The following is a 57,272-nucleotide window of genomic DNA, read 5'->3' as shown; positions in this document are numbered from 1 at the left end:
CCCGGGCTTATCGAGATGACCCGCGTCAGTCATCCCAATGACATGGAGATTTTTGCACCCCTGGCACAGGTTTATCGCTATCATGATTTTGATGAGGCTCTGTATCTTGCCAATCAAACCCGTTATGGTCTGGCCGCGGGGTTGCTAAGCGATAACGCGACGCATTACCAGCAGTTCTATCACCACGTTCGCGCCGGTTTAATTAACTGGAATAAGCCCACCACCGGGGCAGCCAGCAATCTGCCTTTCGGCGGCATTGGCTTAAGCGGTAATCATCGCCCCAGCGCCTATTTTGCTGCCGATTATTGCAGTTACCCCATTGCCAGCCAGGAGCAGGAGAAGCTGGAGCCGCCAGTGCAATTATTGCCCGGCATTGATTTGTCATTGGGTTATTAAGGAAATCAAAGTGGATGTCTACGAATTAAATCTTGACGGGTTGGTTGGCCCAACTCATCATTACGCAGGGCTTGCTGAGGGCAATATCGCTTCCATGGCTAATGCTCAAACGACGGCCAATCCGCAGGCCGCTGCTCTGCAGGGGTTGGAGAAAATGCGGTTTCTTCATCAGTTAGGGCTCAAACAGGCTCTGTTGCCGCCGCATCAACGACCCAATCTGCATTTATTGCACCAATTGGGTTTTCGGGGTAGCCCCAGTCAGCAAATCAGCAAAGCCTATCAAGAAGCGCCGCAACTGCTAAGCGCCGCCTTCTCAGCATCAGGCATGTGGGCGGCTAATGCCGCGACGGTATCCTCAAGCCTGGACACGCAAGACAATAAAGTTCATTTTACTGCTGCCAATTTAATCAGCAATTTACACCGTCATCAGGAAGCGCCCTTTTCAAGCCTGCTGCTCAAGCGGCTTTTTCATCAGGAGGCGCATTTTACCCATCACCCTCCCTTGCCACCAAGTCTGATTACCGGTGATGAGGGAGCGGCCAACCATAACCGCCTGTGTAAACGGCATAATACATCAGCCATTCACTTATTTGTCTATGGCAAAAAAGCCATGGGAAAACCGTTAAGTGCGCCCACCCATTATCCCGCACGTCAGACGCTTGAAGCCTCTCATGCGATTGCCCGCTCTCATCAACTCGATCCGGCCAAAGTCGTGTACGCTCGTCAAAATCCTGAAGCCATTGATCAGGGGGTTTTTCACAATGATGTCATCAGTGTCGCCAATGAATCGGTCTTTCTTGTGCATGAAGGCGCGTTCGCCGAACAAAGGCAGGTGTATGACGAACTTCGACGCAAGGCGGATTTTGAGATTCAAATTGTCGAACTCAAACACGATGAGGTGACCATTGAAGAAGCCGTGAGTTCCTACCTGTTCAATTCACAACTGCTCACCCTTCCCGACGATACCATGGCCATCGTGGCGCCCAAGGAATGTGAACGCAATGAACGGGTCAGAAAAGCGCTCGAACAACGGGTTAATGATCCCTTAAACCCCATCCATCATCTTCATTTTCTAGATGTGAAACAGAGCATGCGAAATGGCGGCGGACCTGCTTGCCTGCGCTTGCGCGTACCCTTGACAGACAAGGAGTTTGCGGCCATGCATCAGGGGGTTGTTATCACGGAACCGCTTTTAGCGACCCTGAAAAAATGGGTGATTAAGCATTACCGTACCCACCTTCAAACAAGTGATTTGGTGGATCCGCAATTCCTCAATGAATGCTTAACTGCACTGGATGAATTAACTCAGATTTTGCACTTAGGAAGCCTTTATCCCTTTCAATGCGAGTCTTTCCCATCATGATTTGGAAAACGTTTGCCGGCCGTTGCATTTATCAAAGTCAGACCGGCACTCGCGTTTATGAGAACATGATCTTTAGATGGCTGAAATTTGAAAGCAAAGCCATTCAAACCCTGATTAACAAACATTACCCGGCAAGCCCTGCCCTGCATTACATCAAGCCTTTACTGTTCATGGCGAAGCAATTTCCTGATCATTGCTGCCTGATGGGGCTTGGCGGCGCCGGCGCGGCTCACGCCCTGTCCCCTTTTTTAACTTCATCTAAAATCACTGCCGTGGAAATCAGCCAGGAAATCGTGGATGTTGCCTCACGGTTCTTTATGCTTTCAACGATTCCCAACCTCGAAGTCATTCATCAAGATGCGTTTCACTTTATTGAGAACACGCCAAGAACGTTTCGCCACATTATTGTTGACTTATTTAATGCCAGTCATTTTCCACCGCATTGCAACAATGACACCTTTTTTGCCTTATGCAAAAGCCGCTTAAGCAAGGATGGCATCCTCGCGGTCAATTTAGCCAATCGTCAGGAACAACGGCCGATTTTTGAAATGATGCAGCGGCAATTCGGGTACAACATGGTCTCCATACCGGTTGAGGGTTGCGCCAATCTGGTTATTTTAGCCAGCAATTCAGAGGACAATCAGTTCCTTAAGCATTATTTCACCACCCATAAACAGGTTAAACGAATGGCCTGGGATGCAACATGGGGCCATTTGGCCGCCATTAAGCAACGGTGGTGATCTCCGCAGGCAGGTCATCCCTCCTTTTGTGTCTTGCCGCGCAGGCGGGCACCCATGAAAGAAGCATAGGCCTCGATAACAGCCATCGTCTGCTTAGTTCCAAGCATCCCCCATCCGGGTTCGAATGGTTGCCGACCTGCGCGGGCAGGACAGCGGATGAGCCACTCGGGGGGTATCAATTGAGGGGGTTAATGCACAATAAAGCATGACCGGATCAATAAACGAAGGGTGTTTTTTAGCGTGGATTTTATCAAAAAGTAGAATAATTGCCCGCTCACGCGGGCATACCAGAGGATGGTTAAGAAGACCGATCGAAAAACAAACCTCGGCTAAATTGCCATTAGATCTTTTTCTTTTTCTTCCAAAGCAGCATCAATATCCGCAATGTGTTTGTCAGTCAATTTTTGAATAATTTCATTGGCTCGACGCTCATCATCCTCGGAAATGGCTTTTTCTTTCACTAACTCTTTAAGTTGGTTATTGGCATCGCGACGAATATTACGAATCGCTACCCGTCCCTGCTCGCCTTCAGCACGCACCACTTTAATTAATTCTTTGCGGCGCTCTTCAGTGAGGGGCGGCATGGGTACGCGAATCGCACTTCCGGCTGTCGAAGGATTTAATCCCAGGTCGGAGGTTAGAATGGCTTTTTCGATAACTGCCACCATCGATTTTTCCCAGGGAGTGACTAACAGTGTACGTGAATCACTGCTGGTCACGTTAGCAACCTGACTTAATGGGGTTAAATTGCCATAATAATCAACCTGAACGTGATCAAGCAGACTAGCATTGGCACGACCTGTTCTAATCTTGGTTAAGTCCACTTTCAGGGTTTCAACCGTTTTCTTCATGCGTTTTTCAGTGTCTTGCTTAATGTCATTGATCATGATTTGCTCCTACAATAGTTCCAACCCGCTCACCCAGGACAATCTTTTTCAGGGCATTGGGCGCTTTCATGTCAAAAACCTGTAATGGCATTCCATGATCCTGACATAAACAAATGGCTGTTAAATCCATGACCTGCAACCCATCACTGAGGATTTGCTTGTATGTCAGGTAATCATACCGTGTCGCATTTGGATTTTTAACCGGATCGTCAGAATAAATACCATCCACCTTGGTGGCCTTCAACACCACATCCGCACCCACCTCAATTGCACGAAGGCAGGCCGCTGTATCAGTAGTAAAGAAAGGATTACCCGTGCCTGCAGCAAAAATAACCACATGGCCGTTGCGTAAATGCGTGATGGCTTTGCGGCGATGATAGGGATCAACCATACCCATCATGGGTATGGCTGACATGATACGGGCAGGTAAATCAATTCGTTCAAGGGCATCACGCAGGGCCAGCGCATTCATCACGGTGGCCAGCATACCCATGTGATCGCCAGTGACACGTCCTAAACCCGCCTCGGACAAGGCTTTGCCGCGGAACAGGTTTCCGCCGCCAATAACAAGACCGACCTCAACGCCCATACTGACTAATTCAGCCACGTCGTTGGCAATACGATCAAGTACTGCCGGGTCGATGCCAAATTGCGCCTTGCCCATCAGCGCTTCGCCGCTGCATTTTAATAAAATGCGCTTGTATTTGAGTTTTGGATGTGAGTCAGTCATTATGAACCACGAACCTGTGCCATCACTTCCTCGACAAAATTGTCTTCTTTCTTCTCGATCCCTTCACCAACCTCAAAGCGAATGAATGATTGAACTTCTGCATTCTTTTCTTTGAGTAATTGTCCAACTTTGACATTGGGGTCTTTAACAAACGGTTGTCCAAGCAGACTGACTTCATCAATGAACTTGTTAATACGGCCTTCAATCATTTTATCAATGATTTCCTGTGGCTTGCCGCTCTCGCGTGCCTGAGCATTGAAAATGTCACGCTCATTGTCAATGGCCTCTGCGGAAACCTGTTCGCGGCTAACGACCATTGGACGGCTGGCAGCCACATGCATGGCGATGTCTTTAGCCAGATTTTCATCTCCGCCTTTTAAAGCAACCATAACGCCAATGCGGGTACCGTGCAGGTAATAACCAATAACACCCTGAGTATGTAAACGAACCAGGCGGCGAACCTTGATGTTTTCACCAATTTTGGCAAACAATTGCTGTCTGGCTTGTTCTATTGTATCGCTGGTACCAGGAACGGTTTGGGTTGATAAAGCATCAACATCATTGGCATCAGACTGTAAGGCTGTCTGAGCGACTCTATCAGCAAATTCAATAAAATTACTGTCTTTCGAGGCAAAATCAGTTTCGCAGTTGACTTCGACCATGACCGCGGAATGCTGATCGGCAGAACGGGCAATAACAACAACACCCTCTGCAGCAACTCTATCGGCTTTCTTGTCGGCCTTCGCCTGACCAGCCTTACGCATTTGTACAATTGCTTCTTCAATATCCCCATTGGTTTGCAGCAGGAATTTTTTACACTCCATCATCCCGGCACCGGTACGTTCACGCAATTCCATTACTAATTTAGCGCTGACTGTCATCGTTTAATCCTCCACATAGCGAAAAGGGGTACGCCAACTGATGCAGCGTGCCCCTTTATCATCACAAAAATATTAGTCTGCTTTATCTGCTTCTTTTTCAGCCACAGAAATTTCAACAAACTCGGCATCAGATGAAACACCACCAACCGTGTTCCCTTGTTTAGCATCAAGGATTGCATCAGCTATGCAACGGACATAGATATCAACCGCACGCATAGAATCGTCGTTTCCAGGGATAACGTAATCGATGTTATCCGGGCTGTTGTTGGTGTCCACTACGCCAATGACGGGAATCTTCAGACGGCGAGCTTCTTCAACAGCGATGTGCTCAAAACCAACGTCAACCACAAACAGGGCATCGGGCAAACCACCCATGTCTTCAATACCACCGAGACTGCGCTCTAATTTTTCCAGTTCACGGGTCAGCATTAACGCTTCTTTTTTAATCATAGAAGCAAAAAGGCCCTTGTCACGCATTTCCTTGAGTTCTTTCAAACGGAAAATGGATTGACGGACTGTTTTCCAGTTTGTCAGCATGCCGCCTAACCAACGGTGATCCACGTAAGGCATGCCGCAACGCTTGGCGTGTTCGCGGATGCTTTCCTGAGCTGCTCGTTTAGTACCAACAAACAAAATTTTTGCCTTGTTTGCAGCCAAACGACCGACATAATTTGTCGCGTCATTTAAGCGGGGCATTGTCTTTTCGAGGTTAATAATATGGATTTTATTTCTTGAGCCAAAAATGTATTCGACCATTTTTGGATTCCAGAAACGGGTTCTGTGGCCAAAATGGGCCCCCGCTTCCAATAGTTCTCGCATACTAATATTCATTTAAAGTTCTCCGGGTTATGCCTCCACGCTTCCCATACAGTACCCATAAGGGACCCAACTGCATGTGACGAAACGTGTGTGTCGTTAAAAAGCGGTGTATTTATAACACACTTACTTGAATTCAGCAATGAATAACACTGGAATTCGATTGAAAATAAAAGCAGAAATAGTGATTAACACCCGCTATAATGCAAAACGATACAATAACAAACTGGAGGGTTTTATCATGTTTAAAAAACTTCTTATTACTGTCATCGCCTGTGTTTCTTTCCTCTCTCTGCAAGCCGTCTATGCAAATCAACATGGCAATTGCCCCTGCAAAGGCCGCTTGAGTGAAATGTATAAAGAACTGCAACTCGATGCCAATCAACAGGCTCAAATCAAAGCCATTAAAGAGAAAAACAGGGACGCGATGAAAGCCAGCTGGCAACAAATGAAGGAATTGCGCAGCCAGTTAAAAGCCTTAGTAACCAGCGACAAACTCGATGAAGCCACGTTAAACAAACTGACAAATCAAAAAGCCGCGCTGGTAAGTTCCATTACCAAAGCGAAAATCTCAGCCAAAAATCAAATCTACAACATACTCAACGACAAGCAAAAGCAGCAATTCCAGTCCATGATGAAAGAATGGGAAGCTAAGAAAATGATGCACAAACAACAATGCAAAGGGGCATAACCCCTCCTCATTAGAGTCTGGGTGCGGCCTTGGGGCTTTTACCCAGACTTTTTCTGCATCATGATCCGCCATACCGGTTTGGATGTCGTAAAGACCAATTCCCTTCATGTTACCAGCGAGTTACCCTCCCCAACAGGGAATAATGATGCTGGAATGAATGACTTATGCTACTATTTACTTTTTTGGTTGGATTTAAACTATGGCAGTAACCATTAAAACACCTGAAGAAATTGAAAAAATGCGTGTCGCTGGCCGTTTGGCAGGTGACGTGCTGACCATGATTGGCGATCATGTCAAAGAAGGGGTTACCACGGATGAGCTAAACACCATTTGCCATGATTACATTGTCAATGTCCAGAACGCCATTCCTGCTCCGCTGGGTTACAACGGCTTCCCCAAATCCATCTGCACGTCCATCAACCATGTTGTCTGCCATGGCATTCCAGGTAAAAAAGCCCTGAAAGACGGCGATATCATCAACATTGACGTGACGGTCATCAAAGATGGGTATCACGGCGATACCAGCAAGATGTTTATTGTGGGAACGCCCTCGGTTAAAGCCAAACATGTGGTTAAACTGGCCCATGAATGCCTGTTCATTGGCATTGAAATGGTCAAACCGGGTGTACGGCTGGGCGACATTGGTCATGCCATTCAGGTTCATGCCGAAAAAAACCGCTGCTCTGTGGTGCGTGAATATTGTGGACATGGCATTGGCCGTATTTTTCATGAGGATCCGCAGGTCTTGCATTATGGCACGCCGGGTACCGGCGAGGTCTTGCGTGAAGGCATGACATTCACCATTGAGCCGATGATCAATACCGGTAAATACCAAACGCGTCTATTGCCTGACAATTGGACCGTGGTCACTAAAGATCACAGTTTATCAGCCCAATGGGAGCACACCTTGCTGGTGACGGCTGACGGCGTGGAAATTTTAACCTTACGCGATGAAGAACGGTAGCCATGTACTCAAGCAGACTCTCAAACAGTTCAAGGAAGAACTGTGTAATGAATTTTGTCAAAAAGCCAGCATCACCAGCATCACACGCAAGTTAGTCCATTTTATTGACGAAACCTTATTGCTCCTCTTTCAGAAGCACCAGTTGCACGAAGACAATGCCTTTTGCCTTCTGGCGCTGGGCAGCTATGGCCGCCGCGAATTACAGCTTCATTCAGACATCGATTTACTTTTATTGCATGGCCCTCACGTCACCAAACCCCAGTTGCAGCGTGCTCAGGCGTTTATCCAGGATTGTTGGGATATCGGTCTCGATGTTAGTCATCAAATCACCACGCCCAAGGATTGCGCAGACTTGGCCAGCCAGGACTTAAGCGTTATTTCCAGTATTCTTGACGTGCATCTCCTTTGCGGCCGCGGCAGTTTCATGGAAGAGTTGCAATACTACACCCACCCATTACACATCTGGCCAAGCCATGAGTTTTTTTTCGCCAAACAGCAAGAGCAAAAGCAGCGCTACATTAAATACGGTGAAACCGCCTACAATTTGGAGCCGAACGTCAAGCAGGGTGCTGGCGGGTTGCGTGATTTGCAAATCCTGCTCAGTATCGGCAAACGTCATTTCGGCATTAAAAAACTGGCGGACGGCATCAGCAGCGGTTTCATTACCGACAAGGAATACGAGCAGTTAATGAACTACCAGCATTTTCTCTGGCGGGTTCGTTTTGGGCTTCATACCCTTGCAGGCAAGCAGGAAGAGCGGCTGCTGTTTGACTACCAGGTGAAACTGGCTGCCCTGTTTGGCTTTGAGGATACGCCGCAATCGCTGGCCATTGAACAGTTCATGAAACTTTACTTTAAAAACATCAAAGGGATCCGTGAACTGAATGAAATGCTGCTGCATTGGTTCTCAGAAGCCATCGTTCACCGTGAAAAACAATTGATTACCCCCTTAGACAGCCGCTTCCAGTTGTCGAATCATTACATTGAAGTAAAACACTCCCGTGTCTTCAGTCAGCACCCGCCGGCACTCATTGAATTGTTTGTCTGGCTAGCCAAACGTCCTGACATTGCCGGTGTCCGTGCCAGTACCATTCGTCTGATTAGGCAGTGCCTGTTTTTAATGGATAAAAAATTTCGCTCCTGCCCTGCCGCAACCCAGTTATTTATCCAGCTGTTTAAAGAAAAGAACCCGTACTATGCCTTGCATCACATGAACCGCTACGGCGTGCTTGGTCATTACCTGGATTGTTTCGCCGCCGTAACCGGGCAGATGCAATACGATTTATTTCATGTGTATACCGTGGATCAGCATACCCTGTTTGTCATTCGCAACCTGGTTCGTTTTCTTGATCCTGCCTACAACTCGTCTTTTCCCCTGGCCGCATCGCTCATGGCTACCCTTAAAAAACGTGAACTCCTTTACCTGGCGGCCCTCTTTCATGACATTGCCAAAGGCCGGGGCGGCGATCACTCGGAACTGGGTGCTGAGGAGGCGAAAGCCTTTGCTGCACGGCATCAGTTGTTGAAAGAGGATTCAGATCTTGTCACCTGGCTTGTGCGCCACCATCTACTCATGTCGCAAACAGCCCAACGACAGGATATTTACGATCCCAAAACCATCAGCCTGTTTTGTCAGCATCTGCCAAAACCCCATTACCTTGATTACCTTTATTTGCTGACCGTCGCCGACATTTGTGCCACCAACCATACCCTGTGGAACAGTTGGAAAGATTCGCTGCTTAAAGAGCTTTACCATGCGGCTTACCGGGTTCAGCAGCAGGAAAAAAACCTCCCTGATGAAGAAAGCCTCATCAACGAACGCCAGCAGGAAGCCTTAGCCTTGTTGAAGAAAAAGGGCATTGACGACAAAAAAGTGACTGATCTGTGGGTCCATATCAAAGGCAAGTATTTTCTGCACGAGCCACCCGAAGTGATAGCCCGCCACACGGAGGCCATGTTAAGTTGCCAGCAGTATCCGTTGATCATCATCATGCCTCACCACAGCCAGGGGGGGACCGAAGTCTTCATTTACATGCCGCACCGAGAAGAGCGATTTACAATTACCACCACGGTACTCAGCAATCATTACATCACCATTCAGGAAGCAACCATTTTAACCTGTGATCATCAGTTTGACTTGGACACCTATATTATTCTCGATGAACAGCATCAGGCCTTGACCAATAATGAGCAGATTAAAGCCATCCATGACGCATTGAAAAAGCATCTGGGCAAGCACTCCTCGCCACCCAAAAGCATTAAGCGCCGTTTGTCCCGAACCCAGGCCCATTTTAAATTTAAACCGCAGATAAGCTTTACTGAAGCACAACAGGAGCAGCATACCTGCCTGTTTTTGGTAACAACCGATCGCCCCGGCTTGCTGGCGACCGTCAGCCGCATTTTTTCTGAACAAGGACTCCACCTGCATAATGCTAAAATTGCTACCGCAGGCGAACGGGTCGAAGACATGTTTTATATTTCAACCCGGGACGGTTTACCCCTGAATGCTGAAGAAAAAAAGCGATTGAAGAGCCAATTGATGGCGGCATTCACGAGCGCCGAGTCATAAAAAATTCTTTTAATAATGCGGAGCATTCCGCTTCAAGAAATCCTTCATCAATTTGCACCGGGTGATTTAGGGGGTACCCTTTGAGCAAATTATATACTGAGCCGGCCGCACCGGCTTTCACATCGCGTGCAGCAAAAACAAGGCGTTTGATGCGCGCATGAACCATGGCGCCGGCACACATAGCGCAAGGCTCCAGTGTAACGTACAAGGTGGTATCCAGCAGCCTAAAATTGGCCTGCTTTTGTGCCGCTTCACGAAGGGCCAGAATTTCGGCATGAGCACAGGGATCGTTATGGGTTATGACGCGATTGCCGGCTGCCGCCAGCAACTGATTATTGCTGTCAACAAGCACAGCGCCAACTGGCACTTCGCCGGCTTGTTTGGCCGTCAATGCCAGTTCATAGGCTTTTTGCATCCAGTGGGTGTCGTTTATTCCCATTCAATCGTCGCTGGCGGCTTGCCGGATATGTCGTAAGTAACCCGGGACACACCCGCCACCTCATTAATGATGCGATTGGAAACAGTCCCGAGAAAATCCCAGGGTAAATGGGCCCAATGCGCTGTCATAAAATCGATGGTTTCGACCGCCCTAAGACAAATCACGAAATCATAACGACGGCCATCGCCCATCACACCCACGCTTTTGACCGGCAGAAAAACGGCAAAAGCCTGACTGACTTTATGATAAAGGCCTTCGTTCTTTAATTCATCAAGAAAAATAGCGTCCGCCTGCCTTAAAATATCGGCATACTCCTTAGTGACCTGACCAAGAATGCGCACGCCAAGGCCGGGCCCCGGGAATGGATGGCGGTAAACCATGTCGTAAGGCAAACCCAGTTCCAGACCAATTTTGCGAACCTCGTCTTTGAATAATTCGCGAATCGGTTCCAGTAATTTTAGATTCAAGGTGTCTGGCAAGCCGCCCACATTATGATGCGATTTAATCACCACCGCCGCACCATTGGTTTTGGTTGCGGCCGACTCAATGACGTCGGGATAAATGGTCCCCTGAGCAAGCCATTTGACGCCAGGCAATTTTTTTGCCTCATCATCAAAGACTTCAATGAAGGTCCGGCCAATGATTTTCCGCTTTGTTTCCGGGCAATCAACCCCTTTCAACGCCGCTAAAAACCTGTCTTCAGCCTTCACGGCGATGATGCGAATACCCATGTGCTGACCGAACATGGCCATCACCTGTTCCGCTTCATTTAAGCGTAAAAGACCCGTATCGACAAACACACAAACCAGCTGATCACCAATGGCCTGGTGCAGCAGGGCCGCGACGACCGACGAATCCACGCCGCCGGAAAGTCCAAGCAATACCTGTTCATCACCCACCTGCTGGCGAATGGTGTCAATAGCCTGTTGAATAATATTATCGGCGGTCCAGGTGGTTTTAGCCTGGCAAATATCAACAACAAAACGTTGCAATATGCGCAAACCCTGCACAGTATGAGTTACTTCAGGATGGAATTGCAAACCATACAGGCGGCGTTCATCATTGGCCATACCGGCAATGGGCGCATTGCGCGTTTCGCAGATAACCTTAAACCCGGGCGGCAGTTGCGTGACTTTATCGCCATGACTCATCCACACATCCAGCAAAGCCCGCCCCTCAGCGTCGGTCTTGTCTTCAATGTGGTGCAATAATTCGGTATGCCCATGCAAACGCAGTTCTGCATAACCAAACTCACGCAGGTTGGACGATTGCACTTCCCCACCCAACTGAACCGCCATGGTCTGCATGCCATAGCAAATTCCCAACACCGGCAAACCGCAGGTGAATACCCAGTCCGGGGCGCGTGGGTTGCAACTTAAGGTCACGGTGGATGGCCCCCCGGAAAGGATAATGCCGCAGGGCGAAAGTGCATTAAACGCGGCTTTATCCAAATCATAGGGATGTATTTCGCAGTAAACGCCCATTTCCCGCACGCGGCGAGCAATCAATTGCGTGTATTGCGAACCAAAATCAAGAATTAAAAGGCATTGCTGCTTGATATTACTGCTCATTAGTTGTCCACCTGGTAATTCGGGGCTTGTTTGGTAATGCTGACATCATGGACATGGGATTCGCGCATCCCGGCATTGGTCACCTGCACAAACTCCGCCTTTTCATGCAGAAGACTGATGGTTTTGCACCCGGTATAGCCCATGCAGGAGCGAAGACCACCCATCATTTGATGAATGATGGTCTGCACGAGGCCTTTGTAAGGAACACGGCCTTCAATGCCTTCAGGAACCAGTTTTTCAGCACCCTGGCTCATGTCCTGAAAATAACGATCGCTTGAACCCTGGGCTTGAGCCATGGCCCCAATCGATCCCATGCCGCGGTAGCTTTTATAGGTTCGGCCCTGATAGAGTTCAATTTCACCGGGTGACTCTTCTGTACCGGCAAACATACTGCCTAACATGACCGTGTCGGCGCCAGCCGCCAGAGCCTTACAGATATCACCGGAAAAACGGATGCCGCCATCCGCAATCACCGGTACCTGGCCTTTAACGCCTTCAGCCACATTGGCAATGGCGGTAATCTGCGGTACACCGACACCCGTGACGATACGGGTGGTGCAAATCGAGCCGGGACCAATTCCAACCTTGACAGCATCAACGCCGGCGGCCACCAGATCGCGGGCTGCCGTCGCGGTCGCTATGTTGCCGCCAACGACCTGAACCTGCGGGTGATGTTTTTTAATCCAAGCCACACGGTTTAATACGCCCTGAGAATGACCATGCGCAGTATCCACCACCAGCACATCGACACCCGCATCAATGAGTGCCTCCACACGTTCATCGGTGCCTTCACCGACTCCTACTGCCGCTCCAACACGCAATTGTCCCTGATGATCCTTATTGGCAAATGGATTTTCTTTGGCTTTTTGAATGTCTTTTACCGTAATTAAGCCGCGCAGCTTGAACTCGTCATTCACCACCAGCAGTTTTTCTAAACGGTGTTTGTGCAGCAGGCTTTGAATTTCTTCACGCCCTGCCCCTTCTTTGACCGTTACCAGACGCTCTTTTGGTGTCATAACGGCTGAAACCGGCAGAGAAAGATTGGTTTCAAAACGAATGTCACGACTAGTGACTATTCCTACCAGCAAACCGTTTTCAACCACGGGTACGCCTGAAAAATTATGATGGGCAATGACCGTAAGCAATTCTTCCACGGTGGTTTGCGGCGTCACCCACACGGGATCCTTCACCATACCGCTTTCAAATTTTTTCACTTTGCGAACTTCTTCAGCCTGGGCAGCGATATTCATGTTTTTATGGATGATCCCAATACCGCCTTCCTGTGCCATGGCGATCGCAAGCCTTGACTCGGTCACCGTGTCCATCGCTGCTGAAACAAGTGGGATATTCAATTCGATGCCCCGAGTCAAACGGGTTTGCAAGGAAACTTCTTTGGGGAGAACCAGTGAATGGGCAGGAACCAGCAAAACATCATCAAAAGTCAGCGCCTGTTGCACAATAGAAAGCGACATATCAATCCCCCTGCAATGAAATTAACCGAATATTATACAACCATTAGAGAGAATGATAAATAACATTCGGTTAATTTTTTGAGCGGAATTGTCAGTGGGCGGAATAGCACCACCCATTGTTAATAATCGCTGCTGCCATGATCGGGAACGACGCGGGTGTTTCTGCCGTAAATGACTAAAATCGGCTGCTTGACTTTCAGCTTGACCGTATCGGCCTGAACCACAGAAATAATGCTGCCGCTATTGAGTTTAATCACATATTCAAACCCGTGAGATCGATTCATGGTGGGGTCGGAATAAGACGAACTGGGTGCAGTCGAGCGAGAACCTGGAGTAATACCGATTTCAGCTTCTTTATTGTGCAGCCGGACTGGGCGCATGGAAATAATCACCCCCGGTACGACTTTCTTAATTTTGCCCACTTCGGATGAATCGTAATCGCCGGGCGGGATATCCTTGCTGCAGCCCGTGATAAGCGTAGTAATGGACAATAAAAGGGCCACAAGTAACGTGTTAATTCGCATAAGTCCTCCAAATGCTTTAACGGATAGGCTTGATTTTGAACAGAAACAGGGGAACTATCATATACCTGAACATGGCAATATGCCAGGTTTTCTTTACCTGAAAACCCCCGCCTCTCCCGCCAGCGGGAGAGGGAGTGCACAGGGTTCTACTGTCAGGGAAGCGCTTTAACCCGCCAGCTCAATCCCCTCTTCCTGCAAGGATTTAACCACCGACGGATGCTGGCTTACTTTTTTGAAATGCTTAACCAGATTCGGCCACTCCTGCAAATCGATTTTGAAATGGAAAGTCCAGGTTAACATGACAAACAAATAGGCATCGGGCAAAGTCAGGTGGTTACCGCACAGGTAGGGCTGCCCATCCAGCAGGGAATTCAAATAGTTGAATTTGGTTTTAAGCGTGGGCAAGGTGAATTTTTCTCTGATTTCTGACGTCATTGCCGGATTAAAAAGAGCGCCCAGGGTCTTATGAATCTCGGTGGTGATGTAATTGACGCATTCGAGTACCCGATAACGCTCAAAATCATGCAGCGGCGGCAGTAGTTTATTCGCTTCATAGGTATCAGCCAAATACTGGAGAATGACTGCGTTTTCAGTCAGAATTTCACCCTTGTCTGTTTGAAGCGCAGGCACCGCGCCCTTTTTATTAATTTCCAGGTAATTTTTACCGCTTTCCGTTTTCTTTGCCTGCAAATTAACCGACTCGTAGGTGCAATCCACACCAATCTCATTGATAACAATTCTTACAGCCAGCGAACAGGCGCCTTTAGCGAAATAAAGTTTCATGTTGAATTCCTTTTTTTACAGGGGAAGATAGTTTTACTCCTATCCAATTCGTCCTGCAAGTGTTTATCGCAAACGTTTGAATTCAAAATGAAACTTGAATTTGTATTATTTAAAATCAGGTCATATACTTAAAAGACACAATTGACAAGGAAGACGCTATGAAGAAGATACTTTTTGTGTCTTTGATTGCTCTAATAACAACCAGCCTGTCCGGATGCGGGTATCGCAGCTGTTGCGCCAATCCCTATAACGAACCCAATATTTCAACCTATGGCTGCTGCGGCTCAAGCAGTTGGTGATGAATAAATCCCTTCCCGTGGAAGGGATTGTTGCTTAGGCATCGCATAAATCAGGCAAGGTTTCCGGGCGGATTTCTCTAAACCGGTTATGCTCATCGACAAACACCACCGTCGGTTTAAATGACGCGCACTTCTCCTCACTGAGTTGAATGAAAGACGCAATAATGATCAAATCGCCCGGAGTGACCAGGTGAGCCGCCGCGCCATTGACACAAATGGCGGTCGAATTTTCTTCACCCGTGATGGCATAGGTTTCAAATCGTGTACCGGCAGTCACATTCCACACATTCACCGCTTCGTAAGGCAAAATATCAGCCGCTTTTAATAATTCCGGTGAAATGGTGATACTGCCTTCGTAATCCAGATCCGCGTGCGTTACACGGGCACGATGGATTTTCGATTTCAACATTTTGCGATACATCATACGACCCTTAAAATGAATGTTTTTTATTGACCAAAAGTGTGCGGATTTTAGGTGCAGTTTCGGTTAAAAACAATAGCCCGTGGATCGAACGACTTTATTGTTAACAGTGTCAAAAATATATTGCCGTATTTAAGCCGTTGAGCTTGAACTGTTCATTCAATAACGTGTAAACTGGAACGCAAAGTGTTAACAAGTCTTTTAACAGGAAGGTTCCGAGTTGGCTAAGATAATCGTTGTGACTTCAGGTAAAGGCGGCGTTGGAAAAACTACCACTTCTGCGGCTTTTTCATCAGGACTCGCTCTTCGCGGGCACAAAACAGTTGTCATTGACTTTGATATTGGTTTACGAAATCTTGATATCATCATGGGGTGCGAACGGCGTGTCGTTTATGATTTTATTAATGTCATCAATGGCGAAGCCAGCCTTAATCAGGCTTTAATCAAGGATAAGCGTGTCCCCGATCTCTGCATCCTGCCTGCGTCACAAACCCGCGATAAAGACGCTTTAACCGTGGAAGGCGTTGAGAAGATACTTAATGAATTGGCAAAGGAATTTGAGTACATCGTTTGTGACTCGCCGGCTGGCATTGAAACCGGAGCGCTGATGGCCATGCATTTCGCCGATCATGCCATTGTTGTGACGAATCCAGAGGTTTCTTCCGTTCGCGACTCCGATCGTATTCTGGGTATCTTGGCCAGCAAAACCAAACGAGCAATTAACAATGAAGCCCCTATCCAGGAACATTTGCTTCTCACCCGCTACGATCCGGAGCGCGTTGAAAAAGGAGAAATGTTATCGGTGGAAGACGTCAAAGAAATACTTGCTATCCCGCTGATTGGGGTTATTCCCGAATCCAAAGCCGTGTTAAAAGCATCTAATACAGGTACGCCTGTGATTCTTGATGAAACCAGTGACGCAGGCCTGGCCTACCAGGATGCGATTGCTCGTTTCCTGGGCGAAAACAGGCCCATGCGTTTTGTCAGCAATGAGCGTAAAGGCATTTTGCGCCGGTTGTTCGGTAAAAACAAGGAGGATGTTCCAGCATGAGCATATTCAACTACTTAAGAAAACGCACCAGCACCGCATCCGTTGCAAAAGAACGCTTGCAGATCATTATTTCTCATGAGCGGACTCAGCGTAATACACCGGATTATTTGCCTAAACTCCAGGAAGAAATTCTGGCAGTGATAGCCAAATACATCCCCGTTACACGTGACAAAGTCAGTGTCAATCTGGAACGAATGGGTGACAGTGCGGTGTTGGAGTTAAATGTCACCATGCCGGATGAAGCATTGGAAGAAATTTAACTCGCCCCTCTTGACGACTGGCTACTGAAATCTGAATCCCGGATTGCTTTTCCTTTCCCTCAATTGTTTGTCGCTTATCTTTTCATGTTATTTTTTTCTATCAGCTTGCACAGTTCCATCAGGATAAGGCAATGTGCATGGCTGTGTTGCTGAGGACAAGCAATACAGGCTGATCGGCACCGACAGGAATACAACTCAGGGGATAGGTATCAATACGATTCTGAAGCAGCGTTGCTTACCCGGGAATCCTGCCGCCTCAGCATAAGTGAAGCGAAGCAGCAGGCTCCGACAGGCATCATAGGTTAAATGTTTTCCGTGATATCGTCCTTGCTCGGCTCATGCTTTTTTGTTTTCACAGAGGCCTGTAAAGAAGTATGGCTTAATTCATCATGGCTGAAATCATCCACAGCAATGACGTGCTGGCGGGCGAGTTCCGCTTCTTTTAATAAGACAGCCTGTTCACTGCTCAGAATGCCGGCATTTTCTGCTTCATCAATCTGCTCAAGCAAGGTTAGCGCACGCAATGTGCCCTCTTTTACCGCGACTGCAACGCGTTTTTCCAAAGGTTCAACCGCGCAAATTTTGCGAAATGCGGCCTCAAGGCGCCCAATGGGACAATTGGAGGTGGCCTCTTTAAACACAAACCGTGTTAAGCGATCCCGGGATTCATTGGGGTTGGTCAGCAGGCGTGCCAGTTGTTGCCCCAGACGATCGGAGGGTTGTTTCCTTAAGCCGCCCCAGGGATTGATGACTGCGCGCAATATTATCCTTGCCGCACGGGGCTTGATGTTGGTCATGACGCCTTGCAGGGCTAAGTCGCACTCATGGAACAAATGCTGACAACACCACTCCACCAGCGGCAAATCAGCTTCGGGCTCATGATCATCGTGGAAACGCTTAAGCACGGCGGACGCCAGGTACAGGTAGCTTAAAACATCGCCTAAGCGTGCAGAAATTTTTTCCTTGCGCTTAAGCTCACCACCAATGACCGTCATTGCAAAATCAGAAGCAAAGGCTAAATTGCTGCTGTAACGATGAATCAATTGATAATAACGTTTTACCCGGCTGCGAGGGGCACGTGTGAAATGGGCATCCGTCAGATTAAACAACACGGATTTGGTGAAATTGGCCAGCATAAACGCGCCATGTCCCCAAAAGGCTTTATCAAAGAGGGCGAGGTTATTTTCCCGTACGCTTTCAATTTCCTTGAAAACATAGGGATGACAGCGAACAGCACCCTGACCAAAAATAATCAGACTTCGAGTGAGAATATTGGCCCCCTCAACCGTAATGCCGATGGGAGCACTTTGATAACCGCGTCCCATGTAATTATTGGGACCCAGGCAAATGCCTTTACCGCCGTGAATGTCCATCGCATCGAGCGCGACCCGTCTGGCGCGTTCCGTGGTATGGTATTTAAGAATAGCACCCGCCACAGACGGCTTGGCGCCATGGTCAATGGCGGCGGCCGTCATGGTCAACGCCGCGTCAATGAGGTAGGCGTTGGCAGCAATGCGGGCCAGCGGTTCTTCGATACCCTCAAAATTGGCGATGGACGTATTAAATTGTTTACGGACCCGAGCATAGGCGCCGGTAGCCAACGCAGCCGCCTGCGAGCCGCCGAGACCGCTGGAAGGTAAGGAAATCGCACGGCCTGCACTTAAGCATTCCATCAACATCCGCCAGCCGCTCCCAGCCATTGCAGCCCCCCCGATAAGGTAATCCATGGGGATAAAAACATCCTTACCCTGGGTAGGACCGTTCATAAAGGCGGTATTGAGCGGGAAATGGCGACGGCCTCTTATTACACCCGGAGTTTTGGCAGGAATCAGGGCACAACTGATTCCCACATCGTTCCCCTTGCCTAACAGATTGTCCGGATCAAACATTCTGAATGCCAGACCAATCACGGTGGCGATGGGGCATAAAGTAATGTACCGTTTATTCCAGGTCAGACGAACCCCGAGCACCTCCTGACCATCCACGGTTTGCCGGCAGACGATGCCTTTATCCGGCATGGAGGCGGCATCAGAACCCGCATTGGGTCCGGTCAACGCAAAGCAGGGAATCTCGCGACCATCGGCAAGACGAGGAAGATAATAGTCCTTTTGCTCTTTGGTACCGTATTTAAGCAGCAATTCCGCAGGGCCTAAGGAGTTAGGCACTGAGATGGTTGACGCCACGGTAACGGAACGGCCATAAATTCGCGACAATATCGCCGCCTGAGCACTGGCAGAAAAATCAAGCCCACCGTACTCCTTGGGAATGATCATGCCGAAAAAGCCCTTTTCCTTGATGAATTGCCACATTTCAGGAGGCATGTCCGCCCGATTGTGGGTAATGTCCCAATCGTCAATCATGCGGCAGAGCTCGTTAAGCGGTCCATCCATGAAAGCCTGTTCTTCAGCTGTGAAACTGACGGTGGGGGCTTTAAGCAACTTATTAAAATCCGGCGCACCGCTGAATAAATCCCCTTCCCAAGTGATAGTGCCCGCTTCGAGCGCCTCACGTTCCGTGGCCGACATGACCGGCATTTCCTTGCTGATTCGGGAAAATAACCGGCGAGACAGGAGATTGCGGCGTAACGGACGAATCGAGGACAGAACAAAGGTGGCCGTCAACAGGCACAGGAGCGCCTGAGTGACCAGGCCCGGAGAGCCATACTGTATGTACAAGCCCGTCAGAATGGCATAACTGATTGCCCAAACGACAATCGATGCCTGCCTGGACAGTAACCAAAGCGATACGCCAATCAGCGCAAACACAATCAAGCTATGCGGCACAGTTCTCTCCTTTTAATAAATAGCCTTAATCCACATTTTTTATATTTTACACGTCATTTTTTAAGTATAACATCCAGCGCCTGAATAACCTGCCTGGCGGTTAATTTCGGTCTCTCCATCGGTAACATATGGGTCCCCCTCATCTTAAAACAATCAATATGGTAATGCGTTTTCATGTAGCGAACGTCAAATCGATCCACCACATTACTCTGTGCGCCATAAATGAGTGCGGTGGGCACTGTTAATTGACCGGCATACTGATGAAGTTGATGAGGAATGGTTCGATAAATCTGGTATTCGATGTGGCTGTCAAATACCAGATGATAGCCTTCTTCATCACGGTACAGACCATAATCGATGTAATCCTGAAGGCAAGCCTTGCTGAATGTTCTGAACAGTGGCCTGTCTTTGAGATAAGCCATGAGCTGTTCCTGTGTCGGCCATTTACGCCTGCGGCCACGTGTTCTGAATGCCGGGGTAATGTGATCGATAAACCCGAGCACTTTGGCCAGACGCAGCATGCTCGATTTAAGCCGTCCCAGCAGAGGCGAATCGAGCATAATCACCGCCTTGAACAGCGAAGGCTCCCGTATGGCCGCCAACAGGTTGAGTACGCCGCCAAGCGAATGCCCTACTGCAATCACCGGCTGATTAATTTGTTGTTTGATGCTGTCTAACACTTCCTCAACCAGAAACGGCCAGTTTTCGGTCACCGGGTACCTGGGGTTGTGCCCGACTTTGTCAATGTAGTAGCAATCGAAATCCTCACGTAACGCATTAAATAACTGACTGTAACAAAGCGAAGGAAAGCCATTGCCATGGGCGAAGTGAATAGGTTCTTTCACGAAACCACCAGCTTCTGACTTTCACGTTTCAACGACAGGACGGCAAAACTGAAGTAAGCGGCAAACAAAACAATTAAAAAGAAACCAAACCCATAAAATACCCGGTTTATGGTCAGAAAAAACACCAGTGCCGCGATTTGCGGAGTCGAAGCCACAATCAGTAACCGGCAGGATTGTTTGTAGGTGATGGCAAACTTCATAAACAATTTAGCGACAAATTGACCCATTAGCGCAAACACCAGGAAGAAAGCCAGGTAAATGACGGTAAACATCAAGACAATCGTCGGATAAATGGTGGCATCCGACAACAGCTTAAGCTTTTCGATGCCTGACGATTTGCTCAGGTCTTCGCCGCTGAATACTTCATTCATGCTTTTGCTCAGTTCCTGAATATAAATCGGACTTTCCTGTTTGCGGTTTGCCGAGGCAAAAAAGAATTGCGGTGTGGGCAGGCGGTAAATGATTTGATTGGCTGTTACCAGGACAGACAAGTGCGGGTAACGATCATCGATGCGCGTAATTGTTCCTGTCGTATCGATGATGGAAACCACATCGCCCCTGCTGTTTTTAATCAGGTAAGGCATGGGCTTATCCAGAGACACTTTGCCGTTTTGCACATAAAACTTCGGCAGTTTCTGCATGGGCTCAAGGATTTGATAATCAAAAAAACGATTAAAATCGAGGGTTACCCGCAAGGCGAAAGGCAGGGTCACAATGAACATCAACAATAAAAGATAAAGTATCCCATAGCCTTTCCAGCGCTTACCGACATCCACGTACAAGCGGCGGCTGAAAAAAGACAGATAAAGCGCCTGCCAGTAACTGTAAAAAGGGGCATCGACATCCCTCAGTGCTTTCGTGTTTTTAGTCATTCCACCCTCCCAGCCTCTTGCCTGTGTTTTTATCAAACAAATGCGCCTGCTTCAGATTCAGGCTTATCGCCGCACGCCCCTCATGGATCTCGGTATCAGCCCGTGTTCGCACCGAAAAATGGGCACCACCGCAATGGCTTCGGGTATGCACCAGTTTATCGCTGCCCATGTTATCGACAAAATCGATATGAACAGGAATGGCCCCCGCCGTGTCAGCCGCTGTCATTTCCAGGTTTTCAGGCCTCACCCCAAGGATGACTTCTTCACCGCATTGCGCCGGAGTCACGTGCTCAGGCAATGGAAACGAAACGCCTATCGGGGTGATGAGTTGTCTGGATGACACATCAATAGTACCTGATAAAAAGTTAATTGGGTAATGTCCCGTAAATCCAGCAACGAAGAGAGAAGCTGGTTGTTGATACAGTGTCTGCGGTGCGCCAATCTGTTCAATACGGCCTTGATTTAACACCAGTATTCTGGACGCCATGGTCATTGCCTCTGTTTGATCATGGGTCACGTACAGGCAGGTCGTTTTTAATTGCTGATGCAGTTTTTTAATCTCATGGCGCATTTCCGTACGCAGTTTGGCATCAAGATTCGACAGGGGTTCATCAAATAAAAAAACAGACGGCGAACGAACAATGGCCCTCCCCATGGCGACACGCTGCTTTTGTCCGCCGGATAATTCCCGCGGCAGCCGCTTTAAGTACTCGGCGATCTGCAGCATGGCCGCCACCTCTTTTACACGCGAATCAATCGCATGCTTGTGGACGCCGCGCATTTTTAAACCATAAGCCATGTTATCAAACACAGTCATGTGCGGGTACAGGGCATAACTTTGAAAAACCATGGCCATGTTGCGTTTGGCCGGAGGAATTTCATTGACGCATTGATTATCGATGAGGATTTTTCCTGAGGTGACCGTATCAAGGCCGGCCACTAACCGCAGTAACGTGGATTTACCGCATCCAGAAGGCCCTACCACCGCCACAAACTCACCCTGCTCAATGCTTAAGCTGATTTGCTCAAGAATCCTGTGTTGACCATGGTATTTGCTGATATTCACCAGTTCCACTGTAGCCATTAATGAATTAACCCCTTCTCAAACCATCGTTGCATAAGCACGACCACCAAACAGGGCGGCAACATCGCGACTAAGGCGACAGACATAATATAATGCCACTGCGGAATTTGATCAGCAACGCCGGCTAAAGACCGGATGCCCATGACAATTGTCGCCTTGCTGCTGTCGCTGGTAATTACCAGCGGCCACAGGTATTGATTCCACCCATAGACAAACAAAATAATAAACAAAGCCGCGATTTGCGTCAGGGAGAGCGGGAGTAAAATATCTCTAAAGAAACGCCAGGGGCCCGCCCCATCCAGTTTGGCCGCATCCACCAGTTCGCTCGGAATGGTTTTGAAAAATTGACGGAATAAAAAAGTCGCCGTCGCGGAAGCCATCAACGGCAGCGTTAAACCCGCGTAAGTATTCAACCAGGAGAACGAAGCAATCACCTGAAACGTCGGCACAATACGGACTTCAACCGGCAGCATCATGGTTGAAAAAATCAGGGCAAACATCAGTTTTTTGCCGGGCAAGGCGAAATAAACCAGGGTAAAGGCTGAAAACAAAGCCAGGGTTATTTTGCCCGCGGCAATGAGGACTGCCATCACCAGACTATTGAGCAGCATGTGCCAAACCGGCTGCCCTCCTGTCGCCGCAATCCCCTCCGTTAATACGGTTTTAATGTTGTCCCACAACGCCGCGCCAGGCAACAACGGCAAGGGCGCATGCATCATCGCGCCGCCATCATGACTGGCGGCCACCAGCGCCATGTAAAGCGGCAGAAATAAACCGGCAATGAAAAGGCAAAGGAACCCATGGGAAACCACGCGCGACAGGGTCATTCGTAATGCACCTTCTTCTCGAGATAGCGAAATTGCAGCAGAGTCAGGGCAACCACCAGAAGCATGAGGACGACGGATTGCGACGAAGAGCTCCCGGGATCCATCCCCACAAAGCCATCCTTATACACTTTGTAAATCAACGTGGTGGTGCCATTATCCGGACCGCCGCTGGTCATGACATCAATAATGCCAAACGTCTCAAAAAAAGAATAAATCAGATTCATGATCAACAGAAAAAAAGTCGTTGGTGATAACAAAGGGAAAATAACCTGCCAGAAACGCTGCCAGGCCGAAGCGCCATCCATGATGGCCGCATCAATGAGCGATGGCGGAATCGCCTTTAAGGCAGCAAAAAAGAATAAAAAATTGTAGCTTAACTGTTGCCAGCTCGCAGTCAGGATAACCACAGCCAGCGCCTGTTGGCCATGGATGAGGTAATTAAAATCAAAGCCGATGCAGCGAAATACACTGGCCAGCCAGCCGATGGTTGGCTGGCAGAGAAAACGCCAGAGAATCGCCGCCACAGCCGGCGCAACCGCATAAGGCCAGAGGATTAGTGTTTTATAAATCGCCTGACTGCGACGCCGTCCATTCACCAGCGTTGCCAGCAATAAGCCGGAGGCCATGGTCGTCAGGGTAATAAAAAACGCCAGCAGCAACGTCACCAGTACTGCTTTTCCATACCCCGGATCCGCCCATAAATCACTGAAATTCCCCAAGCGGGCAAATTGCCGATGCAGACCAAAGGCATCGCTAAAAAACAACGATTGCAGGATGGCGCTTAAAGCCGGCCAAATAAAAAATAACAGGGTAACAATCAACTGCGGGATAATAAAAAAAAAGGCCAGTTTTTTATTATGGAAATAGTTCATCAATCCACTGGGTTGCCGGTTCTGAGCAAAAGTATATAACGAACGGTTTTCATTTTGCGAATGAAATTTAGCCGTGTCACGCCGACAGACGTTCTTTTGCCAGAGTCCGCCGTAATAACTGCGCATAGATGGGTGGATTTTTTGCCAGTTGAACCACGGTAGTGGAAGTCAGGCAAGTCACCATCATCGGTAGAATTAACAGGTAATTTTGAGTCATTTCCACCACCAGCACAATGCCTGTCAGGGGAGAGCGGACGGCGGCGGAAAACAAAGCGCCCATGCCCGCCACAGCAAACATGCCAGGATGAATGGTGGTGTCTGGAATAATTAAAATCAACAGGTAGTAAGAGGCAAGACCAAACAGCGTGCCTAAGGCCAGCATGGGCGCAAAAATTCCGCCCGGAACACTGCTGCTGTAACACAGCATGGTCATGATAAAACGCAACCCGATGAGCAGCAGTAACACATTGGCAGGCGGCGACAATGTCAAGGACTGATGGATGATTTCATAACCGCCGCCAACAATGGGCGAATACCAATAGGCCAGAAGGCCCACGACCGCGCCGAGAATTAAGGCATAACAACCCTGGGCAAAGTCAGACAATCGATCTTTTAAGCTCAAACTTTTCATCAGCACCAGGTTAAAAACAAGCCCGGCTAAGCCGGCTAAAAGACCAAAGATAAAAAACAGCCACAACGACTTTAAACTGGGTAACTCAAACACACTCATGGCAATCGCAGGACCTGCACCCACAAGCCAGTGGCTGACAATGGTGGCCATGACACAGGCAATGGCCACCATCTTAAAATTGGTGAATGTGAAATTAAACTGGTTGCGCATTTCCTCAATGACAAACAGTACCCCGGCTAAAGGCGCGTTAAAGGCGGTGGCCAAACCGGAAGCCGCACCCGCGGCAATGAGGGTATCCCGACGGCGCCTTGGAATACGCAGCCACTGCCCCAGCATCTCACCCAGATTACCGCCCATTTGAATGGTAGGCCCTTCACGGCCAACCACCATGCTGGCGCTGATTGACATTACCCCGGCTATGAATTTCACCGGCAGCAACCGTTCCCAGAAAATGGGGCGCTCATGAAGCAGGGCCCCTTCAATTTCCTGTACGCCGCTGCCGGAGGCCTCAGGGGCGATTTTTTTCACCATCAACCAGGCCAGGTAAACAAGCAGCATGGAAAACAGCATTGACGTCAGGGCGCCCGGAACTCCTACGCGCTCAGACCAGGCAATGGCCGCGCTCAACCCACGGCTTAAATAAGCAATCGCTATCTGAAAACAGGATCCGATAATCCCTGTTAAAACACCCAGTAGTATGGCCACAGCATAGACTTTGAGGACTTTACTCTTCATCGCTGCCAATCATCTCCATTAGATTGTTGATAATGCGCTGCCCGGCCTGGTTGTGCATGGATAAAATGGTTTCCGGATGAAATTGCACGGCATGGACCGGCAGATTCCGGTGAGAGATTGCCATGACAATCCCATCCTGACTCACTGCCGTTACCTTCAATGATTTGGGCATCGATTCCTGACGAGCATAGAGAGAATGGTAACGGCCCGCCGTAAAAGACGGCGCCAGCCCGGCAAACAATCCCCCTTCTTCCCTGACGATGATTTCAGAGGCCTTGCCATGCATGGGGTAATCGAGAACGCTCAGTTCCCCTCCAAAGTACTCTACCATCCCCTGTAAACCCAGACAAACGCCAAACAAAGGAATGCCGCGCGCCAAAACAGATTCGATGGTCTGTGCCACTTTAAAATCCGAAGGCTTACCGGGTCCAGGCGATAGCACCACCAAATCAAATTCGGAAGCCTGCAGGTAATCAATGACCAGATTTGATCGGACCGTAGTGACTTCCGCGCCCGATTGGCGAAGGTAGTTCGCTAAGGTGTGAACAAAGGAATCCTGATGATCCACTAACAACACGCGCCGCCCGAGCCCAGGGTATTCGCTACGGTGCTGCACGTCGCTCTTGACTTTATTTTGAACCACATCGAGAAAAGCAGATGCCTTAAGCCGTGTTTCCTCTTCTTCCGCCTGCGGCACGGAATCATACAGCAGGGTCGCGCCGACGCGAATTTCAGCAATGCCCTGTTTAATCCGTGTGGTTCTTAATACAAGGCCGGTATTTAAATTGCCGTCAAAACCAAACCAGCCCACTGCGCCTGCATACCATCGTCTGGGCGATTTTTCATGGGTTTCAATGAAGTTCATCGCCCAGAGTTTCGGCGCCCCGGTCACTGTCACTACCCACATGTGCGTCAAAAAAGCATCGACCGCGTCAAATTCCTTACGCAACACCCCCTGAACATGATCCACCGTATGAATCAGCCGCGAATACATTTCAATCTGGCGTCGGCCCACCACCTGCACGCTGCCCGCCTCGCAAATGCGGGATTTGTCATTGCGATCCACATCGGTACACATCGTCAATTCAGACGCTTCCTTTTCAGAATCAAGCAGCGTCTGGATGTTTTTTGCATCCTCTATGGCATCGGCGCCGCGTTTGATCGTGCCGGATATGGGGCAGGTTTCCACTTTTTGACCCTGAACCCGCACATACATTTCCGGCGAGGCGCCCACTAAATATTCTTCATCACCCAGATTAATCAGGAAACCGTAAGGGGATGGATTCGCCTTGCGCATGCGTCTGAAAATGGCCGAAGGCTGTTCTGGGCAATGCGCATAAAAAATCTGGCTGGGTACCACTTCAAACAGATCCCCACAGGCAAACCGTGATTTGGCGACATCAACAATTCGGGCATACTCACCGGGCTCATGATCGCCTGGCTTCTCGGGTTTGTGCGTGGCTTCATAGGGTTTGAATGCACCCTCCCGCGGCAATGACAGCGTGGATTTTCCCTGGTATTGAAAGTCATAGCGACGAACAAAGGCTTCTTCCTTGCGATGATTAACCACATAGATTTCATCCGGCAGGTAAAGCACCATTTCCCGTTGATCCGCCTCCCGCACCTTGGTCTGCGGCAATGATTCAAACTGGAAAATCAAATCATAACCAAAGGCCCCGTACAGGCCGAGATAGGGTTCATCCGGTGATTTGAAAAAACCCAGAAGCACCCGCAGGACGGTAAAAATGGAGGGCTGCAGACTGCGCTCTTCCTCACTAAAGACACGATCACTCGGCTTAATCTGCAGCTGGAGTGCTTTTTCTGTCTGCTTCAGGATGTCAATGGACTCACATTCCTTAAGAACCAGAGCGGCAATGGTTAACAGCACTTCGCCGCGCTTGTTTAACGCCTGCAGATAAACATGCGATTGCTTGCAGACAATGGCGAGCGGCGGATTAAAAAACCCAATGTCCCAGCAGGTGTAGCGTCCAGGGTATTCAAAACTGGAGGCGAACAAGGCGCCGCGCTGCGAATCCAGCTTCTCAATTAAAGGCTCAATGGCATTGTCATAGGCTAAACTCTGCTGTTCACATTCTATGTAAACGCCGCCCTGGGTTTTTATCTGCTGCAACATAACAATCCAACTGGTGAGTGATAAAGTCATTCTACCTTTTCCCGCCAAGAAAGAAATATTGGATAATGCAATCCGGCGAATAAATCCTTGCATCCCAGGCGAATTTTCTGTTCACTATACAGTCCGCAGCGAAGTAGCCTATTTTTTGGAGTTTTGATGACCATTTCCTCGGCAGAATTACAGGCAATTGCTGAATTAGCCTCTCTGGACAGCGATTGTGATGACAGCCTTTCCCTCGTTCTTGAAGTCAATGGCATCATTGATTTTGTGGCCGAGTTACGCCAGGTGGATACTCGACAGGTGGCCCCGCTTTTCCATCCTTACGAACTTCATCAGCGCCTGCGTGATGATGAAATCACCGAAAATAACTGCGTGGAAGAACTGGAACAACTGGCCCCTTTGTTTGAAGAAGGATTCTATCTGGTCCCTAAAGTCATCGATTCAGGAAAATAACATGGCCTCTTTGCGTGAGACGGTTTTAGCCTTGCAGCAACGTCAGCTTTCCAGTGTGGAACTGGTCAGGCATTACTTAAAATTGATTGATAATCACACAGGACTGAACGCATTCATCACGGTGGATGAAGCCTATGCCTTGCAACAGGCCGCTTTGGCGGATGAAGCGCTTAAAGCCGGGCAATTTGGCCTCTTAACCGGCATTCCCATTGCCCATAAAGACATTTTCTGCACGCGCCATTTACCCACCACCTGCGGTTCAAAAATGCTTGCAGACTACCGGTCGCCTTATGACGCCACGGTGGTTAGCCGCTTACAGCAACAGGGCACCGTGCTAATCGGCAAAACCAATATGGATGAATTTGCCATGGGCTCTGCCAATGAAAACAGCTATTTTGGCGCCGTAAAAAATCCCTGGGATATGACTCGAGTACCCGGCGGCTCCTCCGGCGGCTCGGCCGCGGCGGTGGCAGCGGGCCTTATCCCTCTGGCGACTGGCTCTGACACCGGCGGGTCCATTCGTCAGCCGGCAGCCTTTTGCGGCATTTCCGGCTTAAAACCCACCTACGGCCTTGTCTCGCGTTACGGCATGATTGCTTATGCATCAAGCCTTGATCAGGGCGGCCCCATGGCGCAGAGCGCCGATGATCTGGCGTTGATCCTGCAGGCCATGGCCGGTTTTGACGCAAAGGACTCCACGTCGGTTCAACAGGCGCTTCCAGACTACTCGGCACGCCTCAATGATTCCATCAAGGGACTGCGCATTGGCCTGCCCCGCTGTTTTTTCAGTGAAAACGTGGATTTAACTATCCGGGAAACCATCCATGCCGCCGTCAAGGTTCTGTGCGATCAGGGCGCAGAGGTCATCGAAATGGATTTACCCCATCAGCCACTCTGGGTTCCCTGCTATTATGTCATTGCCTGCGCCGAAGCGTCGTCCAATCTGTCGCGCTACGACGGCATTCGATTTGGCTACCGCAGCCAAAAAAGCAGTACATTAAAAGAACTGATTACCGCCTCGCGTACCGAAGGATTTGGCACCGAGGTCAAACGCCGCATCCTTACCGGCACCTATGTTCTGTCTTCGGGCTATTTTGACGATTATTACCTGCAGGCGTTAAAGATTCGGCGGCTGATTAAAGACGAATTGCTGAGAGCCTTAGAAACCGTCGATGTGATTATCGGCCCCACCACACCCACCACCGCCTTTAAGCTCGGCGAAAAAGTGAGCGATCCAGTACAGAATTATTTAGCGGATGTCTTTACCGTTGCGGTCAATCTCGCGGGCTTGCCCGCCGTGTCCATTCCGGCCGGCTTCAGCGAAGGCTTGCCCGTGGGTATGCAGATTATCGGAAAACACTTTGCTGAAGCAACGCTGTTGAACGTCGCCCACCAGTATCAACAAATGACTCACTGGCATCTGGCCAGTGCTCAATTAAGGGGTTAACTATGGCATGGGATACTGTCATCGGCCTTGAAGTGCATGTTCAGTTAAAAACACAAACGAAACTTTTTTCAGGTTCAGCCAATGCTTTTGGCGGCAAACCCAATACCCAAACGTCCTTCATTGATGCCGGGCTACCGGGCGTCTTGCCCGTTCTTAATCAACAGGCCGTCATCATGGCCATCCAGTTTGGACTCGCCATTGGCGCAACGATTAATCCCCTGTCTTATTTTGAGCGCAAGAACTACTTTTACCCCGATTTGCCCAAAGGCTATCAGATCAGTCAGTTTCAATCCCCCATCGTCAGTCATGGCACACTTCAGGTGGACATGGGCGATGCCCCGATGAAGACAGTCACCATCGTCAGGGCTCACCTTGAAGAGGACGCGGGGAAATCGATTCATGATGCGCGGGCTGATTTTACCGGCATTGATTTAAACCGCGCCGGCACCCCCCTGCTGGAAATTGTCACAGCGCCCTGCCTCTACTCGGCCGAAGAAGCGGTCAATTACTTAAAAACCCTCCATCAACTGGTGCGCTTCCTTGGTATTTGCGACGGCAACATGCAGGAAGGATCGTTTCGTTGTGATGTCAACCTGTCGCTTAAACCACACGGGTCGCCACAACTGGGCACCCGCACCGAATTGAAAAACCTGAATTCGTTTCGTTTTATTGAAAAAGCCATTGCCTATGAGCAGGCCAGGCATCAGGACTTACTGGAATGCGGACAGGCCGTGATTCAGGAAACGCGTTTATTTGATCCCAATACCGAAACCACCCAGGTTTTACGCAGCAAGGAAAACGAGAATGATTACCGTTATTTTCCTGATCCTGATTTGCTGCCCATTGCCATCGATGACGAGCAATTAACGGAAATAAAAGAAACCCTGCCGCCCTTGCCTGCGGCGATCAAAGCCCATCTTCAGGGGCTTGGCCATCTGAATGCGGATGATATTCAATTCCTGCTGGCCGCACCCGCCACCTACCATTATTTTGAAGCGGTGCGGGAACTCAGCCAGGCGGATGAAAAAACCATCGTCAATTGGCTCAAAGGCGCTTATGCGGCGGCCTTGAATGAGGTGAATGAATCCTTTGAAAATCCCAGGATTTCCGCATCAGATCTAGCGCCGCTGCTTGATTATGCCAGTAAGAAAACGTTTTCCGCCAACGTCCTTAAAGCGATTTTTAATCACCTCTGGCAGGGGCAAGGCACGGTAGACGCCATTATTGCCAGGGAAGGATATCAACCCGTGCAAGACGATCCCCTGCTCGAGGCGCTGGTTCAACGCACCGTTGAACAATACCCGCAGCAAGCGGCTGATTATCGCGCCGGTAAAGAAAAACTGTTGGGGTTCTTTGTCGGGCAGATCATGAAAGAGACCAAAGGACAGGCTAATCCCGAACAAATCAACCAGCTCCTTAAAAAGTACCTCTAGGCAGTAAACTGCACTTAAAGGGAAAGCATAGGATGACCTTGCTTGAGGGCTATCCGCTGCCCTGCGCGCGAAGACAAGACAACGAGCGGAGGCATGGGATAACCCTGTCTGAAGGTCTCATCATTTATCCTGCCGCGAAGGCGGGCAACCATTGAAAACCCGAATTGGGGTGCCTGAGACTAAGCAGGCAATGACTGTTATCGAGGCCTGTTCCCCTTTCATGCCCGCCTGCACGGGCATGAAAACGGGAGTTACGCCATGGTTTTAGTATGGTTTCACGATAACCGTCGTACCAATGTCGATGAAGTTTTCGTTTAACCATTTAGCCGCACTGGGAAGAACCCGCACACACCCATGACTGGCGTTGTAATTGGGTACTTCGTAAGCGGCATGGATGGAGTATCCGCCATGGAAGTGCATGCAATACGGCATTTTTGCACCGCCACCGGTTTCGATGGGGTAAATGCTGGACGTGCATTCAGGTCCTTTTTTAGAGTAAACACGGAAAGTACCGGTTACAGTGCGGCAACCCCGGCCCACGTCTTCACAGAAGTCCTTACCGCCAGAAGCGCTTCCGGTTTTAATGCGATTGCCTTGAGCATCATAGGCTGCCCAGGCGGTTGCTTTGGGGTCAAAAATGAATACTTTTTTACCTGTGGCTGGACGCGTTTCGGGGAAATGGGCAACTCCTTTCCTGTCTGCAGCCATGGACAGTGTATGATGAGTATAACCCGCATCATCCACAACCACGGTTGACCTGTCCATGGATCCGCAACCAGCAACCAGGACACACATCGGGCCCACAACCAGTAGCTTTTTCATTGTTATATCCTCCCTCTTTTTTTGTTTTATCGGGAGAACGATGAATAAGTTTAGGTCTTTTTTTAAATTTTTTTAACTGTTTGTTTTTTCAAGAAACTTTTTGATCAATTTTTGATCTCTTAGGATGTCTTCAGGAAGAAGAGCGAGAATGGCCAGCTTTAATTGCTTATCACTGCATTCAAAACAACCGCCGCGTGCGGGCATGGCATTCATCCCTGTATCGGCCCGTTGAAATAAAAGCTCAAGTCCAGCCTTAAGGCGCGGCTCCCAATCCTTAGCCTGTCCCATTTTAGGCGCACCCAGTTCAATCAGAGGCTTTATCGCATGGCAATTGGCACAATAATGATCGGCAATCTGCCGGCCTTCATCCGGCCGTCCCTTCACCTCATTCAGAAAATCCTGAGGATGATGACTGGTGGCCCAGAGGGAAGTCGATACTAATAATAAGAGTGTTAAGAGAAAACGCATTCATTAATCGCTTCAGTAAATCAACGAGTATCATAAGCGATGCGGGTCTAAGTATAAAGAGACCATGCCTACAGTAACCCATGCGAGCCTGTCCGGAAAAGGCATCAGAGAGAAAAGCCATGGGTATGCTGCACCCACCTACCCTGTCTTGTCCGCACAGGCAGCCAACCCGTTCGACGCAGGATGCAGCCCATCATAAAATGCCTTAAAGAAGCGCCTCCACCTCGACACGGGGTCATTTTAAGTCATTGTTCTTAAATAATTAATAAACCTGGCTTGGCTTTTGCATAGCTAAACCAGCCAGTTGAGTCAGGAGTACCAAGAGTGAAACGGATTTTAGCCGTGTTAATGTTTTTCCTCAGCGCCCAGTGGGCAGCCGCCCAAGAGAATCAATCGCATGAGGTGCTTAAACAGCACATTGAAACCTATCTGCTGAATCAATTGACCGTGCAATACGAAGGCACTGTCAAGGTCAGTACCGAATCAATCGACCCCAGACTGCAATTAAAACGCTGCGCCGATGACAAACTTGAAGTGTTTAATCCCTATAAAACCGCTTTAACCGGCTCCACCACCATGGGCATCCGCTGTCAAGAAATTGACAACCATTGGACGCTTTATATTCCTGCCCGCATCACCATTGAAAAGCCAGTCCTTGTTGCCAGGCGCAACCTGATTCGCGGGACAGTCATTGGCGAGGGCGATGTTCAATTAGTGCCGATGGATATTTCTCAATTAAAACAAGGGTATTTCTCTGATTTAACCGAGGTGACAGGTCAAGTCGCCACCTACACCATTTATCAGGGCAGTCCGATACAACCCCGGGCGGTGGGAAACCAAATTCTGATTCATAAGGGAGAACAGGTCAGCATTCAGGCAGTCAGTGAATCCTTTAAAATCACCATGGTGGGCGTTGCCTTAAATGACGGGGCTTTGAATGACGTCATCCGGGTCAAAAATTTAAGGTCCAAAAAAACCGTCGAGGGCCGGGTCAGCGGGAAAAGCGAGGTCCGAGTCAGCCTGTGATGGGCTTGCGGCGCAGTGTTTTGTCAGGGTAAGATGTAAAAAAGGTTAAAAATTAACCGAAAATAACTAAAGATTTCGCATGAGGAGCCGATAAGTATGGAGAGCGTAATCGAGAGAAATGCTATGGTCAATTCAATCAACGAGACAGGTAACTTCAAGCGAGTGGATACTGAATCCCGCGTACAGCGCCTGCAAAACCAGAAAGATGGTGAATCTGTCTCCACAGAAGCAAGTTCTGTCAACTTAAGTGATGCCTCTCAGCAATTGGCAACCCTGAAAGACATTATCCTCAAAGAACCGGATGTGGATAACGCCCGTGTCGAATACCTTAAGGAATTACTTCATTCTGGACGCTATGAGGTATCGAGCAGTAAAATAGCGAAGAAAATGTTTGATGATATTCAACTGGCTTAAGGATTATTATGACAAAGGTGCAAACGGATTTATCTGCTTTACTGGAGCAGGAAATAACCCATCTCGATGCTTTAATTTCGCTGTTACTCCGTGAAAAAGACATCCTGGTCAATCGAAAATTTGACGAACTTGAAGAAATATCAACCCAAAAACAAGCGATTTGCGCTCAATTGGAAGAGAGCGCAAGGCAACGTATCCAGGTGATCGGAGCCCAGGCCAATGCGGCCGATTATAAGACGGCGCTTGGGAGTTACCTTAAACAACTCAGCCAGAACGAAGCCAGTACCATTGAATCACTGAATAAAACATTGGCTGACAAATTAACCCTCTGCCGTGAATACAACACCATCAATGGTCAGGTCATCACCACCAACATCATTACCCGCCAGGAAATGATTGGCGCCCTGACAGGTCAATCCATGACAGCTGCCCCCAATGTGTACACCGCCTCAGGCAACGTAAAACCCGGCTCTGACTCCGGGCATCACCAGAAAGCCTGATTACTTCGCGCCCAAGCCGGAGCAGTACACCTGTTCTGGCGCCCCTTTGATCATTTTTAATACACCTACTATGCTTTAGGCGAAGCAAATGGATTGGTTTTGCTCAATTCACCCGATCAAGGAGGATACTATGAAACGCTTACCCCTCATTGCAGGCGTGTTGCTCACTCTCTGCCTGCCTTTACATGGCTTAGCCAAACAAAACGATGGCGGTGGTGAGGATTTAAAAGGAGTCTGTGAATTATCTGGCGGGCAGTGGCATGGGTCGGAAAGCGGCAACTGGGCCTGTTGCTGGCCTGACTGGGGCTGCTATGGCTGCGTGAACAGTCACTGCAAAATGAAGTGTGATACCCAACGCTGCAAAGACGCCAATTCGACTCTAAATCCTGGTGCCGGTCAAATCAAACTTAAACAAATCGCGCCCGGTGGCATGCTTGCACCCATAATCCCGGATAAAAAGGGAATAAAGGGCAACATGAAGTCCAATACTACACCAGCGGCAGTTCAATGATAACCCAGGTCGGGCCTCATGGCCCGACGCGACTCACCCACCCAAAGACCAATAATTGACCATTATGGGTTTATTACTATATGATGATTAATTTTCTGTGCATCATAGGGGTGGCCAATGCCAAAAAACATATTGTTCAGTTTTCTTTCGTATCGCAAGAAAAGAAACAAAAACAGTCTTGAACATGCGGAATCCATTAACCTTAAACAAACACTCGACAAAAAAAACTATTTTTTGGTTGCGCTTCCCCCCATAGATTATTGTTTGAACCATAACGAACTGAGCTATACCCTGCTTAAGCACCATGTCAGTGTTTACGAAAATGAATCACAGGTCATTCCGCAGTTAAGCCAGCTTCATTACACCGCTGATTTTACTGACTTAAACGGCGATGAATTCCGGCTTCATGTCTATTACGACAGAAAGGATCAGATGGTATCCGGACCGCATTTCAGCATAAGGGTCGGCCACAACAAGTATCGAGAACTGGATGTGTCGTTAGTCAGCCAGGAGTTACTCACTCTGGCAGAAACGTCTGTGCATGCCGTCATTGTTGAAATCAGAGAAAAATATTTACAGACCTATAATCAGTTGGAGCTGGAATATCAACGTCTCGACATCCAATGCAGTCTCCTTTATGAAGAGAGAGAGGGTAAACGGGCAGAGTACCTGGCTAAGTTGAAAAACTTCATTAAAGTGACCCACAATTTAGCCCTGCTGACGTCGCATAATCACTATGCCCAAAAGCACCTTTTTCTCACGCGCATGTTAAAGACCGCGGAGGCCGTTATGCCCGATGCGAAAACATCGCTCGACGCGCCAATGACAACGGCGTCAAATCAGACTTCCTCTAATCCTGACAAAAATAAATCGTCCAAACCTAATGCAAACCTGGTTTCAGTCAGTTCAAAGGCTAAGCGCAACACGACAGTTCAGAAGAAACTAACCCAGGAATTAGGGGAAATTGAGAGGCAGGTGGATAAACTCGCCAAACAGTTTGCAGATCTTGCTTCCGAATCCTTAGCCAGAGAGGGGCTGGAATACACTCGACGACTGGCTGATTTGTGGGCTCGCTGCAATCAATATTCGCTTGAAGCAGACTTCCTTCTGCCCTCGCAGGCCCCCATTAGCAGTTCAAAATGCCTGAGCAAACTGCAACAATTAACCCCAAGTCTTGAAAAAGCCTGCAAAGAGCACTTTTTATATTTATTGAAAACAAAACAGTTCGCCGCCGCGAAACTCCTGCAGAACTTCTATTATCTGCTGGATATGAACAGGCTTTGCTCCGCCCTGGAAGACAATAACGCCGAATTACTGGACTTCATTCTTACGCATGGCGATGACCTGGTACTGGACAATCAGGTTCTTATCCTTAACAAAAAGAAATACACCAATGCGGTTTCTTTCTGTTATGAATCGAATTCCGCCGACTGCCTTGCTGTCTTAATCAAGCATGACGCGTCCCTTTTAATCCCCGACAGCCGAGGCCTGCCGCTGGCTTATTCCCTGTTAACGGAACCCAGGCATCCACTAAAGGACGTATTGGCGGCCTGCCCTGAAAAAACCACGTCATCCAGTGCTTTTTATTTCGCTCTGAAAAACGCGCTGCGTCATTACCTCAATACTCATACGCTGTCTTCTGAGGTAACCAATAAAATCAACGCAGCCATTGCCTATTATCAGTTACAGGCTCACGATCTCCTTTTCAATCGCGACCTGGGCCTTTTAGGACAACAGGGTAACTACTCCATTAGCGCCATTACCCTTTTAATGAATGAGTCATTACCACTTGACTTGTTGCAGGACGAAGCGACTCAACGCGCTTACAGCCAATGCATAGACCGTGCGATGCAATTTTTCAAACCCCTGCGGACTAAAGCCAGGATGGACATGCTCAAATGTTTTCACGGCAGTTTAAACGATCTGTCTCAATTATTTCGTAACAATGACGTGCCAGACTCCGATCGTTCTGGCAAAGTGATTTTTTTGCAACAGTACCTCTATGATGTAGAAATCCTGTGGCAGGATCTGGACGAGTGTACTCGCGGACTCAGAAAAGCCTCTTCCCTGCACGCTCAGCAGCAGATTCAGATCAATCTTACGGAAGCGATTCTTAATCTGTGCAACCGCTATAACCTGACCATGTCCTCCTCTGAGGATGAAGACACCAGCCTGGACGAAGAGGAAAGCCCGGTTAACGTCAATCTGATGGATGTTTTGTTCGGTGCCACTCCCTCAGCGAAATCCATGCCCGGCTGGATGAGTTTCTTTAACGGGGGAGCCGACAAAAAAGAAGCCGCATCCCCGCAACTAAACAGGCCCGAGGGAGAAAAACCAGACCAGGATGTCAGCAGCAAACCATTGAGCCATTCTTAAGAACAAGGCCTGTCACCCTGACAGGCCTGACCCTTAGCGCGCCTGCATACGCAAGGCGCCATCCAGACGGATGACTTCACCATTCATCAGTTCATTTTCAATGACGTGAATTGCTAAACCCGCAAATTCATCCGGTCTGCCAAGACGCTTGGGAAAGGTCACTGTTGCAGCAAGACTGTCCTGCACCTCCTGGGGCATGGTCAGCAATAAGGGGGTTGCGATTAAACCGGGGGCAATGGTGTTCACGCGGATGGCATGCTGTGCCAATTCCCGCGCGGCCGGCAATGTCATGGACACCACCCCGCCCTTTGAAGCGCTGTAAGCCAATTGACCAATCTGTCCCTCGTAGGCGGCGATGGATGCTGTATTGATGATGACTCCCCGCTCATGACTGGCCGGTTCCAGATCGAGTGTCGTCATGGCATGGGCTGTAACCCGCATGACATTAAATGTCCCGACCAGATTAATATCAATGACCTGTTTAAATGCAGCAAGAGGCATAGGGCCTTCTTTTCCTACCATGCGTTTGGCCGGGGCAATACCAGCGCAGTTAATCACAATCCGCGGCACGCCAACCCGGTGAATGGTTTCCTGCAGAGCATGTTCCACCTCGGTTTCCGAACTGACATCGCAGGGTATTGCCATCCATTCGCTGGGATTTAAATGCTCAACCACCTTATCCCAGATCACGACGTTTACCCCGCGTTGCGATAATGCGTCGGCACACGCTTTCCCCATACCTGAGGCGCCGCCGGTAATGACGGCGATTTGATTATCCAGATTCATCGATTGTTTTCCTGACTATTGTTTTAAATAAGCGTTACTCAATGCTTTAAATTCAGGGGTGCCTGCCTGCCCTACCCATTCGAAAAAGATCATTTCGGAGGTAACCAGTTCAATCCCTGCCTGCTTCATGCGCTTTAAACCGTATTTTAAATCCTGATCATGACGGCTGCTTACGGCATCCACGGCGACATACACTTGAAAACCCGCCTCCAGCAAATCAACGGCTGATTGTAAAACACAGACGTGGGCTTCAATGCCGATCAAAACCACCTGATTTCTAGCCAGGGTGGTCAGGCTGTCTTTAAACAGGGGCTCGCGCCAACTGGAAAAATGAACCTTGGATAACGTTTTATCACCTGACTGCAGGGGTTTAACCGTACTGCCTAAACCGCTTGGGTATTGCTCGCTGATTAAGACAGGCACATCCAGCTCTTTGGCCAGTCTCATCAACCATTGACACCGCGCTATCGTTTTTTCCGACTCCAGCACAAACGGCGCCAGTTTCTCCTGAACATCGATTAGCAACAGACAGGAATCATCCTTTTTAAGCAGCATGCGTGCTCTCCTTGTGTTTTTTCAATGGCAATCATGGCAAAAATTGCGTTGTGAGACAAATTTTTATTGACAGAAATCAACCGGCACAATTACAATGCACTAATGTTCTATTACGTTAATACATTATTATGAAACATCAGCACAGCGACAAAACCCAGGCAATCCATCATCTCATGCAAGCCATCAGTGTTTTGCAGAATGAAAACGAAGCGGCGGCATTTTTTAATGATTTGTGCACGCCCGCGGAGTTGGAAGCCATGGCTGATCGTTGGCAGGTCGTCCCCTTACTGCGTGAAGAATTGCCTTACCGCACCATTCATGACCAGACAGGGGTCAGTGTGACAACCATTACCCGGGTTGCACGCTGTCTGACCCGTGGAACTGGGGGGTATTCACTTATCGCAGAACGGTTGGAGCAGTCTTGAAAACACGTATTCGTATCGCCTTACAGAAAAAAGGTCGTTTAGCCCAGGAGTCACTGACTCTTTTACAACGTTGTGGTTTAAAATTCCGCCTCAAAGACAATGCCTTGCTCACCCACGTCGATAATTTTCCTATCGACTTGCTTTTTGTCCGTGATGATGACATTCCAACGCTGGTATTCGATGAACTCGCCGACGGCGGCATAGTGGGTGAGAATGTTTTGAACGAAGCGTCACTGGCCTGCAAAGACAAGCACTACAAGCTGGTGTTACCGCTGGGCAGCTGCCATTGCCGGCTTTCGATTGCAGTCCCGGAAAACGGGTCTTACGAATCACCCGGCAGTCTGGATGGGAAGCGCATTGCCACCAGCTACCCCCTGCTGCTGCAAAACTACCTTGACCAATACCGGATTGCCGCAGACATCCTGCAATTGTCGGGCTCGGTGGAAGTTGCGCCCAGACTCGGCATGGCCGATGCCATTTGTGATTTGGTTTCAAGCGGGCAAACCCTTGAGGAGAACAAATTGCGCGAAGTGGCGGTAGTCATGCACAGTCAGGCTGTCTTTATTCAGAGCACCCGGCTTGTCCCTGACTCACTCCAGGCCGTTTTTGATCTGTTAAAGCGCCGCATTCAGGCTGTTCAACAGGCTCAGGAACGTAAATACATTCTGTTTCATGCCCCTAAACAGGCCCTTGACACCATCTGCCGTCAACTGCCAGGAGCAGAGTCGCCCACCGTGATTCCTTTGCCGGCCACGCCGGATAAAGTGGCGGTCCATGTTGTCTCCAGCGAAGGGATTTTCTGGAATACCCTGGAAAACATCCAATCCTTAGGCGCCAGTTCCATTCTGGTTCTTCCTATCGAAAAAATGCTGGAGTAATTAAGATGTTGTCGATTTACACTGCCCAATCGCTGTCCCATGAGGAAATTAAAACACTGTTCACGCGGCCTTTAAGTGACGAGGATGTTGAATCCGCCGTACGCCCTGTTCTGAATGCGGTAAGGCAAGACGGCGATGACGCCGTGCTCGCTTTCACCCGTGAATTTGACGGGGTACTGGTCAATGAATTAACGGTGTCATCCGAGGAGATGGCCAATGCCCGCATTGACGAGTCGGCTTTAATGGCAATCCAGACGGCCATTGATACGATACGCTGCTACCATGAAGCCGTCAAACCGGACACTAAACGGGTATCAACCGCGCCGGGTGTCTGCATTGAACGCCAATACCGTCCTATTCAGCGGGTGGGGCTTTATATCCCTGGCGGCAACAATACGCCATTGATTTCTTCACTGCTGATGCAGGCCATACCCGCAGCCATTGCCGGGTGTCCCCTAAAAATAGTGTGCACGCCGCCCGACAGACTGGGCCACATTAATCCGCACCTGTTAGTGGCCGCACGGCTGTGCGGCATTGATGCGGTATACAAGGCAGGCGGCGCTCAGGCCATCGCGGCCATGGCCTATGGTACCCAATCCATTCCCAAAGTGGACAAATTGTTTGGTCCCGGCAACCGTTACGTCACCGAAGCCAAACGCCTGGTCAGTATGGAACCCATGGGACCTGCGATTGACATGCCTGCTGGCCCTTCCGAAGTTATGATCGTGGCCGATGACGAAGCCAATCCTGATTTTGTCGCCGCTGATTTGCTGGCGCAGGCGGAACACGGCGTCGATTCGCAATCGATCCTGCTTTGCGCGTCAGCCGCTTTCGCCGAAGCAGTGAATCAATCACTGATCCGGCAACTGCGACGATTGACACGCCAGGCCATTATTCAGCAGTCGCTTAAGCACAGTTTTGCCCTTATTACCGCCTCGCGGGAACAGACCCTGCGCTGGGTTAATGATTATGCCCCCGAACACTTGATTATCAATTGCCGGGATGCAGCGGACTGGGCAGCGCAGATTCAGGCTGCGGGCACTGTCTTTCTTGGTCCCTGGGCCGCTGAAACACTGGGGGATTACGTGACAGGAAGCAATCACGTATTGCCCACCAACGGCTGTGCGCGTCATCACAACGGATTAAGCACAGAGGATTTTTTAACGAGGATGACGGTGCAAACCATTGACCCGCAGGGTCTTGTGTCCGTGGGGGAGGCCGCCTGCGTGCTGGCTTCACTGGAAGGCCTTGATGCGCATGCCAACGCGGTGAAAATGCGTCTGACAACGATGGAGAGTTAACATGTCAATTCTGGATTTGATTCGCCCGGATCTAAAAAACATTAAGCAGTATGTCCCGGATGGGGATAGGCAATCATGCCGCCTGCATGCCAATGAATTACCCTGGAGCCCAATCCAGTTAAACGAGGTCGCTCTGAATCACTACCCCAGTGCGTTGCAGGTGAAACGGCTCGAGCAACGTCTGGCGCAATTGTACCAGGTCGATGAAGACCAACTGGTCATCACCCGCGGCAGTGATGATGGGCTTGATTTGTTAATGCGCCTTTTTCTTCGGGGTGGCAGCGACAGCATCCTGCAATGCCCACCCACGTTCCCCATGTATGCCTTCTATGCGCAATTGCAGCAGGCAGGGATTCGCAATTGCCCTCTGAACGCGGAGGATCAATTTAATTTTTCGCTGGACGCTCTTCGTCAACAATGGCAGCCGGATTGCAAACTCATCATGGTTTGCCGCCCCAATAATCCCACCGGAGGGCTGATTGACCTGCAGACCGTCAGTGACATGTGTGAACAATGGGCTGGAAAATCAATGGTTATCGCGGATGAAGCCTACATTGAGTTTGCCCAGACAGAAAGTACTGCACGCTTAATTCCGCTTTACGACAACCTCATCGTGCTCAGAACCTTATCCAAGGCCTATGGCATGGCCGGTTTACGGGTGGGCAGCATCCTTACCCAGGCTCCCCTGATTCAAGCCATCCAACGCATCATGTCACCCTTCCCTTTTTCCAGCGCCGTCTTGGACCTGGCTGAACAGGCGCTAAGCCGCCAGGACTGGTTTGGTGAAACCGTAGAAAAAATTCTGGTTCAACGGGAAATTTTACACGTGCGTCTCAGTCAACACCGCCTGGTTGACACAGTCTATCCCAGCCGTACCAATTTCCTGCTGGTTAAAAGCCCCCATGCGCAGGCCTTACAGCACTGGTTTGCAGAACAGGGCATTGCGGTGCGTCATTTTCCCAGTTCGCCCCTTTTACAGTCCATGTTACGCATCACGGTAGGCGATGAACAGCAGAATAACCGGTTGATGGCGGCTCTTGACGCCTTCCCAAAACAATGAGTGATTTATGCAAAAAATACTTTTTATTGACAGAGACGGGACCCTCGTTGAAGAGCCGTCTGATTTTCAGGTGGACAGGCTACAGAAAATCCGCTTGACCAAGGGCGTTATCCCAGCCCTTTTGCGTCTTCAGCAGGCCGGATTTCAATTGGTGATGGTCAGCAATCAGGATGGGCTTGGGACAGCGTCCTTTCCCATCGACGATTTTCAGTTATGCCACGACTTTATTCTGGCGCTGTTTCAATCGCAGGGCATCGTCTTTAGCGATATCCTCATTTGCCCGCACCGCGACGAGGACGCCTGTGGGTGTCGAAAACCAGCGACTGGTCTGCTTGACCGCTACCTCCAAAGTGGCAGGCTTGACCAAAGCAATGCCTGGGTCATTGGCGACAGGGAAACGGATCGGCAATTGGCCGAGAATTTAGGCGTTTCTTTTTTACCGATTAATCAAAACCAGGGCTGGGATCAGGTTGTGACGCGACTGTTAACCCGGCAAACGTCACTTACGCGCCGTACGCGCGAAACGGCTATTGCGTTGCAGTTAACCCTGGACAGTGACGAAGACAGTCGGATTGACACGCCGATTGCCTTTTTCAGCCACATGCTGGAACAGGTGGCGCGCCACGGCGGCTTTAACCTTAAACTGGAGGCTCGCGGCGATACCGACGTCGATGAACACCACCTGGTGGAAGATACGGCCTTAATTCTGGGCGAGGCCTTGAAACAGGCGTTGGGCAACAAGTGCGGCATCGCCCGTTATGGCTTTACCCTGCCCATGGATGAATCCCTGGCCTCGTTGGCGATTGACTTGGGTGGCCGCGCCCATTGTACCTTTGACGCGCCTTTTACCCGCGAAGCCGTCGGAGGGTTGGCGACCGAGATGGTCCCGCACTTTTTTCAGTCGCTGGCCAGCGCGCTGGGGGCAAGCCTTCACATTCAGGTCAAAGGACAAAACCACCACCACATGATCGAAGCCTGCTTTAAAGCCTTAGGCCGTGCCCTGCGCCAGGCGATGACTGTTGAGGGTTTAAGCTTACCAACCACCAAAGGTGTTTTATGATTGCTGTCATCGATGCCACAGGCAATAACTTAACGTCGTTAGGCAATGCGCTGACCCGTTTGGGCTATGACTATCGCCTGACTCACGACCAGGCCGTGATTGCCGACGCAAGCCACGTGATTTTACCCGGCGTGGGCGCGGCGAAAGCCGGGATGCAGGCTCTGGCGGACAAGGGTTTAATTGCCCCCCTGCGACAGCTTAAGCAACCGCTTTTAGGCATTTGCCTCGGCATGCAGTTATTGTTTGAACACAGTGAGGAAGGCGATGTCGAAGGGCTTGGGTTATTGCCCGGCCGAATCAAGCGTTTGCCTGTCCGAGACAACTGCCCGGTACCGCACATGGGCTGGAATAAATTGCACTGGTGCAGGGACACGCCTTTAGCCACAGGGCTGACACCACAGGACTATGTCTATTTTGTCCATGGCTATGCCCTGTTCGACAGCGAATCTGCCGCGGCCTATTGTCACTACAGCGAACGCTTTACTGCGGTAGTCCAAAGAGGAACTGTTTCCGGCATGCAGTTTCATCCGGAAAAATCAGCCCGCACCGGCCTGATCTTACTTTCTAATTTTTTACAGTTGGAGTCATGATGTTACTCATTCCTGCCATTGATATTCAGCAAGGCCACTGTGTTCGCCTGCAACAAGGTGATTTCAGTAAAACCACGATTTACCCCAAATTACCCCAGGCTTTAGCTCAGCACTACTGCCAGCAAGGGGCGAGACGCCTGCACATTGTGGATCTGGATGGCGCCCAATCCGGTGCCATTCAGCAATTGTCGGTCATCAAGGCGTTGCAGACTGTGGGCGCCCGCCTGCAGGTCGGCGGCGGCATACGCCGTTTGGCAGCCGCCCAGGCCTGCCTTGAATTAGGCGTGAGCGAACTGGTTATCGGCAGCATTGCCGTCAGCGATCCGGCCAAAGCATCGCAAATCATTCACTACTGCGGGGCCGAAAACATTGTTCTGGCTGTCGATGTCCGCCTGGTCGACGGCATTCCCAGGCCCGCTATTCATGGTTGGCAGACCGACACTGCCTTGTCATTATGGGAGGTGATTGAGCAGTACCGGCAACAGGGAGTTAAGCAGGTTTTATGCACCGACATTGCGAAGGACGGCATGATGTCAGGCCCGAACTTTGCGCTCTACGAAGAGGCAATCCAACGATTCCCTGACATTGCCTGGCAAGCGTCTGGCGGCATTCGTCACCACCAGGATTTAAACAGACTGAAAGCCATCGGCCTGTCTGCTGCCATCCTGGGCCGGCTGTTGTATGAAACGGATTTTGATTTGCGCACCGCGCTGATGGAGGCTGTCGTATGTTAGCTAAACGCATCATTCCCTGTCTTGACGTACGCAACAATCAGGTGGTGAAAGGCGTGCAGTTTCGTAATCACCGCGTGGTTGGCGACATTCTTGAACTGGCTGCCTGTTACAGTGATCAGGGGGCTGATGAACTGGTTTTTTACGACATCACCGCCAGCAGCGACCAGCGTTCGGTTTCTGAAAACTGGGTCAATCAGGTTGCCGCCACCCTGACCATCCCTTTTACTGTGGCCGGCGGAATCCGTACCCTGGACCAGGCGCGCCGCATTCTCAATGCCGGTGCGGATAAAATTTCCATCAATAGCCCAGCCCTGGAAACACCGGATTTAATTGATAAACTGGCCCAAGCCTTCGGCAGTCAATGCGTGGTGGTAGGCGTCGACAGCCAATGGGTTGACGGCGACTATTATGTTTACCAGTACACAGGGGACGAGGGTAAAAGCCAAAACGCTCGCCGCAGGACCTGTGATTGGTTAAAAGAAGTTCAGGAACGGGGGGCAGGCGAAGTGGTGTTGAACTGCATGCGCGCTGATGGCATGCGCACAGGGTATGATCGGGTGCAATTGACCGCCGCACGCGAGCTGCTTTCCATTCCCCTTATCGCCTCCGGCGGCGCTGGCGATGCAAATCATTTCGTCGAGGTCTTTCAACAATGCCGGGTGGACGGCGCCTTGGCCGCCAGCATTTTTCATGAGCAGCGGCTAAGCATTGCTGACGTTAAAAAGACACTCGCTCAACACAACATTGAGGTGCGACCATGTTAAACAATTTATCGACACCGCTTGATTGGCAAAAAATGGCAGGACTCTTGCCGGTGATTGTGCAGCATCACCAGGACGGGCAGGTCTTGATGCTCGGTTACATGAATGAAGAAGCGCTGCAGGTAACGCTTGAGACGCAACTGCTCACCCTCTACAGCCGCAGTAAACAACGCCTGTGGCAGAAAGGCGAAACCTCCGGCAATACCATGACGGTCATGGCAATCAGTAGTGACTGTGACCAGGATGCTCTTCTTGTTCAGGTAAAGCCTGAGGGACCGGCCTGTCACTTAGGCTTTACCAGTTGCTTTCAACCGTCAAATGACAGGTCGCTTGCTTTTTTAGCGGCATTGATTGCGGTTATTCAGCAACGCGGGGCCACAACGGATTCATCCAGTTATACCCGGCAATTGCTGCTGAGCGGCACTGCACGCTGTGCGCAGAAAGTCGGGGAAGAAGCCGTTGAGACAGTCATTGCGGCAGTCAAAGGCGATCGCGCGGAACTGGTTAATGAAAGTGCGGATTTGCTTTATCATCTGCTTGTGTTGCTTAACGCCTGTGACGTCAGTTTTTATGAGCTGCTCGATTGCCTTAAAGAACGAAACGGGAAACGACAAAACCAATAAGGATTTTTTTCATGTTGATTTATGAAGTCAATTTAACGGTCGAGGTGGCCATTGTTGAAGCCTTTATGGGGTGGTTAAAACCTCATATTCAGGAACTGCTCGGCTTTGAGGGGTTTTTGAACGCCATGGTGTCCATGGACAGCGAATCCCAGACAAGTGAACGCCGCACGCTGGTCGTGCATTATTACTTAGCCAGTGAAGACCATTACCACAATTACATCCGGGATCATGCTCCAAGGATGCGGCAGGATGGTATTGACCGTTTTGGCAGTCAATTCACCGCCACCCGCCGCGTGCTCACTGTGCTGAACAGCTATTCTGCTGAATCGGATTAAACCACAGCGAGTAACACCGCAGTCAGGTAATTGCCCTCCGGAAAGGATGGCAGCGTGGGATGGCAACTTGCCGGTCCAAAAATGCCGACTAGCCGAACCTGTTTCCCGACCATGGCCGCTTGACTGGCGGCAAGGGCTGCAAATTCCTGGGCTGACAAAGCCGATGAACAATTGCAGGTCATTAACAACGACCCAGGCGTCATGGCCTTGAATACTTCCCGGTGCAGGAAGCGGTAATAGTTTTTCGCGCGATTCAAATCGCGTCTGGAGGGAACAAGCTTTGGCGGGTCAAGGATAATCAAATCATAATGACCTGCCTGAGCGAGGTAATCACGGGCATCCGCCGCCACCCATTCCACCTGGTTCACCCCGTTTAATTGGGCATTGCGGATGGCTTGTTCAATGGCGGGTTTGGAACTGTCAACAGCCGTGACTTTCAAGGCCCCTGCTTTAGCCGCATGCAAGGCAAAACCGCCGGTGTAGGAATACAGATCGAGTACCTTTTTGCCTTTGGCGAGCGCCGCAATGCGTTGGTGATTTTCCCGCTGGTCAATGAACAAACCGGTTTTTTGGGCGGTTGAAAAATCAATCTGGAAACGCACACCGCCCTCGACTATTTCCGTTACCCGCGGATTAACCGCTTCGGCTTCCGCCTCCCAGCCATCCTGATTTAAGGGTTTACTCTGCGAAAGCCAAATCACTTCATCACAGGGCATGATTTCCTGAAGGCAGGCAATGATCTCGGACCGCTGCGCCTCTACCCAATACGCGGAACTCGAAACAGCACAACAGGTATTGAAACAATCAATGGTTAAACCCGACAAGCCATCGGCTTCACTGTTAAACAGGCGATAGGCGTTGGTGGCTTCATTGGGTAAGTTTAAGGCTTGCCGCAGGGTAAGGGCTTGCCGAAGCCGGTGTTTAACAATGCCTGCAAACGAGGAGCAGTCGATTTTTTCAAATGCCAGAGCCAGTACCCGGACCCGGTAGAGGGAATGCTCGTTATACACACCAGTCCCTACAAGCGCTCCCTCGGCGTTCAGGATAGACACCAGCTCTCCGGTTTGCAGGTGGCCGATTGTTTTGGCAATGGCCTTGGGAAATATCCAGGGGTGTCCACGCAAGATACTGGACTGTTTGCTCTGTTCGAGTACAACTGAGGCATTCATTTAACTATTTCCCAAAAATGAAAAGTGGGCTAATCTACACCAGAGTATTTAACCGCCGCAAGGCCATTATTATAACAAGAGGTGTATTATGAAAGCTAACTTTACCAAACCAGTCTCCATTTTAGCCAGCCTGCTGTTTTGTAAAGTAGCGATGGCGGGCCCCTGGTACACCGGTCCTTTGCTTGCTCCCTCTGGCCACACTATCCCTAAAGGCCATACCAACCTTGAAACCTATCTGTTTTACAATGACAATGACGGTGTTTACGACAAGCATTGGAAATTAACGCATACGCCAGCCAATATCAGTACCATCATTAACCCTATCTTTTCGCACGGTTTAACCGACCGGCTGGATATACAGTTTATCCTGCCTTATACCTTCAACCGCTTCCGCGGGACTTCCTCGCACAAGGTCAGCGACACGGCCGTGACCTTAGGCTATCAGGTGCTTGAACAAAAAGACTCCAAATGGCGTCCTGATCTGCGCTTCACGGTTCAGGAAACCCTGCCCACCGGTCAATACGAACGTTTAAGTCCGTTTGCCAATGGCACCGACGCGTCCGGGATTGGCAGCTACCAGACGGCCTTAGCTCTTAATTTCCAGCACTTAAAGCCCTTTAATGACACCATTTACCTGCGGACGCGTTTAAGCTTGGCCTACATGCACGCCAATGACGTCAGACTGCGTGGCATCAACACGTTCGGCGGCGCTCTAGACACCGATGCGACCCTGGATCCCGGTGATCTGGTCAGTCTTGATTTAGCGGGTGAGCTCAGTTTGACTCAACATTGGGTCGCCGTGTTGGAAGGCTATGTTGCTAACCGTCAGGCGACAACCTTCAGAGGCAACCCCGGCACCACAGCCGCCGGCCTGCCCGCGCCTTTAGGCCATGGTACTGTTGATCAGATTACCTATGCACCCGCCATTGAATACAACTTCAATGAGAACATCGGTTTAATCGGCGGCGTGTGGAAAAGTGCCGCCGGTAAAGACACGGGTGAGTTCACGTCCTATGTGCTGGCGTTGAATGCCTACTGGTAATCAGCGATCTCCAAATGACGTCCTGCCAGCCTTCGGGTTGGCAGAACCTTCCGTTATCTTGCCCGCGGTATCCATTTCGTCATCTGGATTTTAATGGCGTCGCCCTGGGATTTTCACCCTATCGCAGCTTCCCTTAAACATGGTAGCATCGCTTTTTTGCTGATAAGGAACGATCATGTGGTTTAGTAATGCCCTCATCTACAACTACGAATTAAACGAACCCGTCGATTTCAATGCCGCATTGAGTGAAGAACGGTTAAAACCCTGCCCGCCCCACGCCCGATTTATTTATGGCTGGCTGCCGGCTTATCAGGATGAACTGGTTCAGGAAGTGGCCGGTGTCAGTCACTTTTGCCTGGGTAAAGAAGAGCGTATCCTGCCCCGAGGCGTCATCAACCGCCTCCTGGCTGAAAAAATTCAGGCTCTGGAAACGCAACAGGGCCGTTCGATTAAACGCGCTGAAAAAGCCCAATTGGCAGAAGATCTTGAGTTTGAACTGTTGCCCAAATCGTTTTGTGTCCAAAAACGGTTGCCCGCCCTGCTCGACACAAGCTGCCAACGTCTGATTATCAACACAGCCAGCGAAAATCAAGCGTCGCAACTCCTTGCCCTGCTGCGCAAATCAATACCCGGGATTCAACTGGAGCCCTTGTTTCATCCCGAAAATTTAGCGGCACGTTTTGCTGAATGGATTTCGGAGCCAGGTTCGCTGCCAAGCCCCTTTCAGTTAGCTTCTGACTGCCTGCTTTTTTCACCAGGTGATGAAAAAAAACGGGTCAATTGCAAAGGCTATGAATTACCGGCCGAAGAAATTATCACGCTGTTATCACAGGGTCTGGTCGCCGCGGAAATTTCATTAATCTGGAATGAACGCATCCAATTGACGCTGACCCATGAATTGACCTTCAAACGCTTGAAATGCCTGGATTACCTTATTGATGAATTCAATGACATCAGTCAACTTGAGGAAGACTACATGCAACGCGACGCTGCCCTCACGTTATTATGCGGCGAATTGCGTGCCTTAACCAATGACCTGATGAATGGACTTCAGCAAAAATCCACAAACGCAATTGCTCCATCCCTCGAAAAAGAAGCGTTGCCCGCCTAGCCGCATGGGCAGGGTGGCTTACGCTTTCCCTGCCTTACTTTCCCCTGCCCTGGCCCGTAGGTCAATCAGCGATAGACCACGGATTTCCCCTTCTTTCGCCGTAAAGTGAATGGCGGTGGAAACCCCGGCTGTGGTGATGTAGAGATGGTATTTTCCCGGTACCAACCCGGTCGCATAAAATTCACCGGCCGGTGTCACGGTTAACGGGATGACGGGGTGATACCAGGGCTCGGATTGCTTGATGGTATTGATCTCATCCAGGGTTAATACAATATTACCGTATTGAAGCCCACGCCAGGGGAGCACGCGGCCCACGACCCCGGTGCCCTGGCTGTGTGAACGCTTTTTCAGCACCACTGGCCCCACACGCTGAATCGACCGGTTATCCACTGGAATGACAACGGGTTGATAGCCGGGGAGCGCGAACGTCAGCGAATGATCGGCTGCCTGAGTCACAAAATAACCCTCCGGGCTAAGGGATATATTGCTTTGCACCATGCCCAGGGGCTCCGGACCCCGAATGACCACTTGCCCATACACGATGGGAAATTTTTTCTCCCGGTTCAGTCGGCTGGCCTGCTCATCCAGCACCAAAGCCAACTCCCTGTTGCCCCGCTCAGCAAGCCATTGCAGCCAGTGGTTGAAGTGGGCACTGACTGCTTGCGGCGGCAAACCCAGATCCAGTTTATCCCAGGCATTCACTTCATCGCGCACGCGATAGGCTATAGCCAGTTGCGCCTCACTCAGGGCGTCAGTCAGGTGATATTTTTCCTTAAGCAAGGCCGCCTTACTTTTTGCTTCGGCGTATTGGGAACTGGATAAGCCCTGTTGATAAAAAGACAGCAGTGTGTTTTTATCCGGGTACCGTTCAGGCAGTAAGCTGACATAAATCAGTTGCCAGGCAAGCGCCATGATACGATCTTTTTTCAGCGTGGTACCAAAATAATAATTTCTGCCTAAAGACCAGGCCTGATAAAGCTGGTAGTCGCGGCGTAAGGAAGGGATGTCTTCAGCAGTGAGGGCTGGACTGGACCAACCCTGGCTGCTGAGTAGCAAAGCCAACAGCCCACAGGCTGCCTGGCGAAGCCTTTTTTTAACTGAGCGCGCTGTCATTGAGGGGTTGGTTAGGGTAAGTGGCATTGTAAACCGCCAGTGCATCAGCCGCTGCTTTTGTTAATCCCAAAGCCAGATTGGATTTATACAGCAACACCAACCCCGGCTGAGCGGCAGGCGCCTGCGGATAGTTTTTGACTAAATAGCTCGCACGCTCGGCCGCGGCCACGTATTTTTTACGCTCAAAGAAATACTTCGATGCATTCAGTTCTCTTTGCGCAAAGGTATTTCTTAAATAAATCATGCGCTGCAAGGCATTGGGTTTATAACGGCTGTTGGGAAAACGTTCGATTAATGCCGAAAAATCACTGTAAGCCTGCGCCTGAGTGCCTGCATCCCGCATGGATTCATCGAGGGGGATAACATTGGCAAAAGAGCCGCGAGGTTGATTAAAGTTAGCCAGACCTTTCATGTAATAGGCATAATCCACGTGCTGGGCGCGTGGATAGAGGTGAATAAAGCGGTCTGCCGTGGCTGCAGTCGATGCGTAATCGCCATTCTGGTAGTAGGCATAAATCAAATCCAGTTGCGCCTGCTCAGCGTATTCACTGAAAGGGTACATGGATTCCAGGGCTTCGAGACGTTTGGAAGCGGTTTGATACTGCCCTTTGGCAATCGCGTCTTTTGACTGATCAAACAACTGTTTGGCGCTCATGCCCTTGTAGGGACCATTGTCATCATCATCGCGTCCCCATTTGGAACAGGCACCAAGAAATAGAATCAGGCTTATCAGGACTATCGCTTTTAATTGTTTCATTTATTAACACCCTGTAAAACGCTCGCCGTCATGAGACGGCAATACTTTGCAAATGCCGCCCATTATACCCATCCTGCAACAATTTGCGAACTCTCGAAAGGATGAATTACCGACTCTTTTCTTTTCCAAATTCATTAAAAAATAATTTGCAATGCACCTGGGCTTACGATACTATTTCGCACTGTCGGAGAGGTGGCAGAGCGGTCGATTGCGGCGGTCTTGAAAACCGTTGAAGGGCAACCTTCCCAGGGTTCGAATCCCTGCCTCTCCGCCAAATTTGTCTAATGTTTCAATCCCTTACGCCCGCTTTATTTTCCCAGTGAAAACTAATTTTTTTGTAAAGACCCGCGCCCCTTGCTCTAAAAAAACACGCCCTGTGCTATATTAAACCTGATACATAAATAACAGAGCAGCCCCATGATTAAATTAATTGCCACAACAAGCTGTATCACTCTGTCCTTACTCTCCAACGCCTATGCGGTCGAATGCAAAGATTATGATAACAAGTCGTTTACGGTCAAACCCAAAACCATCACGGTTTATAATAATTCGGAAACAGTCATCTATCCGGTCATCTCCACCAGTAAAAACGCCGTGAATGAATGGATTCAAGGATGCCTGCGCACGTCCTCCCCTTATCCAACCGAGAAAGTGTACAAATTGTATGTCAATGAGGATCAGGGCATCGCGCCCGGCTCCTCGGTGACCATCACCCTGCCCCTGTTCAGTCAGATTGCCAATGGCAAGTACATTACCTGGTGGAATGGCGGACGCGTTGTGCTGGCTGATAAATCAGAAAACCTGCGGGATAGCGGCGACCAACGCCTGAGTGCCAAGACAGAAGGCGTCTCCTGCTCCGGGAAGGGGACTGCATGCACGCTGACCATTTATTCAAGCGACACGCAATTTCCTGAGAATATTTATGCCCAGCTTTCCGAATTCACCTTTGGGGATTCCATCATTCCCCCAGGTCAAAGCGTCAGGCTTTTAAAACCGGAAAATGTCGGGTACAACATTTCCTATGTGGATCACGTGTACCTCCCGATTGCCATTGGCCCTAAAAATAACCCCTACATCGGCTACAGCGGTTCGACGCAGTTGTTATCGGATTTCAGGAATCACCTGGAACAATTTTTAAATACCGACATTGGCAATGGCTGGCCAGTCTATAACCTTGACGAATTAAAACTGCCAGGCGGATACAATATATTTGCCCAACGATTTGGCACGCTCCCCCCCACAGACAACGCTCCAGTCAAACCCAAAGACGGTTTCCCGCCCGTATTAACCGTTAAAAAATGCCAGGATAAATCCAAGGGCGATCAATGCAGTGAGGAAGAGAAAAAATCGCTTCATTTTGGTCAGGCTGTGCAACGGATCCAGAACCTCTGGGGCTCCTGCGTCACATGGGACGAAGACATAAGCCAGTACGTCAAGGAACAGGTGAACTGCCCCGAGGAGTTGCAGAAAAAATTTGATCTGGTTCAGCGATTCTTCAAGCAAAATCACAACCAATATGTCGCCTTGTTCAATGCAGGCCAGTGCAAAGTGGATAGCAATGTCACGAAACCCGTCCCCTTTAACTACTGGGAGGCCATGAAACACATTTACGGTTGGGTGCCCTTCAATGAAGGCTGCGGTGCAGCAGCCAATCCCCTGGCCTCAACGGCAAAAGTCGATGGTAAGGGGCATGCCGAAATCCAGTCCATGTACATCCATGAACTGCAATACAATTACCAGGGAACGACAGACAACTCGTTTCTTTTTAACCCTTACGTTAAATTGATTCATGCACCCGATTACCTCGCCATGGATGCCTATGGGTTTTCCGTGGATGATGCAGTGGGCTTCATGAGCGAGCTGGGCGATGGATTGATTTTTACGGTGGGAGGTCCAAGTGGACTCGAGAACAAACATCAATTTAACTATGCAGATGGTTTTTCAGTGGCCATGGGCGTGCCTCAGGTGATGGTGAATAATATCAGCACCCCGCTGTTGAAAAAATACGGTGTCTGTACGTTTAACCAGGCCGCTGACAACCTGTCCTGCAGCACAGTGAATCAAAATGTCATCATGCCGGGCAATAGTCAGATTGCCGGCTTCCGAGTGGGTAATGTGGCCAGTTACCCTATCAAGGTCAGCTTCACTGACATCAACGACAATGTGTATACCTTTGTGGTTAACGCCAAATTCGACAAATGCCCTGATTCGGCCAATCCGTCCCAATGCCCGTTTAACAAATCCGAGATAGTCGATAAGGCGAGCTGTACGGTGGTGGATAAGCGGGGCCAGAAACACCCCAAATCCAGTCAATGGTGTAACGGGGCAAATCCTAATCAGTCCAGGGAAAAGCAAATCACTAAAAATTTCATCAGCTTTCCCCAGCCGGTTGATTACATGAATTAGGGGGGCAATGGGCTTTGGCCGTGAGAGCATCCCTCTCGCGTTGCGAGAGGGAGTTCATGTGGAAACTTCCCTTACACCTCGGATCGGGTCATCATTAAAACAATTCAGGACTGCGTTTAAAAACGCGATCCAGGGCCATCAGACTTTCCAGTAAAGGTTTCATTTTATCCAGAGGCCAACTGTTCGGTCCGTCACTCAGTGCCTTGTCCGGATCAGGGTGCGTTTCCATGAAAAGACCTGAGATCCCGGCTGCCGTTGCGGCTCTGGCTAATACAGGCACAAACTCACGCTGACCGCCTGACATGCCATTGTTGCCACCAGGCAATTGCACGGAGTGGGTCGCATCAAAAATCACCGGGCACTGGGTTTCGCGCATGATCTGAAGTGAGCGCATGTCCGAAACCAGGTTGTTATAACCAAAGCTCACGCCCCGTTCACACACCATGATTTGCTCGTTGCCAGTGGCTTTGGCTTTCGCCACCACATGTTTCATTTCCCAGGGCGAAAGGAACTGTCCCTTTTTGATATTGACCGGCTTGTTCATCGCGGCCACTTTTTGGATAAAATTGGTCTGGCGGCATAAAAAGGCGGGAGTTTGCAGCACATCAACCACGCTCGCCACTTCCAGTAACGGGGTATCTTCATGCACGTCGGTTAATACTGGCACACCAATCTGCTGCTTCACTTTCTCCAGAATGAGCAAGCCTTTTTCAAAACCCGGTCCACGGTAGCTGCTCACCGACGAACGGTTGGCTTTATCAAACGACGACTTGTAAATAAAGGGTAACTGCAATTCCTGACAGAGTTCCTTTAAATACCCGGCCGTCTCAAGCGCCATGCTCTCGCTTTCGATCACACAGGGGCCCGCAATTAAAAACAACGGGGCATCCAGCCCGGCTTTAAAACCACATAAGTTCATGCTTTATCCTTTTCTTGGTGATAGTTGCGTCCCGCCAATACAAATTGCTTAAACAGCGGATGGCCATCACGCGGCGTGGAAGTAAACTCGGGATGGAATTGACAGGCAATAAACCAGGGATGATTAGGCAGCTCTATCATTTCAACCAGCAGCTTGTCCCCTGAGCGTCCGGAAATGACTAATCCAGCCTGAGTCAACTGGTCAATGTATTGATTATTGACTTCATATCGGTGGCGATGACGCTCCATAATCTGCTCGTTATTTTCATAAACGCGGTAAGCCAGCGATTGAGGGTCGAGCAGACACGCCTGGGCGCCAAGGCGCATGGTGCCGCCGAGGTCAGTGTGTTCATCCCGGACATTGATGCGGCCATCAGCTTCAGCCCATTCGCTGATTAAACCAATGACAGGATGAGGCGTCTTGTTGTTGAATTCAGTGGAATTGGCACCCGTCAATCCCGCGACATGGCGAGCGAACTCAATCACAGCTGTTTGCATGCCAAGGCAAATGCCCAGGAAAGGCACGCCTTTCTCACGCGCATACTGAATAGCGCTAATTTTGCCTTCGATGCCTCGCGGACCAAAACCGCCAGGCACTAGAATGGCATCCACATCGCTTAACTGGTCAATCCCCTGTTTTTCAATCTGCTCAGCATCGATGTAAACAATCTCCACTTTGGTCTGGGTATGAATACCGGCGTGCAACAGGGCTTCGTTAATGGATTTGTAGGCGTCATTCAATTCGGTGTATTTACCCACCATGGCGACTTTAATGGTCTTGTTCTGCATGGCCTGCTTTTCAACCACTGTTTTCCACTCGCTTAAATCAGCAGGCTTTAACTCAAGATTCAGTTTTTTAACCACGATTTCATCGAGCCCCTGCTCATGCAGAATCATCGGAATCTGGTAAATGGTTTTGGCGTCTTCAAGGGAGATAACCCCTTCCTTTTCGACGTTGGTGAACAAGGCAATTTTTTCCCGATCACTCATGGACAATGCCTTTTCAGAACGGCAGATAAGGATGTCAGGCTGTATCCCGATGGAACGGAGTTCCTTGACGGAATGCTGGGTAGGCTTGGTCTTGGTTTCTCCCGAGGTAGGAATATAGGGAACCAGGGTCAGATGAATAAACAGGGCATGCTGGCTTCCCAACTCCATGCGCATCTGACGAATCGCTTCCAGGAAAGGGAGGGATTCAATGTCCCCGACCGTGCCACCAATTTCAATCATGGCAATGTCAAAACCTTCCGCACCCATCTTAATCGAACGCTTGATTTCGTTGGTAATGTGCGGAATAACCTGAACAGTACCCCCGAGGTAATCCCCGCGCCGTTCTTTTTTAATCACCGTCTCGTAAATTTTCCCGGTGGTGAAGTTATTCCTTTTTGTCATGGTTGTACGAACAAAGCGTTCATAATGGCCAAGATCAAGATCCGTCTCAGCGCCGTCATGCGTCACAAACACTTCGCCATGCTGGAAAGGGCTCATGGTGCCAGGATCAACGTTAATGTAGGGATCAAGCTTAATGAGGGTAACGCTTAACCCGCGTGCTTCAAGAATTGCGGCTAATGAAGCGGCTGCGATGCCTTTACCTAAAGAAGAAACTACGCCGCCGGTGATGAAGATATAATTTGTCATAAGTGACCCCGTTTGGAATGCTGTCCGCCTGGATGGCGAAGTAATTAATTTTGCATATAAACGGGATTTAATTTTAGCAAAAGAAGAGCATAAATAACACACTTTTTTATTAAAAGCCGCTATAAATCCTAATCAACCCGCTTAAAGTCCGTGCGTTTAAAGTTGTTTGAGTATGGTATGCATGGCTATCGCGCAATCGGCTGCATCCTGTCCTTTATGGCCGTGACGCCCGCCCAGGCGATCCCAGGCCTGCGCGTCATTTTCAGTGGTTAATACCCCAAAAACAACGGGCAGGTTATAATCCAGCGCTACCCGCTGGCAGCCATTGCTGACCTGTTCACAGACATAGTCATAATGCGTGGTTTCGCCGCGAATAACAGCCCCCAGAGCAATAATGGCTTGCACCTGCCCTTTTGCCGCGAGGCGTTGGGCAGCCAACGGAATTTCAACAGCGCCAGGCACCTCCACAATCAGTAAATCATGGTCATGAAATCCTGCCTGCAATAAACGCTCCATCGCGCCTTTCTTTAATTCAGCGGTTACATCGCGATTAAACTGGCTTACCACTAAGGCCACCGGAAAAGAAGGGCTTCGTTCAGCCGTTGTTTCATCAATCAGTTTCATTCAGTCATCCTAATCCACAGTCATTAAGTGACCCAGCCGGGTTTGCTTGGTCTTTAAATAGTTACGATTCTCGTTTGAAGGCTCAATGGCTAACGGCACGCGTTCGCTGATGGTTAAGCCAAATTTCCTGATGCCCTCAAGTTTTTGCGGATTATTGGTGATTAAGCGCAGAACATCAATGCCTAAGTACTTAAGAATCTGAAAACCGATGGCGTAGTCGCGGTTATCGGCCGGAAATCCCAGTTTTAAGTTGGCATCCACGGTATCCAGACCCTGCTCCTGCAGGGCGTAAGCTT

The 57,272-nt window shown here is 49.6% G+C and carries 59 protein-coding genes and 1 tRNA gene (2 of these 60 cut by a window edge); 31 read left to right on the top strand and 29 right to left on the bottom strand.

Annotated elements, in window-relative coordinates; genetic code table 11:
* The 3 genes in view from astD to DYE45_RS06990 are tightly spaced (at most 10 nt apart) and all read left to right on the top strand, a layout consistent with a single transcriptional unit that may run on beyond the window.
* Positions 1–396 carry the end of a succinylglutamate-semialdehyde dehydrogenase gene (astD, locus tag DYE45_RS07000; protein ID WP_108291737.1) on the top strand. 1,095 nt of this gene lie to the left of the window's left edge, so only the last 396 of its 1,491 coding nucleotides appear in the window; its start codon lies off the left edge, out of view; its stop codon occupies positions 394–396.
* 10 nt (positions 397–406) lie between these two features.
* Positions 407–1,759 (top strand): N-succinylarginine dihydrolase, encoded by a 1,353-nt coding sequence (gene astB, locus DYE45_RS06995; protein WP_108291739.1) that lies wholly within the window; start codon positions 407–409, stop codon positions 1,757–1,759.
* Positions 1,756–2,499, top strand: coding sequence for a spermidine synthase (locus tag DYE45_RS06990; RefSeq protein ID WP_160160694.1), 744 nt, complete (start codon positions 1,756–1,758; stop codon positions 2,497–2,499). The genes astB and DYE45_RS06990 overlap by 4 nt, the downstream gene beginning before the upstream one ends.
* A gap of 329 nt (positions 2,500–2,828) precedes the next feature.
* On the opposite strand, the gene frr is transcribed toward DYE45_RS06990, so the two are convergent.
* The 4 genes from frr to rpsB all read right to left on the bottom strand — a co-directional run bounded on the left by frr (position 2,829) and on the right by rpsB (position 5,828).
* A complete protein-coding gene (gene frr / locus DYE45_RS06985) occupies positions 2,829–3,386 on the bottom strand; it encodes a ribosome recycling factor (protein ID WP_108291743.1) in 558 nt (185 codons plus the stop codon).
* Complete coding sequence (gene pyrH / locus DYE45_RS06980) at positions 3,376–4,119, bottom strand: UMP kinase (protein ID WP_115300671.1); 744 nt, start codon at positions 4,117–4,119, stop codon at positions 3,376–3,378. Before pyrH ends, frr begins: the two co-directional genes overlap by 11 nt.
* Positions 4,116–4,997, bottom strand: a complete 882-nt coding sequence (gene tsf, locus DYE45_RS06975) for a translation elongation factor Ts (protein WP_115300670.1) — start codon at positions 4,995–4,997, stop codon at positions 4,116–4,118. Before tsf ends, pyrH begins: the two co-directional genes overlap by 4 nt.
* A gap of 72 nt (positions 4,998–5,069) precedes the next feature.
* The gene (gene rpsB, locus DYE45_RS06970) at positions 5,070–5,828 is read right to left on the bottom strand and encodes a 30S ribosomal protein S2 (RefSeq protein ID WP_108291749.1); all 759 of its coding nucleotides are present in this window, start codon (positions 5,826–5,828) and stop codon (positions 5,070–5,072) included.
* A 226-nt stretch (positions 5,829–6,054) separates the two neighbouring features.
* Here rpsB and DYE45_RS06965 point away from each other — a divergent pair, with 226 nt between their 5' ends.
* The 3 genes from DYE45_RS06965 (at position 6,055) to glnD (ending at position 10,037) form a co-directional block, all read left to right on the top strand.
* Positions 6,055–6,504 (top strand): Spy/CpxP family protein refolding chaperone, encoded by a 450-nt coding sequence (locus DYE45_RS06965; protein WP_160160693.1) that lies wholly within the window; start codon positions 6,055–6,057, stop codon positions 6,502–6,504.
* Positions 6,505–6,703: 199 nt separating this feature from the next.
* Positions 6,704–7,468 (top strand): type I methionyl aminopeptidase, encoded by a 765-nt coding sequence (gene map, locus DYE45_RS06960; protein WP_108291753.1) that lies wholly within the window; start codon positions 6,704–6,706, stop codon positions 7,466–7,468.
* Positions 7,455–10,037: a [protein-PII] uridylyltransferase gene (glnD, locus tag DYE45_RS06955; RefSeq protein ID WP_115300668.1), complete on the top strand. Its 2,583-nt coding sequence runs from the start codon at positions 7,455–7,457 to the stop codon at positions 10,035–10,037. The genes map and glnD overlap by 14 nt, the downstream gene beginning before the upstream one ends.
* On the opposite strand, the gene tadA is transcribed toward glnD, so the two are convergent.
* From tadA to panD, 6 genes are all read right to left on the bottom strand, one after another.
* On the bottom strand, positions 10,018–10,470 hold the full coding sequence (tadA, locus tag DYE45_RS06950; protein WP_165481669.1) for a tRNA adenosine(34) deaminase TadA: 453 nt from the start codon (positions 10,468–10,470) through the stop codon (positions 10,018–10,020). The genes glnD and tadA overlap by 20 nt on opposite strands.
* Positions 10,467–12,047 carry a glutamine-hydrolyzing GMP synthase gene (guaA, locus tag DYE45_RS06945; RefSeq protein WP_108291759.1) on the bottom strand — a complete coding sequence of 527 codons (1,581 nt, stop codon included), beginning with the start codon at positions 12,045–12,047 and terminating at the stop codon, positions 10,467–10,469. The genes tadA and guaA overlap by 4 nt, the downstream gene beginning before the upstream one ends.
* Positions 12,047–13,519, bottom strand: coding sequence for an IMP dehydrogenase (gene guaB / locus DYE45_RS06940; RefSeq protein WP_108291761.1), 1,473 nt, complete (start codon positions 13,517–13,519; stop codon positions 12,047–12,049). Before guaB ends, guaA begins: the two co-directional genes overlap by 1 nt.
* Positions 13,520–13,638: 119 nt before the next feature.
* The gene (locus DYE45_RS06935) at positions 13,639–14,043 is read right to left on the bottom strand and encodes a hypothetical protein (RefSeq protein WP_108291763.1); all 405 of its coding nucleotides are present in this window, start codon (positions 14,041–14,043) and stop codon (positions 13,639–13,641) included.
* Between the two features lie 165 nt (positions 14,044–14,208).
* Positions 14,209–14,826 (bottom strand): glutathione transferase GstA, encoded by a 618-nt coding sequence (gene gstA / locus DYE45_RS06930; protein ID WP_108291765.1) that lies wholly within the window; start codon positions 14,824–14,826, stop codon positions 14,209–14,211.
* 333 nt (positions 14,827–15,159) lie between these two features.
* Complete coding sequence (panD, locus tag DYE45_RS06925; RefSeq protein ID WP_108291767.1) at positions 15,160–15,549, bottom strand: aspartate 1-decarboxylase; 390 nt, start codon at positions 15,547–15,549, stop codon at positions 15,160–15,162.
* 217 nt (positions 15,550–15,766) lie between these two features.
* On the opposite strand from panD, the gene minD reads away from it, so the two are divergent.
* Positions 15,767–16,597, top strand: a complete 831-nt coding sequence (minD, locus tag DYE45_RS06920; protein WP_115300667.1) for a septum site-determining protein MinD — start codon at positions 15,767–15,769, stop codon at positions 16,595–16,597.
* Positions 16,594–16,857, top strand: a complete 264-nt coding sequence (gene minE, locus DYE45_RS06915; protein WP_058530381.1) for a cell division topological specificity factor MinE — start codon at positions 16,594–16,596, stop codon at positions 16,855–16,857. The genes minD and minE overlap by 4 nt, the downstream gene beginning before the upstream one ends.
* Positions 16,858–17,159: 302 nt before the next feature.
* Here minE and DYE45_RS06910 read toward each other — a convergent pair whose 3' ends face one another.
* From DYE45_RS06910 to DYE45_RS06875, 8 genes are all read right to left on the bottom strand, one after another.
* Positions 17,160–19,640, bottom strand: a complete 2,481-nt coding sequence (locus DYE45_RS06910) for an acyl-CoA dehydrogenase (protein ID WP_108291771.1) — start codon at positions 19,638–19,640, stop codon at positions 17,160–17,162.
* Positions 19,641–19,693: 53 nt separating this feature from the next.
* Entirely contained in the window at positions 19,694–20,485 is a 792-nt protein-coding gene (locus tag DYE45_RS06905) for an alpha/beta fold hydrolase (protein WP_108291773.1), read from the bottom strand.
* Entirely contained in the window at positions 20,482–21,357 is an 876-nt protein-coding gene (locus tag DYE45_RS06900; protein WP_108291775.1) for a DUF1189 family protein, read from the bottom strand. Before DYE45_RS06900 ends, DYE45_RS06905 begins: the two co-directional genes overlap by 4 nt.
* Positions 21,350–22,441, bottom strand: a complete 1,092-nt coding sequence (locus tag DYE45_RS06895) for an ABC transporter ATP-binding protein (protein ID WP_108291777.1) — start codon at positions 22,439–22,441, stop codon at positions 21,350–21,352. The genes DYE45_RS06900 and DYE45_RS06895 overlap by 8 nt, the downstream gene beginning before the upstream one ends.
* Complete coding sequence (ugpE, locus tag DYE45_RS06890; protein ID WP_108291779.1) at positions 22,441–23,268, bottom strand: sn-glycerol-3-phosphate ABC transporter permease UgpE; 828 nt, start codon at positions 23,266–23,268, stop codon at positions 22,441–22,443. The genes DYE45_RS06895 and ugpE overlap by 1 nt, the downstream gene beginning before the upstream one ends.
* Positions 23,265–24,143, bottom strand: a complete 879-nt coding sequence (locus DYE45_RS06885) for an ABC transporter permease subunit (RefSeq protein ID WP_370447883.1) — start codon at positions 24,141–24,143, stop codon at positions 23,265–23,267. Before DYE45_RS06885 ends, ugpE begins: the two co-directional genes overlap by 4 nt.
* Before the next feature lie 73 nt (positions 24,144–24,216).
* The gene (clcA, locus tag DYE45_RS06880) at positions 24,217–25,506 is read right to left on the bottom strand and encodes a H(+)/Cl(-) exchange transporter ClcA (RefSeq protein WP_115300666.1); all 1,290 of its coding nucleotides are present in this window, start codon (positions 25,504–25,506) and stop codon (positions 24,217–24,219) included.
* The gene (locus tag DYE45_RS06875; protein WP_108291785.1) at positions 25,496–27,640 is read right to left on the bottom strand and encodes an anthranilate synthase component I; all 2,145 of its coding nucleotides are present in this window, start codon (positions 27,638–27,640) and stop codon (positions 25,496–25,498) included. Before DYE45_RS06875 ends, clcA begins: the two co-directional genes overlap by 11 nt.
* Before the next feature lie 156 nt (positions 27,641–27,796).
* Between DYE45_RS06875 and gatC the strand changes: the two genes are divergently transcribed.
* Genes gatC through gatB form a run of 3 tightly spaced genes read left to right on the top strand, consistent with a single transcriptional unit; the run spans position 27,797 to position 30,973 of the window.
* Positions 27,797–28,093 carry an Asp-tRNA(Asn)/Glu-tRNA(Gln) amidotransferase subunit GatC gene (gene gatC, locus DYE45_RS06870; protein WP_108291787.1) on the top strand — a complete coding sequence of 99 codons (297 nt, stop codon included), beginning with the start codon at positions 27,797–27,799 and terminating at the stop codon, positions 28,091–28,093.
* A complete protein-coding gene (gatA, locus tag DYE45_RS06865; protein ID WP_242602641.1) occupies positions 28,080–29,540 on the top strand; it encodes an Asp-tRNA(Asn)/Glu-tRNA(Gln) amidotransferase subunit GatA in 1,461 nt (486 codons plus the stop codon). The genes gatC and gatA overlap by 14 nt, the downstream gene beginning before the upstream one ends.
* Positions 29,541–29,542: 2 nt before the next feature.
* Complete coding sequence (gene gatB / locus DYE45_RS06860) at positions 29,543–30,973, top strand: Asp-tRNA(Asn)/Glu-tRNA(Gln) amidotransferase subunit GatB (protein WP_115300665.1); 1,431 nt, start codon at positions 29,543–29,545, stop codon at positions 30,971–30,973.
* Positions 30,974–31,237: 264 nt separating this feature from the next.
* On the opposite strand, the gene DYE45_RS06855 is transcribed toward gatB, so the two are convergent.
* Positions 31,238–31,795: a L,D-transpeptidase gene (locus DYE45_RS06855; RefSeq protein ID WP_108291793.1), complete on the bottom strand. Its 558-nt coding sequence runs from the start codon at positions 31,793–31,795 to the stop codon at positions 31,238–31,240.
* A gap of 72 nt (positions 31,796–31,867) precedes the next feature.
* On the bottom strand, positions 31,868–32,263 hold the full coding sequence (locus DYE45_RS06850) for a c-type cytochrome (protein WP_108291795.1): 396 nt from the start codon (positions 32,261–32,263) through the stop codon (positions 31,868–31,870).
* Positions 32,264–32,327: 64 nt separating this feature from the next.
* On the opposite strand from DYE45_RS06850, the gene DYE45_RS14900 reads away from it, so the two are divergent.
* The 6 genes from DYE45_RS14900 (at position 32,328) to DYE45_RS06825 (ending at position 37,090) form a co-directional block, all read left to right on the top strand.
* Complete coding sequence (locus tag DYE45_RS14900) at positions 32,328–32,462, top strand: hypothetical protein (protein ID WP_256594893.1); 135 nt, start codon at positions 32,328–32,330, stop codon at positions 32,460–32,462.
* Positions 32,463–32,587: 125 nt separating this feature from the next.
* On the top strand, positions 32,588–33,289 hold the full coding sequence (flgA, locus tag DYE45_RS06845) for a flagellar basal body P-ring formation chaperone FlgA (RefSeq protein ID WP_115300664.1): 702 nt from the start codon (positions 32,588–32,590) through the stop codon (positions 33,287–33,289).
* A 96-nt stretch (positions 33,290–33,385) separates the two neighbouring features.
* Positions 33,386–33,703, top strand: a complete 318-nt coding sequence (gene flgM, locus DYE45_RS06840; protein ID WP_108291799.1) for a flagellar biosynthesis anti-sigma factor FlgM — start codon at positions 33,386–33,388, stop codon at positions 33,701–33,703.
* 8 nt (positions 33,704–33,711) lie between these two features.
* On the top strand, positions 33,712–34,203 hold the full coding sequence (locus tag DYE45_RS06835; protein WP_108291801.1) for a flagella synthesis protein FlgN: 492 nt from the start codon (positions 33,712–33,714) through the stop codon (positions 34,201–34,203).
* A gap of 130 nt (positions 34,204–34,333) precedes the next feature.
* Positions 34,334–34,714 (top strand): acetyltransferase, encoded by a 381-nt coding sequence (locus tag DYE45_RS06830; RefSeq protein ID WP_108291803.1) that lies wholly within the window; start codon positions 34,334–34,336, stop codon positions 34,712–34,714.
* Positions 34,715–34,831: 117 nt separating this feature from the next.
* Positions 34,832–37,090, top strand: a complete 2,259-nt coding sequence (locus tag DYE45_RS06825; RefSeq protein WP_115300663.1) for a hypothetical protein — start codon at positions 34,832–34,834, stop codon at positions 37,088–37,090.
* Positions 37,091–37,123: 33 nt separating this feature from the next.
* Here DYE45_RS06825 and DYE45_RS06820 read toward each other — a convergent pair whose 3' ends face one another.
* Together DYE45_RS06820 and DYE45_RS06815 are read right to left on the bottom strand one after the other, a co-directional pair.
* The gene (locus DYE45_RS06820) at positions 37,124–37,876 is read right to left on the bottom strand and encodes an SDR family NAD(P)-dependent oxidoreductase (protein ID WP_108291807.1); all 753 of its coding nucleotides are present in this window, start codon (positions 37,874–37,876) and stop codon (positions 37,124–37,126) included.
* Positions 37,877–37,891: 15 nt separating this feature from the next.
* On the bottom strand, positions 37,892–38,431 hold the full coding sequence (locus tag DYE45_RS06815) for a hydrolase (protein ID WP_108291809.1): 540 nt from the start codon (positions 38,429–38,431) through the stop codon (positions 37,892–37,894).
* Positions 38,432–38,559: 128 nt separating this feature from the next.
* Between DYE45_RS06815 and DYE45_RS06810 the strand changes: the two genes are divergently transcribed.
* Genes DYE45_RS06810 through DYE45_RS06765 form a run of 10 tightly spaced genes read left to right on the top strand, consistent with a single transcriptional unit; the run spans position 38,560 to position 46,198 of the window.
* Positions 38,560–38,856, top strand: coding sequence for a YerC/YecD family TrpR-related protein (locus DYE45_RS06810; RefSeq protein WP_108291811.1), 297 nt, complete (start codon positions 38,560–38,562; stop codon positions 38,854–38,856).
* Positions 38,853–39,734, top strand: a complete 882-nt coding sequence (gene hisG, locus DYE45_RS06805) for an ATP phosphoribosyltransferase (RefSeq protein WP_108291813.1) — start codon at positions 38,853–38,855, stop codon at positions 39,732–39,734. The genes DYE45_RS06810 and hisG overlap by 4 nt, the downstream gene beginning before the upstream one ends.
* Before the next feature lie 5 nt (positions 39,735–39,739).
* The gene (hisD, locus tag DYE45_RS06800) at positions 39,740–41,035 is read left to right on the top strand and encodes a histidinol dehydrogenase (protein WP_115300662.1); all 1,296 of its coding nucleotides are present in this window, start codon (positions 39,740–39,742) and stop codon (positions 41,033–41,035) included.
* A gap of 1 nt (position 41,036) precedes the next feature.
* The gene (gene hisC / locus DYE45_RS06795; RefSeq protein WP_115300661.1) at positions 41,037–42,095 is read left to right on the top strand and encodes a histidinol-phosphate transaminase; all 1,059 of its coding nucleotides are present in this window, start codon (positions 41,037–41,039) and stop codon (positions 42,093–42,095) included.
* Between the two features lie 7 nt (positions 42,096–42,102).
* A complete protein-coding gene (hisB, locus tag DYE45_RS06790; protein WP_115300660.1) occupies positions 42,103–43,155 on the top strand; it encodes a bifunctional histidinol-phosphatase/imidazoleglycerol-phosphate dehydratase HisB in 1,053 nt (350 codons plus the stop codon).
* Entirely contained in the window at positions 43,152–43,745 is a 594-nt protein-coding gene (hisH, locus tag DYE45_RS06785) for an imidazole glycerol phosphate synthase subunit HisH (RefSeq protein ID WP_108291821.1), read from the top strand. Before hisB ends, hisH begins: the two co-directional genes overlap by 4 nt.
* Positions 43,742–44,479 carry a 1-(5-phosphoribosyl)-5-[(5-phosphoribosylamino)methylideneamino]imidazole-4-carboxamide isomerase gene (gene hisA / locus DYE45_RS06780; protein ID WP_310790362.1) on the top strand — a complete coding sequence of 246 codons (738 nt, stop codon included), beginning with the start codon at positions 43,742–43,744 and terminating at the stop codon, positions 44,477–44,479. Before hisH ends, hisA begins: the two co-directional genes overlap by 4 nt.
* Positions 44,473–45,243 (top strand): imidazole glycerol phosphate synthase subunit HisF, encoded by a 771-nt coding sequence (gene hisF / locus DYE45_RS06775; RefSeq protein ID WP_108291825.1) that lies wholly within the window; start codon positions 44,473–44,475, stop codon positions 45,241–45,243. Before hisA ends, hisF begins: the two co-directional genes overlap by 7 nt.
* Complete coding sequence (hisIE, locus tag DYE45_RS06770; RefSeq protein WP_108291827.1) at positions 45,237–45,863, top strand: bifunctional phosphoribosyl-AMP cyclohydrolase/phosphoribosyl-ATP diphosphatase HisIE; 627 nt, start codon at positions 45,237–45,239, stop codon at positions 45,861–45,863. Before hisF ends, hisIE begins: the two co-directional genes overlap by 7 nt.
* 11 nt (positions 45,864–45,874) lie before the next feature.
* Positions 45,875–46,198 carry a DUF4286 family protein gene (locus DYE45_RS06765; RefSeq protein ID WP_108291829.1) on the top strand — a complete coding sequence of 108 codons (324 nt, stop codon included), beginning with the start codon at positions 45,875–45,877 and terminating at the stop codon, positions 46,196–46,198.
* Here DYE45_RS06765 and DYE45_RS06760 read toward each other — a convergent pair.
* On the bottom strand, positions 46,195–47,367 hold the full coding sequence (locus DYE45_RS06760; RefSeq protein ID WP_108291831.1) for a class I SAM-dependent rRNA methyltransferase: 1,173 nt from the start codon (positions 47,365–47,367) through the stop codon (positions 46,195–46,197). The two genes, DYE45_RS06765 and DYE45_RS06760, sit on opposite strands and share 4 nt — an antisense overlap.
* 88 nt (positions 47,368–47,455) lie before the next feature.
* On the opposite strand from DYE45_RS06760, the gene DYE45_RS06755 reads away from it, so the two are divergent.
* Both DYE45_RS06755 and DYE45_RS06750 read left to right on the top strand, forming a co-directional pair.
* Positions 47,456–48,409 carry a hypothetical protein gene (locus DYE45_RS06755; RefSeq protein ID WP_115300658.1) on the top strand — a complete coding sequence of 318 codons (954 nt, stop codon included), beginning with the start codon at positions 47,456–47,458 and terminating at the stop codon, positions 48,407–48,409.
* 175 nt (positions 48,410–48,584) lie between these two features.
* A complete protein-coding gene (locus tag DYE45_RS06750) occupies positions 48,585–49,520 on the top strand; it encodes a recombination-associated protein RdgC (RefSeq protein ID WP_115300657.1) in 936 nt (311 codons plus the stop codon).
* An 18-nt stretch (positions 49,521–49,538) separates the two neighbouring features.
* Here DYE45_RS06750 and DYE45_RS06745 read toward each other — a convergent pair whose 3' ends face one another.
* Together DYE45_RS06745 and DYE45_RS06740 are read right to left on the bottom strand one after the other, a co-directional pair.
* Entirely contained in the window at positions 49,539–50,633 is a 1,095-nt protein-coding gene (locus DYE45_RS06745; protein ID WP_115300656.1) for a hypothetical protein, read from the bottom strand.
* A complete protein-coding gene (locus DYE45_RS06740; protein ID WP_108291839.1) occupies positions 50,614–51,390 on the bottom strand; it encodes an outer membrane protein assembly factor BamD in 777 nt (258 codons plus the stop codon). The genes DYE45_RS06745 and DYE45_RS06740 overlap by 20 nt, the downstream gene beginning before the upstream one ends.
* Before the next feature lie 186 nt (positions 51,391–51,576).
* Between DYE45_RS06740 and DYE45_RS06735 the strand changes: the two genes are divergently transcribed.
* Positions 51,577–51,664, top strand: a tRNA-Ser gene (locus DYE45_RS06735).
* A gap of 143 nt (positions 51,665–51,807) precedes the next feature.
* A complete protein-coding gene (locus DYE45_RS06730) occupies positions 51,808–53,796 on the top strand; it encodes a hypothetical protein (RefSeq protein WP_115300655.1) in 1,989 nt (662 codons plus the stop codon).
* Between the two features lie 94 nt (positions 53,797–53,890).
* Here DYE45_RS06730 and kdsA read toward each other — a convergent pair whose 3' ends face one another.
* The 4 genes from kdsA to DYE45_RS06710 all read right to left on the bottom strand — a co-directional run.
* Positions 53,891–54,715, bottom strand: a complete 825-nt coding sequence (kdsA, locus tag DYE45_RS06725) for a 3-deoxy-8-phosphooctulonate synthase (RefSeq protein ID WP_115300654.1) — start codon at positions 54,713–54,715, stop codon at positions 53,891–53,893.
* Positions 54,712–56,352, bottom strand: a complete 1,641-nt coding sequence (gene pyrG, locus DYE45_RS06720) for a CTP synthase (protein ID WP_115300653.1) — start codon at positions 56,350–56,352, stop codon at positions 54,712–54,714. The genes kdsA and pyrG overlap by 4 nt, the downstream gene beginning before the upstream one ends.
* 156 nt (positions 56,353–56,508) lie before the next feature.
* Entirely contained in the window at positions 56,509–56,976 is a 468-nt protein-coding gene (ribH, locus tag DYE45_RS06715; protein ID WP_108291847.1) for a 6,7-dimethyl-8-ribityllumazine synthase, read from the bottom strand.
* Positions 56,977–56,985: 9 nt separating this feature from the next.
* A protein-coding gene (locus tag DYE45_RS06710; RefSeq protein WP_108291849.1) for a bifunctional 3,4-dihydroxy-2-butanone-4-phosphate synthase/GTP cyclohydrolase II crosses the window boundary here: on the bottom strand, positions 56,986–57,272 show its final stretch. The gene runs 922 nt beyond the window's last position; 287 of the gene's 1,209 nt are visible here — the last part of the coding sequence; the start codon falls outside the window, past its right edge; the stop codon is at positions 56,986–56,988.

Source organism: Legionella taurinensis (assembly GCF_900452865.1).
Classification (GTDB): Bacteria; Pseudomonadota; Gammaproteobacteria; order Legionellales; family Legionellaceae; genus Legionella_C; species Legionella_C taurinensis.
Note: the sequence above shows the minus strand (reverse complement) of the source record. Positions and strands in the feature narration are given on the sequence as shown.

Bases quoted from the DNA above. Each gene is read 5' to 3' on its own strand.
- DYE45_RS06990 (WP_160160694.1), top strand. From the start codon at position 1,756: ATGATTTGGAAAACGTTTGCCGGCCGTTGCATTTATCAAAGTCAGACC.
- frr (WP_108291743.1), bottom strand. From the start codon at position 3,386: ATGATCAATGACATTAAGCAAGACACTGAAAAACGCATGAAGAAAACG.
- tsf (WP_115300670.1), bottom strand. From the start codon at position 4,997: ATGACAGTCAGCGCTAAATTAGTAATGGAATTGCGTGAACGTACCGGT.
- rpsB (WP_108291749.1), bottom strand. From the start codon at position 5,828: ATGAATATTAGTATGCGAGAACTATTGGAAGCGGGGGCCCATTTTGGC.
- DYE45_RS06965 (WP_160160693.1), top strand. From the start codon at position 6,055: ATGTTTAAAAAACTTCTTATTACTGTCATCGCCTGTGTTTCTTTCCTC.
- map (WP_108291753.1), top strand. From the start codon at position 6,704: ATGGCAGTAACCATTAAAACACCTGAAGAAATTGAAAAAATGCGTGTC.
- glnD (WP_115300668.1), top strand. From the start codon at position 7,455: ATGAAGAACGGTAGCCATGTACTCAAGCAGACTCTCAAACAGTTCAAG.
- guaA (WP_108291759.1), bottom strand. From the start codon at position 12,047: ATGAGCAGTAATATCAAGCAGCAATGCCTTTTAATTCTTGATTTTGGT.
- guaB (WP_108291761.1), bottom strand. From the start codon at position 13,519: ATGTCGCTTTCTATTGTGCAACAGGCGCTGACTTTTGATGATGTTTTG.
- DYE45_RS06935 (WP_108291763.1), bottom strand. From the start codon at position 14,043: ATGCGAATTAACACGTTACTTGTGGCCCTTTTATTGTCCATTACTACG.
- gstA (WP_108291765.1), bottom strand. From the start codon at position 14,826: ATGAAACTTTATTTCGCTAAAGGCGCCTGTTCGCTGGCTGTAAGAATT.
- panD (WP_108291767.1), bottom strand. From the start codon at position 15,549: ATGATGTATCGCAAAATGTTGAAATCGAAAATCCATCGTGCCCGTGTA.
- minE (WP_058530381.1), top strand. From the start codon at position 16,594: ATGAGCATATTCAACTACTTAAGAAAACGCACCAGCACCGCATCCGTT.
- DYE45_RS06900 (WP_108291775.1), bottom strand. From the start codon at position 21,357: ATGACTAAAAACACGAAAGCACTGAGGGATGTCGATGCCCCTTTTTAC.
- DYE45_RS06895 (WP_108291777.1), bottom strand. From the start codon at position 22,441: ATGGCTACAGTGGAACTGGTGAATATCAGCAAATACCATGGTCAACAC.
- ugpE (WP_108291779.1), bottom strand. From the start codon at position 23,268: ATGACCCTGTCGCGCGTGGTTTCCCATGGGTTCCTTTGCCTTTTCATT.
- clcA (WP_115300666.1), bottom strand. From the start codon at position 25,506: ATGAAGAGTAAAGTCCTCAAAGTCTATGCTGTGGCCATACTACTGGGT.
- DYE45_RS06875 (WP_108291785.1), bottom strand. From the start codon at position 27,640: ATGTTGCAGCAGATAAAAACCCAGGGCGGCGTTTACATAGAATGTGAA.
- gatC (WP_108291787.1), top strand. From the start codon at position 27,797: ATGACCATTTCCTCGGCAGAATTACAGGCAATTGCTGAATTAGCCTCT.
- gatB (WP_115300665.1), top strand. From the start codon at position 29,543: ATGGCATGGGATACTGTCATCGGCCTTGAAGTGCATGTTCAGTTAAAA.
- DYE45_RS06855 (WP_108291793.1), bottom strand. From the start codon at position 31,795: ATGAAAAAGCTACTGGTTGTGGGCCCGATGTGTGTCCTGGTTGCTGGT.
- DYE45_RS06850 (WP_108291795.1), bottom strand. From the start codon at position 32,263: ATGCGTTTTCTCTTAACACTCTTATTATTAGTATCGACTTCCCTCTGG.
- DYE45_RS14900 (WP_256594893.1), top strand. From the start codon at position 32,328: ATGCCTACAGTAACCCATGCGAGCCTGTCCGGAAAAGGCATCAGAGAG.
- flgM (WP_108291799.1), top strand. From the start codon at position 33,386: ATGGAGAGCGTAATCGAGAGAAATGCTATGGTCAATTCAATCAACGAG.
- DYE45_RS06835 (WP_108291801.1), top strand. From the start codon at position 33,712: ATGACAAAGGTGCAAACGGATTTATCTGCTTTACTGGAGCAGGAAATA.
- DYE45_RS06830 (WP_108291803.1), top strand. From the start codon at position 34,334: ATGAAACGCTTACCCCTCATTGCAGGCGTGTTGCTCACTCTCTGCCTG.
- DYE45_RS06825 (WP_115300663.1), top strand. From the start codon at position 34,832: ATGCCAAAAAACATATTGTTCAGTTTTCTTTCGTATCGCAAGAAAAGA.
- DYE45_RS06820 (WP_108291807.1), bottom strand. From the start codon at position 37,876: ATGAATCTGGATAATCAAATCGCCGTCATTACCGGCGGCGCCTCAGGT.
- DYE45_RS06815 (WP_108291809.1), bottom strand. From the start codon at position 38,431: ATGCTGCTTAAAAAGGATGATTCCTGTCTGTTGCTAATCGATGTTCAG.
- DYE45_RS06810 (WP_108291811.1), top strand. From the start codon at position 38,560: ATGAAACATCAGCACAGCGACAAAACCCAGGCAATCCATCATCTCATG.
- hisD (WP_115300662.1), top strand. From the start codon at position 39,740: ATGTTGTCGATTTACACTGCCCAATCGCTGTCCCATGAGGAAATTAAA.
- hisC (WP_115300661.1), top strand. From the start codon at position 41,037: ATGTCAATTCTGGATTTGATTCGCCCGGATCTAAAAAACATTAAGCAG.
- hisB (WP_115300660.1), top strand. From the start codon at position 42,103: ATGCAAAAAATACTTTTTATTGACAGAGACGGGACCCTCGTTGAAGAG.
- hisH (WP_108291821.1), top strand. From the start codon at position 43,152: ATGATTGCTGTCATCGATGCCACAGGCAATAACTTAACGTCGTTAGGC.
- hisA (WP_310790362.1), top strand. From the start codon at position 43,742: ATGATGTTACTCATTCCTGCCATTGATATTCAGCAAGGCCACTGTGTT.
- hisF (WP_108291825.1), top strand. From the start codon at position 44,473: ATGTTAGCTAAACGCATCATTCCCTGTCTTGACGTACGCAACAATCAG.
- hisIE (WP_108291827.1), top strand. From the start codon at position 45,237: ATGTTAAACAATTTATCGACACCGCTTGATTGGCAAAAAATGGCAGGA.
- DYE45_RS06765 (WP_108291829.1), top strand. From the start codon at position 45,875: ATGTTGATTTATGAAGTCAATTTAACGGTCGAGGTGGCCATTGTTGAA.
- DYE45_RS06760 (WP_108291831.1), bottom strand. From the start codon at position 47,367: ATGAATGCCTCAGTTGTACTCGAACAGAGCAAACAGTCCAGTATCTTG.
- DYE45_RS06755 (WP_115300658.1), top strand. From the start codon at position 47,456: ATGAAAGCTAACTTTACCAAACCAGTCTCCATTTTAGCCAGCCTGCTG.
- DYE45_RS06750 (WP_115300657.1), top strand. From the start codon at position 48,585: ATGTGGTTTAGTAATGCCCTCATCTACAACTACGAATTAAACGAACCC.
- DYE45_RS06745 (WP_115300656.1), bottom strand. From the start codon at position 50,633: ATGACAGCGCGCTCAGTTAAAAAAAGGCTTCGCCAGGCAGCCTGTGGG.
- DYE45_RS06740 (WP_108291839.1), bottom strand. From the start codon at position 51,390: ATGAAACAATTAAAAGCGATAGTCCTGATAAGCCTGATTCTATTTCTT.
- DYE45_RS06730 (WP_115300655.1), top strand. From the start codon at position 51,808: ATGATTAAATTAATTGCCACAACAAGCTGTATCACTCTGTCCTTACTC.
- kdsA (WP_115300654.1), bottom strand. From the start codon at position 54,715: ATGAACTTATGTGGTTTTAAAGCCGGGCTGGATGCCCCGTTGTTTTTA.
- pyrG (WP_115300653.1), bottom strand. From the start codon at position 56,352: ATGACAAATTATATCTTCATCACCGGCGGCGTAGTTTCTTCTTTAGGT.
- ribH (WP_108291847.1), bottom strand. From the start codon at position 56,976: ATGAAACTGATTGATGAAACAACGGCTGAACGAAGCCCTTCTTTTCCG.